The organism is Olleya sp. NP1-10 (assembly GCF_055804415.1).
In genome coordinates this window covers 1,155,416-1,213,086 of sequence record NZ_CM147840.1, presented here as the reverse complement: position 1 = coordinate 1,213,086, position 57,671 = coordinate 1,155,416, and the positions used below count along the sequence as shown (strand labels likewise).

Genomic DNA, 57,671 nt, shown 5'->3' with positions numbered 1-57,671 from the left:
ATTCAAAAAATTTATTGGTGATCGTAAAGTCCAGACTATAGAGCAAGCTCAAGAGCGTATTAAAAATGGACACCTTAAAAATTACGCACAATTAGGTTATGGTTTTTATAAACTGCATTTAAAAGCAGAAAACAATAAGCTTATAGGTACAAATGGACTAACAAAAAGGACAACCTTAGAACTGCCTGATATTGGGTTTGCAATGTTACCAGAATACGAAGGTAAAGGCTACGGATTAGAATCGTCATTAGCAATATTAGATTTAGCAAAAAACACATTCAATCTTAAAAAAATTGGAGCAATTACAAAACCTAACAACAAAGCATCAATAAAATTAATAGAAAAATTAGGTTTTAGCTTCACAAAAAAGGTAAAACCCTTTGAGGACGACTCAGAACTTATGTTATTTGCAAAAAACTTATAGACAATGTACATATATAACGTCACAGTAAACATAGATGATAGTGCTCATGACGAGTGGTTAATTTGGATAAAGCAGCACATACCAACAGTTTTAGCTACTGGTAAGTTTGAAAAAGCAACACTAACAAAAGTGTTAGTAGAAGAAGACATGGGTGGACAAACCTACTCTATACAATACAAATCATATTCAAGAGAAGCCCTAGATGCTTATTACAGAGAAGATGCAGAAAAATTAAGATCAGAAGGATTAAAAAAATTCGCAGACAAAATGTTAGCCTTCAGAACAGAACTTCAAATTGTAGATGAGTATTCTGTAACCTTTAAATAATTTCGGCTTAAGCCGAAAAAACCTCAGTATCATGGCAAAACATAAACAAAATAATGACCATCAAGTCAAAGCAAAAAAGTTTTTAGGACAACATTTTCTTGAAGACGAAAGCATTGCTCAAGATATTGCTGATGCTTTAACTTTAAGCGGTTATAAAAACGTCTTAGAGATTGGACCAGGAATGGGTGTTTTAACAAAATACTTACTAAAAAAACCAATTACGACTTATGTGATTGAGATTGATACAGAAAGTGTAGAATACCTTCAAAACAACTATTTAAATTTAGCACCAAGAATCATAGAAAAAGACTTTTTAAAGTATGATTTAAGTCAAACTTTTAACCAAGAGCCTTTTGCTATAATTGGAAATTTCCCATATAATATTTCGACACAAATAGTATTTAAAACCTTAGAGCTTCGTGACCAAATACCTGAATTTTCAGGGATGTTTCAAAAAGAAGTCGCAAAACGTATTTGCTCCAAAGAAGGTAGTAAAGTGTATGGTATTTTATCGGTTTTAACCCAAGCCTTTTATGATGCCGAATATTTATTTACTGTTCCTCCAACAGTGTTTAATCCACCACCAAAAGTAGACTCTGGTGTGTTACGATTAATACGTAAAGAAAACTACACATTACCTTGTGATGAAAAGTTGTTTTTTAGGGTTGTAAAGCAAGCTTTTCAACAACGTCGCAAAACCATGCGTAACAGTTTAAAAACATTTGATTTGTCAGATAATCTAAAAGCAAATAGTATCTTTGACAAGCGACCAGAACAAATCACAGTTGCACAATTTTTAGAGTTAACTAGTCTAATAGAAAACGACAAATAAAGCATTGGTGGAAGACAATCAAAACATACAGTTTCAGCTTACAGATGCACTTATAGAACAAGTAGAATTACTTATCGAGCAACAAGACGATAAAGCACTACGTAAAGTTTTAGAAGAGTTTCATTACGCAGATATTGCCGAAATCCTAGATGAAGTTAATCTAGATGACGCTATGTATGTTATCAAACTCTTGGATTCTGAAACCACGTCTGATGTCTTAATGGAATTAGACGAGGATAACCGTGAAAAAGTCCTTAAAAATCTATCCGCTAAAGAAATTGCAGAAGAAATTGAAGAGCTAGACACAGATGATGCTGCAGATATTATCGCAGAGCTACCAGAATCACGTCAAGCAGAAGTAATATCTCAAATAGAAGACCAAGAGCATAAAGCCGAAATCCAAGAGCTTTTAGCCTATGATGAAGATACAGCTGGAGGACTTATGGCAAAAGAGCTTGTTAAAGTTTATGAAACTTGGACAGTTGCTGGTTGCTTACGTCGCATACGTGGTCAAGCACAACACGTCAGTCGTGTACATTCCATTTATGTAGTAGACAAGCAAGAAAAACTACTTGGTCGTTTATCTTTAAAAGATTTACTTACTGCAAAAAGCGAACAAAAAATAGCCGAACTCTCTAACTCAAACGTAGACTATGTTTATGTAGACGAAGATGCGGAAGAAGTTGCAAAAGTCATGCAAAAATATGACCTAGAAGCCATACCTGTTGTAGACCAAAACAAAACACTTTTAGGACGTATTACCATTGATGACATTGTAGATGTAATTCGTGAAGAAGCGGACAAAGATTACCAAATGGCTGCAGGTATATCTCAAGATGTAGAGGCAGATGATAGCATTATAAAACTTACAAAAGCCAGATTACCATGGTTATTTATTGGGATGTTTGGTGGTTTAGGTGCTGCAAGTATCATTGAAGGTTTTAATGGCTCAATGGGAGAATTTATAGTGCTACTTAGTTTTGTACCCTTAATACAAGCCACAGCAGGAAATGTAGGTGTACAATCCTCTGCAATAGTCGTTCAAGGTCTAGCCAATAACAGTATAGATGGTAACATCCTAAAACGCTTATTAAAAGAGTCTATTTTAGGTTTAGTCAATGGTCTGGCACTTGCATTAGTAGCAATTGCAGTCACACATTTTGCTTTTAAAACACCATATATAATTTCAATAACCATATCCATTGCATTAGTAGCAGTAATAATTATGGCTGCATTAATTGGTACTTTTATTCCTATTTTTTTAGATAAAAGAGGTATAGATCCAGCAGTAGCTACAGGTCCTTTTATTACCACAAGTAATGACGTATTTGGGATATTACTATACTTTGTAATAGCTAAATCTATTTTAGGATTTTAAATTTGGGCGTTACCCTTATTTACTTTTTTACTAAGTAAATAAGCGTCGTGTCATCCGTTATATCTTTTTTGCTTTAACAACTTACTGGTCTTTTTTAAGTAAGTACATTTATTTTCAGTTTACTTTATGATGTTTAAAAGTGCGCAAAAAAGGATGCCACTACTACCACTAACGCGTAAAATCCGTACATTTAAATCAAAATTAAACAAGCAATTACGACTCTTCATTCATGAAAATACTTCATATAGACTCCAATCATCCATTATTACTTAATCAGTTAAACGATTTAGGCTTTATCAATCATGAAGATTACTCCTCTTCAAAAGCAGACATTCAACTAAAAATTAAAGACTATGATGGATTTATTATCAGAAGTAGGTTTAGTATAGATAAAGATTTTATTGATGCAGCAACAAACCTAAAATTTATTGGTCGTGTTGGTGCTGGATTAGAAAATATTGATTGCGATTATGCACAAAGCAAAAACATCGCATTAATAGCTGCGCCTGAAGGTAATCGTAATGCAGTTGGAGAACATAGCTTAGCTATGCTTTTGTCTTTATTTAATAAACTAAATAAAGCAGATCAAGAAGTAAGAGCTGGTAAATGGTTACGTGAAGCCAATCGTGGTTTAGAATTAGACGGAAAAACAGTAGGTTTAATTGGTTATGGCAATATGGGTAAAGCATTTGCTAAAAAGTTACGTGGTTTTGATGTAAATGTTTTGTGTTACGATTTAAAACCTAACCAAGAAGACCAAAATGCAACTCAAGTTAGCTTAACACAACTTCAAGAACAAGCAGATGTCTTAAGTTTACACACACCAGAAAACCCAACAACGGTTAATATGGTAAATACAAATTTTATTAATGCGTTTAAAAAACCATTTTGGCTAATTAATACTGCACGTGGTAAAAGTGTTGTTACAAAAGACTTAGTATCAGCTTTACAATCTGGACAAATATTAGGTGCAGGTTTGGACGTGTTGGAATATGAAAAATCCTCTTTTGAAAATCTTTTTAGTGATAATAACATGCCTGAAGCGTTTAAATATCTTATACAATCAGATCAAGTTATTTTATCACCACATGTTGCTGGTTGGACTGTAGAAAGTAAAATAAAACTAGCACAAACCATAGTAGACAAAATAAAAGCACAATTTGTTAATTAAACTTCTAATTTAAATGACATCAAAAGCAAAAACAGCAGAAGAATACATTAACCAACTTCCAGAAGATAGAAAAGTACCTATATCAAAATTGCATGACTTAATTATTAAGAATATGCCTGAAGGTCTAGAAGCTGGTATGGGTTATAGTATGTTAGCGTATTATGTGCCAAAATCAATTTATCCTGCAGGATACCACTGTAAACCGTTTCCGCCATTACCATTTATAAATTTAGCCTCTCAAAAAAACTTTATAGCATTGTATCATTCAGGTCTATATGCAAAAAAAGAACTTTACAATTGGTTTGTAGAGCAATACCCTAAACACTGTAAATACAAATTAGATATGGGAAAAAGCTGTATCAGATTTAAAAAAATGGACGATATACCGTATGATTTAATACAAGAGTTATTGGGTAAAATGAGTGTTGAAGAATGGATAACTTTGTATGAAAGTGCCATTAAAAAATAAAATAAACCTAATTAAACTAACCAAAACTAAAACTATCACAAATGAAAAAACGCGTCACAGGAATTGGAGGTCTATTTTTTAAAACTAAAGACCCAAAAGCATCAAAAGATTGGTATAAAAAACATTTAGGTTTTAATACAGATGATTACGGATCAACATTCTGGTGGAAAGATAAAGAAGGAAATGACTGTTCAACCCAATGGAGTCCTTTCCCTGAAGACTCAAAGCACTTTGAGCCTTCTAAAAAAGACTTTATGTTTAATTACAGAGTTGAAAACCTCACTGAACTAATAGCAACACTTAAAGATGAAGGTGTTACGGTTTTAGGTGAAATTGAAGAGTATAGTTATGGCAAATTTGGATGGGTTTTAGACAACGATGGAAATAAAATAGAACTTTGGGAACCTATAGACAAAGCCTTTCTATAACATATATTTATAATTGTAATATATTAGTGCTCAATAACTAACCTAACAATTATGAATGAAGATTTGAAAAACCAGGAAAACCAAGCTGAAAATACTGTAAACAATATAGAAAACTCAGTAAGCAACAAAACTAGTGAAGCTAATCACGCATCAAAAGAAACTTTAGGTGAAGTAAAAGACAAAACTAATGAGGTTTTAGACAAAGCAGAAGCTAAATTTGAAGATATTAAAACTGAAGCTAAAGAAACCTTTGAAAAGGCAAAGACAAAAGCAACTGAATTTATTAATGAAGACGCTAAAGAGTTTGTTGAGGATGCCAAAGAAAAAGCATCTAAAATAGCTAAAGAAGCAGGACAAAAATTAGACGAATTATCTGAGGATGCTAAAGAGACCTTTGATAAGGTTAAAGCAAAAACAACCGAATTTATTAATGAAGATGCTAAAGAATTAATGGATGAAGCTAAAGAGAAAGCATCAAAATTTGCAGATGAAGCTGGAGATAAACTTGAAGATTTAGCAGATGATGCTAAAGAAGTCATTGAAGAAACTACTAAAAAAACTAAGAACTTTTTCCAAAGATTGTTTAGTAAATAAGAGGATAATACAAATAAAAAACTGAAGTCTTTGTTGATTTTAGTTTTTTATTTATATTTATCATTGTGATATTGCAATATCACGTTTTATTATAAATTAATAATATCAAATAATAATGGGATTTTCAAAAAGACAGTTATTTAATAATTCACAAAATCAGGTAGCAAACTACACTAAAGTATTAGGTCATCCAGCTAGAATAGCAATGATACAGCACATTAGCGAAAATAATAATTGTAATTGTAACCAACTAGTTAAAAGTACTGGTCTGTCACAACCTACAATTTCTCAGCATTTAGGAGAGATAAGAAAGATTGGCTTGTTAAAACAAAATGTTAAGGGTAAAAATTTATTCTACTCGATTGATTTAGACCAATTAAATGAATGCAGACGAGTTGTCAATGATTTTTTTGTAAAAACTCAAATCAATTGTAATAAATCTTAACTACTCTAAATTATAATCTGAAGGTAACATATTTACTATACGACTCTGTCCAAAAGTACCTCCAAATAAAATACTTTCAATAGGATAATGTATTCCAAAGCCATCTATATAAAACGTATTATCTGTGATATTTGGCAATAAAAAAGCTTGATCCAAATTATCAAAACTTACAACTATTTTTTTAGGGTCTAAAAATGATACTTGAGTTTTATCTTTATCTATTATTTTAGTGTTGAAAACTTCAGATTGTATGGTTTCAAATAACGGTTCTGATTGCTTTTCATCTTCACATTTAAATAACCTAAATCCATTTTCTTTTAGAGAGTTATCGGCTAAGCTTCTCATAAAATAAAGTAGTGAGGTTTTATAAACAAAGCTTCGGTTTTTAATGTAACGTTTCTTAATGTTCTTCTTATTGAGTTCTGAAAAAACACTTGTACCACTATAAAGTACTTTATTAATGTAGGTAAAACCGGAAGGTGGTGTTTCGAAAATAATTTCGAAATCAATTAAGTTATATTCAACTTTATAACCTAAATATTTATTTATTATAACTATGGGTTGGTCAGCCATAGCATACATTGTTTGATCAACTTTACTATACCTAAATCTGATTTTATCGATGTTAGTTATTTTACAGTCCTTACTATATATAGATCGTCCTAAAAACTCCTGTTTAAAATACCTTAATTTCTTTTCTCTGGACCAATCATCATCAGTGACTATAACCTCATCTAAATTGGTAGTTTGTGGCTGTAGTTTTATTATTGGATTATTTAAAAGACTTTCCTTAGCGACAACTTGTGTATTATAACCTACGTAACTAATCACTAAAGGCACATTTATGGTCTGTTTAGAAGCTATGTTAAACATACCATCAAGATCTGTAATAACACCAATAGTCGTACCATCAAAGTAAACGGTTACACTAGGTAAAGGTTGGTTGGTTTTAGCATCTATAACTGTACCTGAATAGGTTTGGGCAAATCCAATTGAATGAACAAAAAAAGCAATTAAAATTACTAATTTGTTATTCATTCTGCTCAGTAACTTTACGTTCTAATTCGGCTTGAAACTCTTCCATAACAGGTCTAACTGTACTTTCTGGTAAGTCTTCAATTTTAATATACATTAATCCATCAACTGCATTATTAAATAATGGATCTACATTAAAAGCCACTAAACGTGCATTTTGCTTGATATATTTTTTAAGTAAAACAGGTAGTCTTAATGCTCCTGGTTCTATCTCATCAATAATCTTATCAAACTTATTTAAATCGGCTTCAGTAGCATCAAAAACAAAATCTTTATCTGCATCCTTAAGTTTAACTTTAAATTCTTTTTTAGGATGCACATATTGTGCTATGTAAGGATCATAATAATGAGATTTCATAAACTCAATCATTAAAGATTTAGAAAATTCAGAAAACTGATTACTAATACTTACTCCGCCTATTAAATACTTGTGTTCTGGATGACGCAGTGTTGTATGAACAATACCTTTCCATAGTAAAAATAAAGGCATCGGTTTTTGTTGGTACTCTTTAATGATAAAAGCACGACCCATTTCTATGGATTGACTCATCATTTTATATAATTCTGGCTCAAATCCAAATAAGTCTTGTAAATAAAAACCTTTAATACCAAATTTTGAATAAATCTGAGACCCTAATCCCATTCTGTAAGCTCCTGCAAGCACTTGAGCTTCACTGTCCCATAAAAATAAATGGTGATAATAGTTATCAAATTCATCTAAATCAATAGGTTCATTTGTACCTTCTCCAACAGCTCTAAAAGTAATTTCTCTTAAACGTCCAATCTCTCTTAACAAGTTTGGCATGTCTTCGGCTGTAGCCAAAAATACTTCATAATTTTTACTAGTTAAAAGTTTACAGTCTTTGTCTCTTAAAGCATCAACTTCTGCAATCATGGTTTCTTGACTTACAGGAGTTACAATTTGTTTAGGTGCTTTTGAAGATTTAGGCGATTTTAAACTAGACGAAATACTATCTATTATTTTTTCTTTTGGTTGAAAAGTATTGGATAGCATGTATGTTTTTCTACGAATAAATTCAGAAAAATCAGAAAGTGATTTATGGTCTTGTTGGTCTTTAACAGATATAGGTTTACCTATTCTAACTTTAATGACACGTCGTTTTTGTGTCAATAATTCTGATGGTAATTTAGCGGTTCTAAACGTGTCACTTATTTTAGATAGTTTATAAAACAACTTACTATTTTTGGCATGAAAATAAATTGGCACAACAGGTACGTTTGCCTTTTGAATTAATTTCATAGCTGCTTCTTCCCAAGGTTTATCAACAACCAATTTACCGTCTCTGTAAGTAGACACTTCACCTGCTGGAAAAATCCCTAAAGGATGACCATCTCTTATGTGTGAGATTGCACTTTTAAAACCTGCAATACTTGATTTTACATCTTTCCTGTCTTCAAATGGATTAACAGGCATTATGTATGGCTTCATTGGCTCTATACGATGCAATAAAAAATTAGCTATAATTTTAAAATCGTCTCTTTGTTCAAGCATTAATTTTAAAAGTAAGATACCATCAATACCACCTAAAGGATGGTTAGAGACTGTAATATAGGCGCCATCTTTTGGTAAACGTTTTAAATCTTCTTCGGGAATTTCAAATTTAATTTGAAATTCGTCCAAAATACCATTTAAAAACTCCAAGTGCGACAAATGTTTGTTGCGATTATAGATTTTATTTAAAGTAGATATCTTTAAAACCTTCATCAATAACCAACCAACAAAAGTCCCTACAAACCCATATTTACTAAGGTTTATAGCTTTTGAAACTTCTTTTGCTGTGACTAATCCCATTTAATTTTTTCGTATTACAAAGTACAAATGTAATTCATTAGATTTATTTAGTTACTATTTGTAGTGTCTCTTGAAACATTTGTTTTAGCAAAACGGTCTTTCCTTGCTCTAAATTAGCTACTGATTTTGAGTCGTAATGCCTTATGGTATAAAGTGATACACCTTCATGACATATCACTTTAAACTTTGCTTTTAAATGCAATAATAATGGTGCTAAATTATTAAAATTATTGTCAAAACAAACCGAAAAACTGATTGCGGAGTTTTGAATAACATCCACTTTCATTTTATACTGCGACAATAGGTTAAAAATTTCGCTAATATTATCTTCTACAACATATGAGAAATCTAGAGTTGATAACGATAATAACACTTGATTTTGTTTAACAATAAAACAAGGTGTTTTAGGAACAATACCTTCTGTTTTATTAACTACTGTACCTTGAGCTAATGGTTCTAAAAAAGACTTAACATATAAAGGTATTTCTTTACGTTGTAATGGTTGTAATGTTTTTGGGTGTATGACTGATGCGCCATAAAAAGCTAGTTCAATAGCTTCGGTGTAAGAAATAGAATGCAATAATTGTGTATCTTTAAAATATCTTGGGTCTGCATTTAATACACCTGGAACATCTTTCCAAATAGTTACACTATCTGCATTTAAACAATAAGCTAAAATAGCAGCAGTATAATCACTTCCTTCACGACCTAAAGTAGTTGTAAAATTATTTTTATCGCTTGCAATAAAGCCTTGAGTAATATTTAATGTATTGGTATTAACAGATTGACTTACGACTTGTTGAGTATTGTCCCAATTAACTGTTGCGCGTCTATAATAATCGTCTGTTTTTATTAATTGTCTCACATCCAACCATTGGTTGTCTAAACCTTCCTGATTTAAATATTGACTTATAATTGTAGTAGAAATCAACTCGCCATACCCAATCACTTGATCGTAAACAAAGTTATAGTCAGGGGATTTATTACTTTGTAAAAAGTTTTTCAACTCATCAAAAAGTGAAATGATTTGTTTGAAAACGGAATGATTTTTAGACTGAAAAAGTTCTTGAGCAATATTAAAATGAAAATCTTCAATACTTAATAAAGCTTCATTTAACTTAGTTTTGTCTTTAAAATAATGACCAATAACTACCTCAAAAGCGTTAGTCATTTTGCCCATTGCTGAAACAACAATTAATGTATTATCGTAACCTACTTGTTGTAAAACAGAAACTAAATTTTTAACACCATTAGCGTCCTTAACAGAAGCACCTCCAAATTTAAATACTTTCATTTATATGTTTTCGATATAATTATTGATACTTGCTTCGTCCATTTGGACTAAATACCAATCTTTTAATAACGTAGCACCTTTACTTTCGTAAAATTTAATAGCAGGATGGTTCCAATCTAAAACTTCCCAACAAATACGTTTAACACCAAGTTTATGACCATACTTAATGACTTCATTTAATAATAAAGTCCCTAAACCAGATCCTCTGTGCTCTTGATTAACCATAAGATCTTCAAGATGTACTGTTTTACCTTTCCATGTAGAAAAACGAATATAAACCAATGCTATACCTACAACTTTCTCCTCTTTTTCTGCAACAAAACAAGTAAATAATGGCTGCTCTCCAAAACCATGCTGCAACAAATCAGCTTCAGTTACAAGGACTGCATCTGGTTCTTTTTCAAAATCTGCAAGCTCTTGTATTAAGCCTAAAATAGCAGTAACATCTTTTTTTGTGCTAATCTTATCGTGTAATCCATACTAAAATAATTTAATCAAATATAGTTTAAGTATAGGTATTAAACCAAAATAACATATACTACAACGTTATAATTGTTAAAAATTGCGATATTTGTACAAACAACTACAACTTGAAATCATGTCTAAAAAAATCAAACTTTAGGAGAATTTATTATAGAAAACCAAGCGTCTTTTAAATATACCTCTGGAGAGTTATCAAGATTAATAAACTCTATTAGGTTAGCTGCAAAAGTAGTAAACCATGAAGTAAATAAAGCGGGTCTTGTAGACATTATTGGTGCTGCTGGAGATACTAACATCCAAGGAGAAGACCAACAAAAACTAGATGTATATGCTAACGATAAATTTATACAGACACTAACAAACCGTAATATTGTTTGTGGTATCGCTAGTGAAGAAGAAGACGATTTTATAACTATTAATAGTCAAGATGATAACAATCAAAACAAATATGTTGTTTTAATAGATCCACTAGATGGCTCGTCAAATATTGATGTAAACGTATCTGTAGGTACTATATTTTCAATTTATAGACGTATTACGCCTGTTGGGACTCCTGTAACTATTGAGGATTTTTTACAACCAGGTAATCAACAGGTAGCAGCAGGTTATGTCGTTTATGGCACTTCAACTATGTTAGTTTACACAACAGGTCATGGTGTTAATGGGTTTACTTTAAATCCAGCAATTGGTACATTTTATCTATCACATCCAAACATGCAATTTCCTGAAGACGGGAATATCTACTCTGTAAACGAAGGTAATTATACACACTTCCCACAAGGTGTAAAAAATTACATCAAATATTGCCAAATGGAAGAAGGTAACAGACCTTACACTTCTAGATATATTGGATCTTTAGTATCAGATTTTCATAGAAACATGATTAAAGGTGGTATTTATCTATACCCAAAAAGCTCTAAAAACGAAGACGGAAAACTTAGATTATTGTATGAGTGTAATCCGATGGCTTTTCTAGCCGAACAAGCCAACGGAAAAGCAAGTAATGGGTTTGAAAGAATCATGGACATCCAACCTAAAGAGTTACACCAACGTGTACCTTTTTTCTGCGGAAGTAAAAACATGGTACTTAAAGCCGAAGAATTTATGCAAAACACCGATTAAATACTATTGTATCCATTTTTTGGTACTTTTGATAATTAAATTATCCTAATGGCAAATACAGACAAAATCAACGAAAATGCAACTAATGAATCTGCAGAAGCAGCTTCTAAAATTGACGCAATAAAGCAACTTATTTTTGGTGAAAACATGCAAGCTTATGATAGCGAGTTTGAAACACTTAAAAATGATATACTGACAAAGAAAAAAGAATTAGAAGCTTTAATGGATGACGTTAAGTCTGAAATACTTCAAAACATTGATAATCTAAGTACAGATATTAATATTAGAATTACCGAATTGGAGAACAGCTTTGAAGATAAAGCCGAAACTTTAGAAGACAAAAAAATGGATCGCAAATTATTAGGCGAACTATTTACTAAATTAGGCGAAAAAATAAGTCAATAATAACTTGGCTTGCGCATGACTCAAGACGATAAATTAAAAATTTTAAAAGACATCTTGCTAAAAGATGAGCATGAATATGCCTCATCCATAGAGATTAAACTTAAAAAACTTGAAGAGTTAATTACGCAACAAAATAATTTATCAAAACATATAGACCCAATTCTAGAAGACAAACTAGATGAGTTTATAAAAGAAATGCCCGAAACATTAGGACCAACGATTACCAAAACACTTAAAGAAGAAATTAAAAACTCTCAAGATGAAGTTGTTGAAGCATTATATCCAATCATGGGTAAAATGATTAAACGTTACGTTCAAAAAGAAATACAAATACTATCTGAAAATATTAACCGAAGCATGAGTAATGCTTTTTCTTTTAAAAATATCTTCAGGAAATTTAGATCAAAAAAATCAGGAGTATCAGAAGGCGATCTACTTATTCAAGATCAATTTAAGCCAAAAATTGAACAAATAATGGTTATTGAAAGTGGTTCAGGATTGATTGTGTCAGAATATTCCAAAACAGATAACATAGATCAAGATACAGTAGCTGGTATGCTAACAGCTATTAAAAGCTTTGCTGAAGATGCATTTACCAAGGACACACAAAATCTAGAATACATAGAGTATGAAAATTATCACATACATCTTCAAAACTTTTCTAAATATTATATTGCAGTAGCAATTTCAGGTGCATTTACTGCAACTTTTAGAAGTAAGCTAGAAGACAAACTTCTGGATTTTGCACAAAACATAATTAACAAAACAGATTTAAATAATAGTGAGCAATTTAGCACTAAATTAAAAACCTACTTTCAAAATGAAAATTTCTAAAAAAATAGTTTTAATCGGTCACTTTGGCGTAGGTAAATCATCATTGATAAGACGATTTGTAGAAGACACTTTTACGGAAGACTATAAAGTTACCATTGGTGTACATGTATTAAAAAAAGAAGTAAAATTACCCGAAACAGATAAAGACATTACATTAGTTATTTGGGATCTTGAAGGTAATGATGATATTACCAACACAAGACCATCCTACCTCATAGGAACTAACGGATTTTTATATGTTTTTGATTTAACTCGTCCAGCAACATACGAAAAACTATCAAACGACTTAGATTACATCTCAGAACGATTCCCTAAAACACCAATAAAAGTTATCGGAAACAAAAAAGATTTAGTCACCAACGAGTTTATCAAGCAAAACAAGGAAGTTTTTGGACGTTTCGTCGATTTTTATACAAGTGCTAAGTCTGGTAAAAATGTTGAAAATGTATTTACTAACTTAGCTAAAGCTTTAATAAAATAGGCAAAACATTATGTTAGATAATTATAAAAAAGAACATCCTCAATCTGTCAATCAGTATATGATTGTACAATTAGATGGTACTATAACAGAGTCTGATGACGTTATATACAAAAATGTAGTTGGAGAAAACATTTCAGAAATCCACCCTTTTTTTGAAAGTATCCATGAAGCTTTACAAGACAAAAACAAGAGACATGTTTTTTCATGTATTCATTTAACAGATCAAAACAACCAAACTATAATTACAGATATTGTAGTAAAAACTTTTGATAACGATAAGTTACCAATGATTGTTATTTTAGATCTAACACTACATTACGATAATTATCAAACCACAGCACAAGTTAGAAATGAATCTGTAATAACTTCGCAGATTCTAGAACTTAAAAACGATTATCTACAAGAAAAAGAAGCTTTTAAAAACGCGTTTATTGCTAACTTTAGTCATGAATTAAGGGACCCTTTAACAGGTATTTTAACTTTTTCTGATATCCTTAAAAAAACAGGTTTAAATGATGAGCAACTTAATTATCTAAAAGTTATTGATTCTTCATCTAGCTATTTAAAACAGTTAATTGAAGACATTTTAGACATCTCTAAAATAGAAGCTGGAAAACTAGAATTAGTAATCACACCTTTTGACATTAGAGAGCTTTTAGAAGACATTAAAAAAGGTTTTAAAATAAAAGCACAGCAAAAAGGATTAGAATTAATAACTAATTTTAATAACAACCTACCATTAATTGTTGGTGGAGATCCATTAAGACTTAGACAGGTTATTAATAATTTATTAGAAAATGCCATCAAATTTACCGAAGTTGGTTCCATAACATTTAATGTTTCATTAAACCAAATTAGAGCACAAAAAGCAAGTATTCATTTTCAAATAATAGACACAGGAATTGGTATTGCAGAAGATGATGTTGAACAAATTTTCACCAGCTTCACACAATTAAACAAAGCTAACACCTACAAAGGTGCAGGTTTAGGATTAGCCATAGCAAAACACTTAGTAAGTCTTACAAATAGTAAAATAAGTGTAGACTCTACGCCAGGAGAAGGTAGTACGTTTTCAACAAACATAAACTTCAAATTAGACCACAATTATACATTAAAGTCTAAAAAGAAAACTAAAGAAACTAAACCTAAATCAGACAAAAAATACAGTATATTATTAGTTGAAGATTCAGAAATCACACAACTTTCAATATTAAAAATATTAGCGTCAAAAGGCAATTACTTTTTAGACATTGTTACTAAAGGCGAAGACGTTGTACCAAGGATAGAGCAATCAGAATTTGACTTAATCCTTATGGATATAAAATTACCAAACAGTTATGGTGACGAGATCACAAAACTAATTCGTAAAATGCCAGATCGTGATCATAAAAAAACACCAGTAATAGCATTAACTGCACGTGTCTTTAAAGACGATTTAAGACGCTACAAAAAAGCCGGAATCAATGACGTAATAAAAAAGCCATTTGATGAAGACGCATTACTATCTAAAATAGAAGAATATCTAAAATAAAAAAAGCGAACTTTAAAAAGTTCGCTTTTTTTATATCGTGACAACAAATACAACTATCTGTTCATCGTTTTAATTTCTTCAGTAAAAGTATCTAGATCAACACCTTCATGTACTAACTCCAAAGCTTTATGCGTGATGTATTGCGCATTATTAGAGTTAAACCCTAAACCAACACATAAACGCTCTAAAACGACTATTTGTTTAGGACCTTCAATATGATCAGCCCAGACCATTCTAGCCAAATCATATAAACGCTCTAAACGTTTATCGTAAGATGTAGGAGGATTAATTGGATGCTCTTTATAGTCCACTAATATTTGCTTATACTCGTTTTCGCTAATATCTAAATTACGTGCTAAACGATCCAAAAACGACTTTTCTTCCTCACTAATCACACCATCACTCATTGCAACACGTACAATTGCAGCAAAATGATCCTCATTACGCTTTTTAAATCCACTATCGAATAAATCTGAAAATGACATACTTTTTTGTTTAATTTTTAGAGTACAAATATAGTTAAACCCAACACCTTTTAAAATTAAAAGTTTCTTTTTTGGGCGTTTATTTTACACCTTTTTAATAGGTGTAAAAAACCAGGCTCTCACTACTCGCTCTCTGCGAGGAGCTCAAACAGACCATTCCATCCTTAACGCAGTAACGCCAAAGATGTTTCTAAAAAGTTAAATTTTGTAAATCTAAAAGCAAAGTTTTTAGTCAATGCTTATATTTGCATAAACTAAAATTACGTGAGTAAAACTTTAATCTCGCAAACCTATTTACAGTCTTTGCAATTGCAAAAACTGCAAACTGCTATTGCCCAAACCAAAAGTAAAACCCATTTAAAAGGTTTAGTAGGCTCTTCTTTATCCTACAGTATAAGCCAAATGTTTAAAAACGCAGACCTTCCGTTTTTGTTAATATTTAATGACAAAGAAGAAGCCGCATTCCACCTTAACGACCTAGAGCAATTAATAAACAAAACCGATGTTTTGTTTTACCCAGGAAGCTATCGTAGACCATACCAAATAGAAGAGACTGACAATGCAAACGTACTATTACGTGCCGAAGTTTTAAATCGTATCAATTCGCGTAAAAAACCAGCAATAATAGTAACCTATCCAGATGCATTATTTGAAAAAGTAGTCACCAGAAAAGAGTTAGAACGTAATACATTAAAAGTAACCGTAAACGATAGTCTATCCATTGACTTTGTTAACGAAATACTTTTTGAATATAAATTTAAACGCGTAGATTTTGTTACAGAACCTGGTGAATTTTCAGTTCGTGGTGGTATCGTAGACGTGTTCTCTTTTAGTCATGATGAACCTTACCGAATCGAATTTTTTGGTGACGAAGTAGACAGCATCAGGACCTTTGATGTAGAAACACAACTATCGACAGAGCAAATTAAAAAAATTAGCATCATCCCTAATGTTGCTAATAAATTAATAGACGAATCTAGGCAAAGCTTTCTAAAATACATCGCACAAAAAACCGTTGTTTTTGGTAAAAACTTCGATTTAACTTTTGATAGAATTGATGACTTTTTTAATAAAGCAGAAGACGCTTTTGAAAAATTAAACAAAGACATCAAACATGCAAAACCACAAGAATTATTTTGTAATTCAACCGAATTAAAAAAACAATTACTAGATTTTAGTGTGGTCGAGTTTGGCTCTGCTTCCGTATTTAAAGCCACCCAAACTATTGTACACAATACAACACCTCAACCAGCTTTTAATAAACAATTCAATTTATTAATAGATAACCTAAACAGTAATCATAATAACGATTATACTAATTATATCGCTTGTGTAAGCGAGCAACAAGCCAAACGTTTTCATGATATTTTTGATGACGTAGATCAAGAAGTACACTACCAAACCGTAACCTTATCGTTATATCAAGGATTTGTAGATCATGACCTTAAAATTGTAGTGTACACAGATCATCAAATTTTTGAACGCTATCATAAATTTCAACTTAAAAACGGATACGCCAAAAAACAAGCCATAACTTTAAAAGAGTTAACTAACCTTGACATTGGTGACTATGTGACACACATTGACCATGGAATTGGAAGATTTGGTGGACTACAAAAAATTGACGTTGAGGGTAAAAAACAAGAAGCCATAAAATTAGTTTATGGAGAACGTGATGTATTATATCTAAGCATTCACTCTTTACACAAAATAACAAAGTTTAATGGTAAAGACGGTAAAGCACCTAAGGTTTATAAATTAGGTAGTAAGGCTTGGAAAACACTTAAAGAAAAAACTAAATCTAGAGTTAAGCACGTTGCATTTAACTTAATAAAATTATATGCAAAGCGTAAACTAGAAAAAGGGTTTCAGTATAAACCTGACAGCTATTTACAACATGAACTTGAAGCGTCGTTTTTATATGAAGACACTCCAGATCAAAGTACAGCTACTGCAGACATAAAAGTTGACATGGAAAGCGAGCGTCCAATGGACCGTTTAATTTGTGGTGATGTTGGATTTGGTAAAACCGAAGTCGCTATTCGTGCAGCCTTTAAAGCTGTAGATAATGGTAAACAAGTGGCTGTTTTAGTACCAACAACTATTTTAGCATTTCAACACCATAAAACCTTTTCGCAGCGTTTAAAAGATTTTCCGGTTACGGTAGATTATGTTAACCGTTTTAGAACCGCTAAACAAAAACGCGAAACCCTAGAAAAACTTGAAAAAGGTCATGTAGATATTATTATTGGTACACACCAATTGGCTAATAAAAATGTAAAATTTAAAGATTTAGGCTTACTAATCGTAGATGAAGAGCAAAAATTTGGAGTTGCTGTAAAAGAAAAGCTTAAAACCATAAAAGACAATGTTGACGTATTAACTCTTACTGCAACACCAATACCAAGAACCTTGCAGTTTAGTTTAATGGCTGCAAGAGATTTATCAGTAATCACAACACCTCCTCCAAACCGTTACCCAATAGAAAGTAACGTCATACGTTTTAATGAAGAAGCCATTAGAGATGCTGTTAGTTATGAAATTGAACGTGGTGGACAAGTCTTTTTTATTCATAACAGAATTGAAAATATTAAAGAAGTAGCAGGTATGATCCAACGTTTAGTACCAGATGCCAAAATTGGTATTGGACACGGACAAATGGATGGTAAAAAACTAGAAACCCTAATGTTAGGATTTATGGATGGTGCTTTTGATGTTTTAGTAAGTACCACTATTATAGAAAGTGGTTTGGACGTACCAAATGCAAACACAATTTTTATCAATAACGCTAATAATTTTGGATTAAGTGACTTGCACCAAATGCGTGGTCGTGTTGGACGTAGCAACAAAAAAGCCTTTTGCTATTTTATAACACCAGAATACTCTGCAATGACAGATGATGCTAGAAAACGTATCCAAGCATTATCACAGTTTACTGAGCTTGGTAGCGGATTTAATATTGCAATGAAAGATTTAGAAATCCGAGGCGCTGGTGATTTATTAGGAGGTGAACAAAGTGGTTTTATAAACGAAATTGGTTTTGATACCTATCAAAAAATATTAAATGAAGCAATTGAAGAACTTAAAGAAAACGAATTTAAGGACCTTTATGACGAACCTTCAGAAAATAAAATTTACGTTAAAGATGTTACCATAGATACAGATTTCTCGTTATTATTTCCTGATGACTACGTCAATAATATAGCCGAAAGATTAACCCTTTACACCAAATTAAACGACTTTAAAACGGAAGACGAATTAATTGTTTTTGAAACACAGTTAATAGATCGTTTTGGCGAATTACCAACACAGGTTGTAGACCTAATTAACAGTGTACGCATCAAATGGATAGCTACAACTTTAGGTATGGAAAAAGTAATCATGAAAAAAGGTAAACTAATTAGTTACTTTATCAACGATCAGCAAAGCGGATTTTATCAAAGTCCAAACTTTACTAAAATTTTAAAATACGTTCAAACACATCCACAATCTTGTAAAATGAAAGAAAAGCAAACCAGAAATGGTCTGCGTTTATTACTTACCTTTGATAACATTAAATCGGTTAAAAATGCGCTACAAGCATTACAGCCAATTTTGGAATAGTTTTTGAAATTACCATAGAAAATCACACATAATGTATAAGAAATTATTTTTTTTACTAGCCTTATTACCAAGTGTTATAATGGCTCAAAACACCATAAAAGGAACCTTCACTCCTGCTGAGCAATTTAAATTTGCTTTTTTATATCAAGTTACTGCTGACACTTCAATATTTGTTGATAATGCAGACGTAGCAGCAGATGGAACCTTTACTTTTAACCTTAAAAAAGGGCAAACTCCAGGAACATATCGTATTGTTTATGCACAACCACAGGAAGAATACAATTTTGATTTTTTATATAATAACGAAGATATCGAGTTAACTTTTGACCTTGATAAAGGTTTAGATTTTACCACATCTGATGAAAATAAACTGTGGATTTCATATAACAAAAGTATGTCTAGAATTGGACAAAGCTTAAATGCGTTTTATACAGCTGGTGGTAAAAGTGAAAGAGATTTCAAAAAAATAATCAAAATACTAAATACAACACAATCAGAGTTTGAAAAAGCAGCTGAAGGCAAATTAGTACTTAATTTTATTACTGCTAGTCAGCCTTACACGCCTGAGCGTTTAATTGATGCTAAGACATTTACTAAAAATGCTAAAAACGCTTATTTTAATCACATCAATTTTGGAAACCCAATCCTTCAAAATTCAAACTTTTTAATTGAAGCTACTTTAAATTACGTGTTTAATTTTATTGATAACCAAGATCAAAACACGTCGTACATTAATAATATAAACACAATTGAAAAAGCAATTGGAAACAATCCAAAAGTTAAAAAGATTTTATTAGAAATTTTATGGAATCAGTTTGCTGTTGAAGAAATCGAACCTGTTGCAAACCACATTGCAAGTACTTACTTATTAGATATTGCAAAAGAAACAAATGACAAAACGTTAGAAAATGACTTAATTTACTTTAAAAACGCGTCCATAGGTAATATTGGACAAGATTTTGAAATAATTGTATATGATGAAGAAGGTCATGCCGAAGTAAAAAAAATGCATGGTTTAGATGAAGCTAACCACTATTTAGTGGTTTTTTGGAGTACAACTTGCTCTCATTGTTTAGAAGAAATACCTGAGTTACATAAACTAGTTGAAACCTTAGATGAAGGCGAATTAAAAGTCATTGCAATTGCATTAGATGAAGACCGTTACAGATGGAAAGACATGACTTATAAATTTCCAGAATTTTATCATGTATTTGGCGAGGGAAAATGGGACAATCCAATTGGTGACAATTATAATGTCAAAGCAACACCTAGTTATTTTGTTTTAGATAAAGACAAAAAAATTATCAAAAAACCTTATGATGTCAAGGCTTTTGAAACGTATTTTAAAACATTACCTAAACCAGAAGCTAAATCAAAAGACACTAAAAAAGAATTAGAAAAGGAATAATTATTCCTTTTCTAACAACTCTTCATAACTCAAAAAGTAAGCCTCTTCACAAGGCGTCATTGCATGAGGGTAACTAGGTGTTAATTCTACACCTTTAGGTGTTAAATTCCATTGCTTATAATTCCAATTTGCTTCATAAGTAAAGACTTCACATTCTTGTTTAAACTCGTCTTCAGGATCATAATATTTTTCTTTTAGTAATTTAAAGAAATTAATATTTGGATACAACATTTCTATATCATCAAGATTAGTCAAAGTGCTTAAATCAAAATTATAACTCACTGTACCATGAGATGGATGTGCACCTCCACAATACACGCTATAGTGTTGTGTAAAACTCACGTATTTTGCACTAACTAGGTTAACAGTATGATCAATTTCAAACCAAGAATTACAATCTAAACCAGTAATAGCGTTCTCTAAATGTAAATCGTCTAAAATAGGGTTAAAAACAGCTCTTTGTTCTGCTGTAAACCCATTACCAAGTCTAAATAATTTTTGATTGCTATATTTTTCATGAAACCATACCAATTGCTTGTCATTATAAACCGAAATACTATCTCTAACAAAAGCTAATTTAGGGTTTCTAAAATCATCAATTGGATCCTCAGCTATTTCAGTTAATGTAACTGTGTAGCGCTTCTTTTTTATGGTAACAGATCCTACTAATTGGTTTTCTACTTTATTTAATCTAAAGACCTCATCAGATTCCTCAAAAGTATCTTCAAAATAATGATACCCATTAACAATTGTAAATTGATCTTTATCATAAACACCTCGTAGCGGAATGTTAATTAGTTTAGAATCGTAAAAATAATAACCATCTACTCTTCCTTTAGACGCTTGATCCTCGTCTTGATCTGTATAAATATCAAAATGAATAGGAATTGTACCAACATGACCAACATAGGACTGTGACCAAGTTAATACCGGAAATAATAATAGTACAAAGAGGTTTTTCATAATAAATAATTAAAACTAATAATATAAGCTTACAAAGACATAATTACATTAATGGCTTTTATGTAATTGCTTCGTTCCTCGCAATGACGTGTCCTATTTACAACAATACACACAACGTCACATCTAGTGATTTGTGAGGTACGAGCAAATTGTTACGAGATGCCTTTAAATGGTTCTCGATACTAAATGCTGAAAAAGCATTTCACTCAAACTGACATGGAATGAGTACTCATAATTGTTTACTCAATAACACACCTAATTTAGTAAAATTGCTTCGTTCCTCGCAATAACGTGTCCTATTTACAATAATACACGTCACGTCACATCGAGTGATTTGTGAGGTACGAGCAAATTGTATCGAGATGCCTTTAAATGGTTCTCGATACTAATTGCTGAAAAAGCATTTCACTCGAACTGACATGGAGTGAGTACTCATAATTGTTTACTCAATAACACACTTAATTTAGTGAGATTGCTTCGTGCCTCGCAATGACGTTGGCATTATAATTATCCAACAATATTTACAATTTTACCAGGTACAACAATTACTTTTTTAGGTGTACGACCATCTAATTGAGCGATAGTTTTTTCGTGAGCCATAACCGTTTTTTCGATGTCGTCTTTAGACATATCCATTGGTAACTCTAGAGTAAAACGCATTTTTCCGTTAAACGAAATTGGGTAATTTTTACTACTCTCTACCAAATGGCTAGCTTCAAACTTAGGAAAAGCTGCAGTACTGATAGACTCTGTATTTCCTAATTGGCTGTAAAGCTCTTCAGTAATATGTGGTGCATAAGGTGATAATAGTACCAATAATGGTTCTAAAATAGCTTTACTAGTACATTTTTGTTGTGTTAACTCGTTAACAGCAATCATAAACGTTGAAACCGAAGTATTAAAAGAGAAATTCTCGATATCTTCTTCTACCTTTTTAATGGTTTTATGTAACGTTTTTAAGTTGTCTTTTGTTGGCTCAGCATTGTTTACATTAACTCCGTTTTCGCCAACATATAATTTCCATAGTTTTTTTAAGAAACCATGCACACCTGTAATACCAGCAGTATTCCAAGGTTTAGCTTGCTCTAAAGGTCCTAAAAACATTTCGTATAAACGTAAACTATCTGCTCCATATTGTTCGCAAATATTATCTGGGTTTACAACGTTGTATTTAGATTTAGACATTTTTTCGACTTCGCGTTTAACTTTGAACGTTCCATCTTTTTCATTTAAAAAAACAGCTTCTTTATATTCTTTTCTCCAGTTTCGAAAAGCTTCAACATCTAATTCATCTGATGCGTTTACAAAAGATACATCACAGTGAATTAATCTGATTTTAACCTTTGAAAAATCATCTTCTGATAAACCTCTACTTTTATACATTTCTACTAACTCATCCCATTTAGGACTTTCCGATGTAATATAATCAGAACCATCTATTAAGTTAGAAGATTGATAGATATTTAAACTTTTCCCTTCAAATAAAGTTTCAAAAACAAAAGCACTAGTCCCAAGAATCATTCCTTGGTTAATTAGCTTTTTAAAAGGCTCTTCTACTCCAACAAATTCTCTATCTTTTAAAAATTTCACCCAAAAACGTGAGTATAATAAATGTCCTGTAGCATGCTCGCTTCCTCCAATATAAAGGTCTACATTTTCCCAGTAGTTAAGGGCATCTTTACTTGCAAAGTCTTCTCCTCTTTTGGCTTTTTCTTCCATATAACGAAAAAAATACCAAGAGCTTCCTGCCCAACCTGGCATTGTGTTTAACTCTAATGGGTAGATTCCGTTATCTTCAGACGTCTCGACTGCGCTCGACGAGACAAGCGTGTTAGAAACCACTGTATTAGTATTAGTGTCCCAAGCCCAAACGTCTGCACGACCTAAAGGTGGCTCTCCAGTTTCGGTTGGTAAATATTTTTCTACTTCTGGTAATGTGATTGGCAAATGCGCTTTATCAATCATTTGTGGTAGTCCATTAACGTAATACACAGGAAACGGTTCTCCCCAATAACGTTGACGCGAAAATACTGCATCACGTAACCTGTAGTTAGTTTTTCCTTCACCTTGACCCATTTGCTCCAACTCGTAAATAGCACGTTTGGTTGCTTTTTTATAGTTCATTCCGTTAAGGAAATCGCTATTTGCAATTTTTACGTTGTCTTTAGATGTAAAAGCTGCTTCACTTATATCTGCTCCTTCAAAAATATTAGGAATTGCAATATTAAAATGTTTAGCAAAGTCGTAATCACGTTGGTCACCACAAGGTACAGACATTACTGCTCCTGTCCCATAACCAGCTAATACGTAATCTCCAATCCAAATTGGAATAGGTTCTTTACTAAAAGGATGCTCTGCGTATGCACCTGTAAAAGCACCAGAAATAGTTTTAACATCTGCCATACGATCTCGCTCGCTACGTTTTGAGGTTGCTAAAATGTATGCTTCAACTTCTGCTTTTTGTTCTGGTGTTGTTATTTGAGAGACTAACTCATGTTCTGGAGCTAAGGTCATAAAGCTAACACCAAAAATAGTATCTGGTCTTGTTGTGAAGACTTCTATTTGATGAGATGTCTCGACTGCGCTCGACGAGACAGAAGGAATAACATTAAAAGTTACACTTGCTCCAACAGATTTACCAATCCAGTTACGTTGACTTTCTTTAAGAGAGTCTGTCCAATCTATAGTATCTAAACCTTGTAGTAAACGTTCTGCGTAAGCAGAAATTCGCATACTCCATTGCGTCATTTTTTTGCGCATAACAGGATGTCCACCACGTTCTGACACTCCGTTTACAATCTCGTCGTTAGCCAAAACGGTTCCTAAAGCAGGACACCAGTTGACTTCGGTTTCAGCTAAATATGTCAGTCTGTATTGTAATAATATTTCTTGTTGTTTTTCTGTTGAAAAACCATTCCAATCGTCAGCCGAAAACGTTTCGATATTATCATCACAAGCGACGTTTAATCCAGATTCTTTTGGACAATTCCCGTTTAATTTAAAAACGTAAATTAACTCCTTTATATGTTTTGCTTTATTATCATTAAAACAATAATAAGACTCAAACAATTGAATAAAAATCCATTGGGTCCATTTGTAATATTCTGGACTTGATGTACGGACTTCGCGACTCCAGTCAAAACTAAATCCTATTTGATCTAATTGACGTCTGTAGGTTTTGATATTAGTCTCTGTAGTAATTGCTGGATGTTGTCCAGTTTGAATAGCATACTGCTCTGCTGGCAAACCAAAACTATCATATCCTTGAGGATGCAATACATTAAACCCTTTATGACGTTTATAACGTGCATAAATATCTGAAGCAATATAACCTAGTGGATGACCAACGTGTAATCCTGCACCAGATGGATAAGGAAACATGTCCAAAACATAATATTTTGGTTTATCACTAGTGTTTGAGGCTTTAAAAGTCTGGTTTTCGGCCCAATATTTTTGCCATTTGGCTTCGATGTCGTTAAAATGGTATTGCATTTTTGTGTTTTTCGGCTTAATTAAGCAACAAATTTAAACTTATTATAAGACTATTAAAAGTTTGACGTTGTAATTATAGAATATATGAATAGGTTTCATTTTTCTTTTATATTTTTACAGTGTAAACTAACATCAATTTATGAGTTCATCTTTTGAAAGATATCAAAAACGCAGATTAATATCGTCTTACTTTTCAGTGGTACTTAGTATTGCTTTAGTCCTTTTTTTATTAGGAATTTTAGGGCTTCTAGTCTTAAACGCTAAAAAGGTAGCAGACCTATTTAAAGAACAAGTTACTGTTACCATTTACCTTAAAGACAATGCTAAAGATGTAGAGGTTAAACAACTTGAAAAAAGTTTAGCTTTAGCAGAGTATGTAAAATCTACAGTTTATGTTTCTAAAGAACAAGCTGCAGAATCTATGAAAGAAGAAAATGGTGAAGATTTTATGGCGTTTTTAGGTTTTAACCCTTTACAAAATAATATTGATGTTAATTTAAAAGCCGATTTTGTTACCAATGAAAAACTTGAAGAATTAGCAGCAACTGCATCCGAAAAAAGCTTTGTTGATGAAGTTAGATACGACAAAGACTTGGTAACCTTAATGAATAGTCGCGTTAAAAAAATTAGCTTCTGGGTACTGTTACTTAGTGCTATATTTACTTTAATTGCTGTTTTACTAATTAATAGCAGTATTAGATTATCTGTTTATGCTAAACGATTTACTATAAAAACCATGCAAATGGTTGGAGCTACAAAACGTTTTATAAGACGTCCCTTTGTATGGAAAAGTATACGTTTAGGCATCCTTGGAGCATTGATTGCATTAATAGGCTTAGGATTTATAGTATACTACGTAGATAAGACCTTTCCTGAATTAAGCTTACGCCAAAGCCCATTACTAATTGGTGGCTTGTTTGGTATCGTATTTCTTTTAGGTATTATTATTACTTGGTTTAGTACTTTCTTTGCGACACAGCGTTTTTTAAACCTAAAAACAGACCAACTTTATTAATTTAATAAGTTTTTAACTAATTTTCTGATAATAGTCAGTATATTAGTCAACTATATTTACTTAACCAATAAATTTAAAATTCGCTATTGACCAAATAATACTTAAAATGATTAATTAATCTTAAAAACTAATGATTATGAAACGAATCACATTTGTATTACTAGGTATGATTGCTATTGTTGCTTATTTATTAACAACAACGCAAAAAATTGAAACAAAAATTGTACACTCTGAAAAAGTATCTGCAAACAAACAACATGCTAATTACTATTTAAAATAAGCATACATTAAACTTTTTAATTTTAGATTAAGATTAAAAAGTTTAAATTTGTTTAAAAAAATCTTTTATTTTGGGAGAAAGCACTAAAAACAATAAACTAAGTTTAAAATCCGAACCGATTTTTGGCAAGCATAACTATAAATTTATGTTTATTGGATTAGCATGTATTGCCCTAGGGTTTATCTTAATGTCTGGAGGAGGTAGTGATGATCCAAATGTATTTAGCGACGCTATTTTTAGCTGGAGACGTATACGTTTAGCTCCTGCTTTAGTAATTATTGGTTTTGGCATACAGGTTTACGCCATTTTATCTAAACCTAAAAAGGACTAACTTTTATCCTACTCAGTGCTATTGTAGTTTTGAGCATTAAATTATAACTTCAAATTATCAATTGGTCATAGTATTTTAATACTTTTGCCAAATGGATATTATAGATTCAATTATATTAGGTATAGTACAAGGATTAACCGAGTTTCTTCCTGTGTCTTCAAGTGGTCATTTAGAACTTGGAAAAGCTATTTTAGGTGATAATAGCATACCTGAAGAAAGCTTATTATTTACTGTCGTTTTACACTTTGCAACTGCTTTAAGTACTATTGTTATTTTTAGAAAAGACATTTTGGATATCCTTAGAGGACTATTGTCTTTTAAATGGAATGAGGATACAAAGTTTACAACTAAAATTATAATATCGATGTTACCTGCTGTTATTGTAGGTCTATTTTTTGAAGAACAATTAGAACAGTTATTTGGCGGAAGCATACTACTTGTAGGATGCATGTTATTAGTAACTGCAGTCTTATTATATTTTGCAGATAAAGCTAAAAACACAAACAAAAATGTATCGTTTAAAAATGCATTTATAATTGGTATTTCACAAGCCATAGCTATGCTGCCTGGTATCTCGAGAAGTGGAGCAACCATATCAACCTCTGTATTATTAGGTAATGATAAAACAAAAGCAGCTAGATTTTCTTTTTTAATGGTTGTGCCCTTAATTTTTGGTAAAATAGCTAAAGACGTTTTAGGAGGAGACTTAAGTTTTGAAAGCCAAAACATAACAGCTTTATCTGCAGGATTTATTGCAGCTTTTGTTGCTGGTCTTTTTGCTTGTACATGGATGATTAGTTTAGTTAAAAAAAGTAAATTAAGTTACTTTTCTATTTACTGTGCAATTGTTGGTATGATAGCCATTATATATTCTTTTTCAAACTAATTTTATGACAGGAGACGACTACCAAGCAGGACAAGTATTATTAATAGACAAGCCTTTACATTGGACTTCTTTTCAAGCTGTAAATAAATTACGTTGGGAAATCCGTCAGGCCTTCAATATTAAAAAAATAAAAGTTGGTCATGCTGGTACATTAGATCCATTAGCTACAGGATTACTTGTAATATGTACAGGTAAAATGACTAAGCAAATCAATACTTTTCAAGGACAAATTAAAGAATATACAGGAACCATTGTTTTAGGTAGCACAACACCTTCTTACGATCTTGAAACAGAAATAGACCAAACCTTTGAAACTTCTCATATAACCGAAGCATTAATTAATGAAACTACACAGCAATTCATTGGTGAAATCGACCAGTATCCACCTGTTTTTTCTGCTCTTAAAAAAGAAGGTAAACGATTATATGAATATGCAAGAGCTGGAGAAGCAGTTGAGATTAAGTCTAGGAAAATAACCATACAAGATTTTAAAATCACTAAAATTGATGGTTTAAATGTAGACTTTAAAGTGGTTTGTAGTAAAGGTACTTATATACGATCTTTAGCTCATGATTTTGGAAAAGCGTTACAATCAGGAGGGCATTTGTCTGCATTACGACGTACAAAAATTGGCGATTTTGATGTCAATGAAGGACTGACAATAGAAGACTTTATTAAAAACCTACAAAAAAAGAGTAAATCACGTCTTTTTAAACCTAAAACACGTATATTAAATAGAAAGGCAATAGATATTGACTCCCAAAAGATGACATTAAACAATTCTCATAAAGCGTTAGCTATCACATTTTTAATCATAGGCACATTAGTATTGTCTCTGTTAAACTTGACTGTATTTAAAACTAATCCAGCTTTAGCTGAAACCATTTATGACATTGAACAAGTTGAAATTGAAACTCCTGAAGACATTGAAGAGCTAATACAAGATTCAGACTCAAAATCCACAAATAAAGCCTTTAACACCAGTGAAAAGCACAAACATTTTGCTGAAGCTTATAAACCCATTGCTCCTCCAGAGGATTATGACAATCCAATGTTGCAGACTTATAAAAATAGTTTAAAGAGTGATGTATCCACTGAAAAAAGCGAAGTAAAATCTGCTATATCTGAAAAAACTTTAACTAGCTTTAAGGGTGTTAATGACGTTTTAAATAAACGATCTCAAAACAAAAACACTAAGCAAGGTAGCACAGCTAACACCAATAGTAGTGTTTATTACTCGTTAAAAGGAAGGACAGATAAGTCACTTCCTATCCCTATTTACTTGTGTAATGCTCAAGGTAAAGTAATAATTAATATAACTGTAGATAATCAAGGATATGTTATTGATGCTTATGTAAATAATGCGTCAACATCTAACAACGTTTGCTTACAAGAACATGCTTTAGAGTATGCAAAAAAAGCCACTTTTGATAACTCTGATAAGTCTAAACAATTAGGCTCAATAACCTTTGAGTTTAAAGGTAAATAATTTTTAATTATCTAATAAAGGTACTAAGTCTGCGATTACTGTTTGTCCTTTATCTTTATTATACCATTTTTGTAAATCCTCTTTAAACTCTGGTGTTAAACCTCCATGTTTTGCTTTATAATCATTAACTAAAGCTGTTGCTGTGCTTGGTCTTGGACCATAAGTAGCAACCACATTTTCAGTATCATTATCCACTATAATTAACTTAGCAATAGACCTTGATCCATTGGTTAAGAAATTATCCATTAAAGCTTCGTTTTGGTCTCTAAGTACGACTTTAAAATTAATGCCTTGATTTAACTCAGCTATTTTATTAATTACTGGCATTACATGTGCTGCATCACCACACCAACTTTCAGTAATAATTATCCAAGTTTGGTCAATTGTTTTATTAGCAATGGAAGCCGATAACCCTTCATCTATTTTAACAGTTTTATCCCAACGTTTCATACGCCTATCATTCAACATTGTATAATTAGCTAAAGCTTCAGTAACTTGGTTACCTGTGTTAGAATTGGTTTCGACTAAAGTCGAAACTAAAGCTCTGTATTCAGCATAACTCATACTTCTAGTTAAACTGTCCTTTATAATTTGTTTGATATTGTTATGTGTTGTTGTTTCCATATTACAAAAATACTGTAACTATTATTTTTTTTAAGTTACTGTTGTTACATTAGTAGAAAATATTGAAAATTCCTTACAATGCTTTCTATTCGAAAAATTAAGACTATTTTACTAATTATATTTTTAGCTTTATTACTTTGTAAGTATTTTAACTTAATTCCTAATTACCATATTTTCAAAAACTTATTCTTATTTGATTTAAGACATCTAATAGTACTTATCTATATATTAATTAATATTAACCAATATCGTAAAATGAAGAACAATGAAAAAGCATAAATGTGGATGGTGTGTTGGTGATGCACTTTATGAAGCTTATCATGATCAAGAATGGGGAACACCTGTTTATGATGATAATACCCTTTTTGAATTTTTAATATTAGAAACCTTTCAAGCAGGACTTAGTTGGATTACTATTCTAAGAAAACGCAATAATTTTTTTGATGCATTAGATCAGTTTGACTATAAAAAAATTGCGAACTACAATGAAGATAAAAAAGCTGAGTTATTACAAAATGCTGGTATTATAAGAAATAAGCTTAAAATAAACGCAACAATTACTAACGCAAAATTATTTATAGACATACAAAATGAATTTGGAAGTTTTAGTGATTACATATGGGCTTTTGTAGACAACAAACCTATAAAAAACAAAGTACAGCATTATAAAGACGCTCCTGCCAACACGCAGTTAAGTGACACTATTAGTAAAGCCTTAAAAAAACGAGGTTTTAAATTTGTTGGATCAACAGTTATTTACGCTTTTATGCAAGCTATTGGTATGGTAAACGATCATGAAGTTGACTGTTTCAGGTACAATGAAGTTTAAATTAAATACTTTAAAAATTGATCACGAGGTATATCTATAGCTCCTAAACTTTCAAGGTGGTTAGTATAAACTTGACAATCTATTAGCTTATAGTTAGTGTTTTGAATAAAACTTATAAAACCTACTTTGCTAGCATTACTAACTTTAGTAAACATACTCTCACCACAAAATACGCCATTATTTAAATCTATACCATACAATCCGCCAACCAGTTCTTTATCTAACCAAACCTCTATTGATTTTGCATAACCCAATTGGTTTAATTTTGTGTAAGCTTCTATCATACCCTTTGTAATCCAAGTATCATCCTGACCTGGTCTATTAGCTACTGCACAAGCATTAATTACAGCTTCAAAATTTGTATTGACTGTAACTTCAAAATCTGTATTACGTAAAACTTGTTTCATACTTTTAGAGACTTTTAAATCTTCTGGAAACAAAACAAATCTAGGATCTGGTGACCACCATAAAATTGTATTATCATCTTCAAACCAAGGAAAAATTCCTTTTTGATAAGCATCAAGCAAACGCTCTGGACTTAAGTCTCCACCAACAGCTAATAAACCATCATCGGTAGCTTGAGATACATCAGGGAAATTATTGCTAGTGTTTAAAAAATCCATACTTTATTATATTGATTGAAAAATAAGTAAAAGTGTTATAATAAAAAAACCTCAACACGTAAGTATTGAGGTTTTATTTGTTAATACTGTTATTACAGTACTATATTTACTAAAATGGTAAGTCGTCGTGATCTTCTGACTTTACATCTTTAGCTGGCTCAAAAGCTTGTGCTGGTGGCACTTCTGGCATACCTTGAGGCGCTCCTGCTTGTACACCTTCAATTCTCCATCCTTGAATAGAGTTAAAGTACTTAGTTTCACCTTGAGGATTTACCCATTCTCTACCACGTAAATTAATATTTACTTTAACATCTTGTCCAACTTGATAGTTGTTTAATAAGTCACATTTATCTTGAACAAACTCTACTAAAATATGCTGAGGATATTGCTCTTCTGTAGTTACAACTAACTCTCTTTTTCTAAATCCATTACTACCAAAAGTTTGTGTTTCTCCTACTAGTTTTACTTTCCCTTGTACTTCCATTTTCTATATAATTATTAAATATTCGTCTAAATTAAAATCGCAAATTTACGATAATAACACTTTCCAAGCTCCTTCAACATCATTAAAACTTAAAAGGTCTTTTGCTTTTTGGTGTTTTTGTTCAGTGGACAAAGAACTTAAATTATGTTGGTTTTTAAAAGCCAGAATGCTTTTTTCCTCAGGGAAGTTTTCAACATTTCCTAAAAGACCTAAATCATTACCTGTTAAAACCACACTTTCTCTAACAGATTTAGGTAACGCATCGACACCTATACCTAAGGTTGATAATGGTTTAGGGATTTCAAAAAAACCTGATTTTGCTCGACTGTAAAAACTACCTCCTGCTCTAGACACTAAGTCTAATTTATTTTGGTCGATTGCTTTATTTTCGTCTAAAACAGATTCTGAAATATGCATTTTTACAACCTCGCAGATTATTAAATTACCTGCTCCACCTTCTGTACCAAGTTTTACAATATCGTTGATTTTACATTCCATTTGCACAGGACTTTCTGCTACTCTAAAAGGTTTTACAATATCAGACTTAAGCATAGTTAAACCAGCTTTATCAAATTCGTTTACACCCTCTGCATACTCTGTGCTACTTAGCGACATTTGTTGTACGATGTCATAATTAACAACATTAATTACAACTTCTTTAGTTAGTTCTGCATTGTGTAAAGTATGCTTTGTAGTATTATCTCTAACGCGTCTTGCTGGCGAAAAAATTAAAATAGGAGGATTAGCGCTAAACACGTTAAAAAAACTAAAAGGTGATAAATTAGGTTTACCATTTGCATCAATAGTACTTGCAAACGCTATTGGCCTAGGTGCCACAGCACTAAGCAAATAGCCATGTAATTTTGCGGTCGGAAATTCTTGAGGAGTAAAAGATAGCATAGTTGTCTGTTTGTTTTACACAAAAATACGGATTCTGTAAACCAACCAAAACTAATAACTACACATCCATCACAATATTATTAACAGAATTACATTATATTAACAACAAAAAATTATATCATGTTTTTTACAAAACATCGTCAGCTGGTTCGCTGGATTATTATTATTGCTTCGTTTGTTATTATCTCTTTAATTTTGTGGAATACCTATGTGTTTTTTCAAAAATTTAAAGCTGAAGAACGTAGAAAAATGGAAACTTGGTCTTATGCTCAAAGTGATTTTTTAAATAGTTTTAGAAATGGTTTGGATGGCGAAGTCAACAATGTAACCACTTTTATAATCACAGATTCTACCTCAACAACACCAATGATTTTAGTTTCGCCTACAGGCGAAATAAGTAGCTTTAATAATTTAGATACTTTAAGAATCAGACACGTCGAAAAATTTTTAATAAAGAAAAAAGAGCAGTTTAAGCAAGAAAACAGTCCAATACCCTTATCGTATTTTAATAATACCACTAATAAAGATGAAGCTATAGGAACTTTATACTACGGAAACTCGCCATTATTAAACAAATTAAAATACTATCCATTAGCCCTTTTACTAATTATAGTATTGTTTGCTGCAGTGGTTTACTTTTTTACAGAAGCAGCAAAATTGCGACCCAAAATAAATTATGGTCAGGAATGGCTAAAGAAACTGCACACCAAATAGGCACACCTTTATCTTCTTTAATTGGTTGGACAGAAATATTAAAAATTGAAGATACCAATCCTGAATATATCAAAGAAATTGAAAAAGACATCCATAGATTACAAACTATTACAGAGCGTTTTAGTAAAATTGGGTCTATACCTACACTTGAAAAAGCTGATATAATATCAGAAACTCAAGACGCCTTTGACTATTTAAAATCTAGATCCTCTAAGCTTGTAAACTTTGACATAAACTTACCCAAACACCCTATTTATGTTAATTTAAACAAACAACTTTATGGTTGGACTATTGAAAATTTAGTTAAAAATGCAATAGATGCCATGAAAGGAAAAGGTGATTTACAGCTTAGTATATCTCAATTAGAACAACAAGTAAAAATTACAGTAACAGATACTGGAAAAGGAATAAGTAAAAACGAATTTAATACTATCTTTGAGCCTGGTTATACCACAAAAAAAGAGGTTGGGGACTTGGTTTGTCTTTAGCAAAACGGATTGTAGAAGACTTTCATAATGGTAAAATTAAAGTATTAACCTCAGAAAAAGGAGTTGGTACAACCATGCAAATTAGTTTAAAAACGATATTATAAATGTCAGAGAAATTAATAACAATAAATACTGTAAATTTAATTAACAATTGCCCTGAGTGTTTTAGCACTAAAGGCTTACAATTAACTTTTAAACAGCGCTTTATTGAAACTGCTTTTTATAAAAGCGTTACACAAGAGGTTAGTACAGAAATGAATTGTGTGGTCTGTAATACAGAAATATATCCTGCACGATGGACTGATGACATAGAGCGTATTTACGATTACCAAATGAAGGCTTTTCAGCCTAAAAAGTCATCAAAAAAATATAAACCCCTATTTTGGGTATTATTTACAGTACTTGTATTAAGTTTAGCTGCCGTAATTGCTTTTTTAGTTTATAATTACCTATAAATTTACATTAATAGCTTTAGCTAAAGCTTCAAATTGGTCTTTTTGCAAGGCTACTTTGTTTATAAACCTTGCATCTTCCATAGTGTTTAACGGAATTAAATGCACGTGTACATGTGGTACTTCTAACCCAATAACACTTACTCCTACACGCTTACATGGTACAGTTTTTTCTAAAGCTATAGCTACTTCTCTAGAAAATTGCATTAATCTAATGTAGGTCGCTTCATCTAAATCAAATAGTTTATCTACTTCTTTTTTAGGGATACAAAGTGTATGACCTTCAGCATTAGGATTTACATCCAAAAAAGCTAAAAAATCTTCAGTTTCTGCTACTTTGTAGCAAGGGATTTCACCATTAACAATCTTTGTAAAAATAGAAGCCATATATTTTAATTTAAAAAATAAAGATAAAAAAAGATTCCTGCTAATCTGATTTTTGCTTCAGAATAAACAGGAATTTTAAAAGTTTTATAGTTTTCATAATTTCCGCGAAAGCGAAAACAGATTGTTTAATGTTTATCTTGATATTTCAACAATATCAAATTTAATGATACCACTTGGCACACTAATTTCTGCAACATCTCCAACAGATTTACCTAATAAACCTTTTCCTATTGGACTGTTTACAGATATTTTTCCTGAAGCTAAGTCCGCTTCTCCATCTGCTACTAAAGTGTAATTCATTTCCATACCATTGGTTTGGTTTTTGATTTTTACTTTAGATAATACTAGTATTTTTGAAGTGTCCATTTGAGACTCGTCTATAACACGTGCTCCTGCCATTTGGTCTTCAAGTTTAGCTATACGCATTTCTAACATACCTTGTGCTTCTTTGGCTGCATCGTACTCGGCATTTTCACTTAAATCACCTTTATCTCTTGCTTCTGCAATAGCTTTTGATGCTTTTACACGCTCTACATCTTTAAGTTGCTTAAGCTCGTCACGCAATTTTTTTAACCCTTCTGCTGTATAATAAGATACTTTACTCATAACTTCATCGTTAATTAAATAAAAAGATGCCGAATTAAATTCAGCATAAAAAAATCTCGTCGCTACGAGATTGTATTACAAATATACAAAATATTTAATTCAACGTCGTATTTGTTGTAAATTGCGATGCTAAAAAACTATTAAAATTTATATGTTAAGATCTTTATATACACTTATTTTATGTTCTGTCATCTTGTTTTCTTGCCAGAATAACAATGATGATGATAACGGTAGTAATTTTATACCTGATATTACTTTTGATACTACAAATACTATAAATACGACGTTGCCACAATATAATGATTTAGAATTTCCTGGTGGTACTGTTGTATTAAATGGCTATGGTTATAATGGTATTGTAGTTTATTATACCGGAAATCAATATTATGCTTTTGAGATTACAGACCCTAACCATGCTCCTTCCAACTGTTCTGTATTAACTATTGAAGGTGGTATAGCGACTTGTGGTTGTGATGATGCTAACAGCTATAGTATTGCTGGTGGTGGAGTCCCTTTTGATGGAACTAGTGTACAATATAGCTTAAAACCTTATTTTGTTGAAGCTAACGGAAACGTTATTAGAGTTTACAATAACTAAAAAAGCACCTCTAAATTAGAGATGCTTTTAAAGGGTTGTTAAAAATTATTGATTAAAATTTTAATGTTGCACCTACTAAAAAGTTTGTAGTTGCTTGTGGGTAGTAAAAGTTTTCTGTTATTGGTGCGTCATTTGAGTTCTCAGGTCTATAATAATAGCTATAGGTATAACCATTTGAAACATATTTATCATTGAAAACATTATTTACTAAAACATTAAATGCAATTTCTTTAATCCATTTTGGCTGTAGTTTGTAAGATATATTAATGTTATTTACAAAATAAGCGTCCATACTCTTGCTATCACTAGAAGTATTATCTAAAAACTGTTTACCAACATATTTTGAAATTAAAGCAATGTTGGCGTTTTTTATTGGTGAATATGTTAAAGTATTACCAATGATAACATTTGGTGAAAATGAAATATCTGTGTCTTCAAATTTAGTCACAACTGGCTCATACGAAACTACTGAATAAGTGTTTGGGTCATATTGGGTATCATATACTACATAGTCAAATTCTTTTATTTTGTTTTGACTAAAGGTAGCATTAGCATCAATCCTAAATTGTTTAGAAAATGCATATCCAGCCTGTAACTCAATACCTGCCCTGTAACTGTCTTCTACATTTTCTCTTATAGCATCACCTACATCATCTAAATCTCCAGTTAAGACTAACTGATCTGTGTAATTCATGTAGTACAAATTAGCATTAACATAAAAATCTTTATTTCTTAATTTATAACCAAATTCAAAATCGTGTAATTGTTCTGCTTTTGGCAATATTGGATTTTTGGTTAAGTCATCACGATTTGGTTCTCTATTTCCAACTGCATAAGATCCATAAAGGCTGCTATTATTATCAATTCTATAAGTTAATCCCAACTTTGGATTAAAGAAATTATATTTTTGATTGACATTAATATCTAACAAATCAGAACTTGTTCCAACAGACTCATAAGTAACAGTTCTGTATTGTAAATCCAATAAAGCAAAGAGATTAGAATTAATATTATATTCTGCTTTTACATAGGTATTAAAGTCATCTTTATCTCCATAACTAAAATAATAATTACTCCTAATAGGTATTAAGGTCTCAAAAGAATCCCAAATAACTTCACCAAAATGATCCCCTTTATAAGAGTTGTATCCACCACCTAAATACAAATTTAACTTGTCCTTTTTGTAATTAAGCGAATAGACTATAGCTGTAAAATTATTATCTAACCAACGTCTTCTAATAACATCGCCTTCTTCTGAAGCATTTGTATTATTTGGAAAATAATCACCTAATTCTTCTCCATCTTTATACTGCTCAAAATACCCTTTTCCTCTAGTAAAATTACCAGAAATGTTTGCGGAAAAATTAGAATTAAATTGATGAGAAGCATGCAATTGGTAATGCGTTTGTTGATAATTATCAACCTCGTTGTCATAAGTATAAAAATTATACGTTCTACCAGCATTTAAAAGATTTTCTGCTTCTGCATCGCTTGAATAATTTCTATCTATAAATGCTTGTATTCCTTCTAAATCATTGTTAACAACTGCTTCTGGTGTTCCATACCACGATTGGTAAGTTTCTTCTTTACCTCCAAAGACGATAGCTTTAATTGATGTTTTATTATTTATAAAACCAGCTTCTGCATAATAACTATTCAAGTCTGCACGAGCACGATCAATATATCCATCACTTTGTATGTTAGACACTCTTGCTTCTGCATAAAAATTATTTTTTATACCTGAACCAATACTCACGTTATGTTTTCTAGTTCCAAAACTACCAACTACATTAGTCGTAGATGCATAACCCTCTGTAGAAGGGTTAAGCGTTTTTAGGTTTAAGCTTGCTCCAAAGGCACCAGAACCATTAGTAGATGTTCCGACACCACGTTGTAATTGGATATCTTCTACAGAACTCACAAAGTCTGGCATATTTACCCAAAATGTTCCTTGACTTTCTTGATCGTTATAAGGAATTCCGTTTATGGTAACATTAACACGTGTTGCGTCACTACCTCTAACCCTAATACCTGTGTAACCAACACCAGCACCAGCATCACTTGTTGTTACTACTGATGGCAACTGATCTAATAAAACTGGTAAATCTTGACCTAGATTAATAGATTCTAAATCATCTTTAGCTATGTTAGTAAATGCGTAAGGTGATTTGTCCTTGGCTCTAGTTGCTGACAATAACACCTCATCAAGCTTAGTCACTTTAGTCGTATCCAATTGGGTTGACTGTTGTTGTGCATTAGCATAAATTGATAACATTAAAAATGTTAAAAAAAGAAATAAATTTTTCATTACGATTACATCGTTAACCGAATAAAAAGAGGTAATTATTCTTTAATAATTATTAAAATAGTGTGTATTCTTTTTTGAAAAGACATTACACGTTAACACAATAAATGTGCTTAAAATTCCTAAACAGCATTACCTGTTCTAGGTTCAATGGGTATGATCTCAGCCGATATAGGCACCCCTTTTTTGAGAACAATGCAAAGGTAGATTAGAATTTTGATTTATGAAATATGAAATTGATTTATTTTTTACTCTAAAAACAAATCTACAATCAAAGCAAACTACATTGCATGAAATATCAATCAAGCTCAGGCTTTCTCCTATATACTTTACGCTGAGCATTGGTTTTCTTACTTTTCAAGCGTTTTTTAATAACAGCTTTAGGTACTTTAGTCCGTTTACGGATTTTTTTAGGCTTTAAAGCTTCCTTAAGCATTAAGATTAAACGCTTAAAAACAATCTCTTTATTTTTAAGCTGACTTCTAGTTTCACCACATTGCAATAGTAAAACTTGATCTTTAGTTAATCTATTTGATAGTTTATCTAAAATTAAACTTTTCTGATTTTCTGTTAATACCAAAGAATTGTTAATAGAAAAACTTAATTCAATTTTAGTAGCAACCTTGTTAACATGTTGCCCACCACTCCCTGAGCTTCTAATAGCTTTTAAATTACATTCGCTTTTTATAGCTTTAACATCAAACATTTATAAAACCTGATGTGTTGGTTTTAATAAATCATTGACTGTTTTTACAGGATTAAAAGTAACTAAAGGGACTTCAACAAAAATAGTATTCCAATTAGCCATACTACCATTCCACAAACCTGGTAACTCAAGTGCTTTAATCTCTTGCCCAGATTTATTTTTAGAGGTTATAAAAGCTGTTTTATGGTCTACGTATTTTTGTAAATCATAAGATTCTCCTTTATAATTTTTTGTACTACACACTAAATCCACAGGATTAAAATGTGTTGCTTTTTTAACAATGTTTTTTTGTGACTTTACTTTTTTATCAATCTGTGCAGACTCTACAATTTGTAGTGAGATATTTGCACCTTGATCCTTCACCCAAAAAGGACCTCCTCCAGGTTCACCTTCATTTTTTACCATACCACAAATACGTATTGGTCTATCTATTTTACTTTTTAAGTATTCTATTTGATATTGTGTAGAATATTTTTCAAATTCAGGTGATATAACCACATTCAATTTGGACATCAAAAACTCAGCTATATCAATAATATCTTTACTAGTTAATTCTTTTTCATCTAAATCTTTGGCGTATTTAAATGCTTGATCTTTAACTTCAATTAACAAACCAGCTAGCATTTTTTTGTATTTAGCAACTTCAGTTTCAAACTTATTAACCACGACATTATCGATGTTTTTAATAAAGATAATATCTGCATCTAAATCGTTTAAGTTTTCAATTAAAGCACCATGACCAGAAGGTCTAAAATATAACGCGCCGTTTTCTTCTCTGATAACTTCATTTGAAGTAGACACAGCTATTGTATCGGTAGCACCTTTTTGGTAAGAAAATGAAATTTCAAATTTAGTGTTTGTCTTTTGTTCTACTATATTCTGAATACGAGTAAATTCGTTAGTAAATTTATCTTTATGCTTTTCTGAGATAGTGAAATGTAATTTAGCTTTACCGTTAGTTGAAGCATATAATGCAGCTTCAAACAAATGCTCTTCAAAAGCGCTGGCTAAATGATTTTTATATTTATGAAAAGGCAGTAATCCTTTAGGATATTGACTAAAAGACAATTTATCTTCATCTAAAATAGCCGCAATAAAAGCTTCTAACTTTTGATCGTTATTAAGATTTTTATAATTTTTATTGTGATTCTCTAAGTAGTTAATAACTGTATCATAAAAGGGAAACTTTTCTAAAGCTATAAAAAATAACGATAAATTAGATGCTTTATTTTTGTTTATATAAGCATTAAGCGTTTGTTTTTTAGGTTTAAACTTCTTAGAAAACCCAAATAAAAACTTAAACATTCTTGTTGCTGCTCCGGAAGCTGGAACAAACTTAACAACCTCTAATTTTTCTTTTTCAGCGTCATATTTTTTAATTAATTGTAAAGTCGTTTCTTCTGAAAATTGTAAAATACCATCATCTGCTGTTGCAGCTCTTTCTAAATTAATAAAAGGCAATCCTGTTTTAAACAACGCTAATTGTTGTTCGATTTTTTTTAAAGACAGTCCTTTTTGTTCTAATAATGCTTTATCTTCTTTACTAAAATTCATTATTGGTTTTTGGTTTGTAATAATTGATCTATATAATTTGTAGCAATTTTTAATCTTGTTTTTTTATCTCCTTTTAATAAAACATAAGGTCGTTTATGTTTTATCAATTCTGCTTCAAATGCTTTAAACATAGCCTCACGCTCTTCAGGTTTATCGCGTAAATCATCTGCTTCCCAAGGTGTATCAATATACGTTAAAAAGTACAGATCGTAGATGTTTTTTAAAGCATATTTTTCTAAAGTTGGATCACAAATACCAGAATAATAAGCTTCAGAATATACTTTTGTTTCTAACAAATCTGTATCGCAAATTAAAACAGAACCTGTTTTTTTGGCTAACTCGTTTTCTAATTTCATTTGCCCAACTGCTATTGGAAGTAAATCTTGAGTTTCACAAGTTTTACGCTCGTTATTCCATTTGTTTTGCAAATATTCGCGAGCATATTCTGGTACCCAAACCGAGTGGTAATATCGTGCTAATTGTTGTGATAACGTAGTTTTACCAGTAGATTCTGGTCCAAACAAAACTATTTTTATACAGTTTGAAGGTTGTTGTTCAAGTGCTTTTTCCATGCTAAATAGCCAAATATGGCAATAATTGTAAATCCTAAATACTGAAAGGAGGTAAATGTAAATCCTTTGTGAAAATATAACGGAACTGAGATGACGTCACCTATTATCCATAAAATCCAATTTTCAATTTTACGTCTAGCCATTAACCACATCCCAACAAAAAAGATGGCAGTGGTAACGGTATCAATATAGGCAATCCAACTGGTCCATTTATCAAATGTTTGATAAACAAAAAACACAAAAAATAGTGTTGCTATAAATATTATAAAACTTATTTTTTCTCTTTTTTTGTTGTTTTAGATATTGGTGTAGCTTGACTATTATCACCTTTTCTTGTCCAAATATACCAGCCATAAACACTCATTATAAAATAATAAGCATTTATCATCATATCGCCTAACAACTCCCATTTAAGTAATAAATATACAAAAATGACAGTACTTATCATACCTGTTGGAAATACCCAAATTTTATTTTGTTTGGAAAACCACACAGATAGAAACCCAAAAAAACTGCTGTAATTTCTAAGATTACATCTGTAGTTTCATAATCAAAATATTGTCCAAAAAGGAAATCAAAAATGTGGTTCATAATCGCTTCTGTCTGTTTTAACAACTTTCATAGTTAATACACAAATGTCTTGATTTTCAAACGAAGCTTTAATTTTTTCATTTAAAAAAGGCATTAATTGATCAAATTCTCCAAAAATCTGAGTACTCAAAGGATTTTCTAGAACCGTGAATTTAGAATCTCTCAACATCTTAATGAAGTCAATAACATGTTGCTCGTAATCATTACTTAAAGGTGACAAAGTTAAGTCTACCGAAATTTTCATATTTATAATTTTAGTTCATTAAAAAAATTGATATCATTTTCAAACGCAGTGCCTATAACGACTAAATTTGCTCCTGAATGATAAGCTGCATCCAATTGCGCTTTACTTCTTATTCCACCTCCAACAATTAAAGGTATATCTAAATCTTTTTTAACTGCTTCTATAATTTTTAAAGGTACTGGATGTAAAGCACCACTTCCTGCTTCTAAATAAATTAGTTTTTTACCCAATAACTCTCCAGCTTTTGCTGTATCAGCTACTAATTGATGCTTTTTAATTGGTATAGGCTGTGTTTTAGTTACTTTTTGAACCGTTGTTTCCTTACCGTTTTCAATTAAAATATAACCTGTTGGGATGACTTCTAAATTGGTGTTTTTTAATATAGAAACTGCTTCAATTTGTTTCTCTATTAAATATTTGGGATTTCTACCAGATATTAAAGATAAAAACAAAATAGCATCTGCATTTTTAGCTATTTGCGTAACATCACCAGGAAATAATACAATTGGTAAATTTACTATTGGCTTTATGGCTTTTACTAGTTGTTCTGTCACCTCATCTTCAACTGTGCTTCCACCTACAAAAACATGAGTAATAATCGATTTATTTATTTTATCGGCAAATTGCGATATTAATTTTATATCAAAATTATCTGGATCAATTAATATGGCTAATAATTTCTTGTTTTTCGCTTTCGCGGAAAGTATGTCGTTATAAACACTCATTATTCTATAACATAAGCACAAGTAAAGCCTTCAAATTCTAAATAATTGGCAGTATAACGTTTTTTTAAACCTTTATAATCTATCCAACAAATGGTTTGATCGTCATGCATTGTAAACGGAATGACTAAAAAGTGCTCTCTAAACAACATTCCAGGTGTTGCAAACAATTTATAAAGAGATTCTTTAATTCCCCAAATCACTGTTAATTTGTTAATGTAATCAGACGCTTGCTTGTCCAAATATTCAAATTCATACTCTACAAACTTTTTTGCTATTACAGCTATTTTATCTCGTTGCTGTTCTATATCAATACCAACTTCAGTATCACTAACAATTACTCCAGAAAACGTAAAGCTATGCGTTATAGATATGTGTTTTCCATCTTTTAAATGTGGTTTTCCATTGGTGTCATAATACAAATCTTGATCAGTATAACCAAAAGCTTTAAGCAAGTGTCTAACACTTAAAAATCCACGTTGGTGCAGTTCACTTTTCATACCTAAAACACGAGTTAAGCTTTCAGGTTTTAAATCTAACGGATTGATTAATTGGTCATAAGACTCTTCAATCTTCCAGATTTTAACAGTAGTTTGTGAATTAGGAGTAATGGTTTTATATAGAGGCATTTAATATTCTAAATTCTATTAGTTATCTTTGCAAAGCCTAAGGCTCATTATGCATTTTAGTTAAGCGAATTTAACCATTTTAAGTGCTAATTCCCAAAGGTGTTTCATTTATAAAATAAAGAGATAAATAATATGAGTACAAAAAACGTTGCTTACGTACCTAATAAGGTAAAAGACATGTCGCTTGCGGCTTGGGGAAGAAAAGAAATTAATTTAGCCGAAGCAGAAATGCCAGGACTAATGAGTTTACGTGAGGAGTATAAAGACGAGCAGCCATTAAAAGGTGCACGTATTGCAGGATGTTTACACATGACTATCCAAACTGCTGTCTTAATTGAAACTTTACAAGCTTTAGGTGCTGAGGTTACTTGGAGTTCTTGTAACATTTTCTCTACACAAGATCAAGCTGCTGCTGCTATTGCAGAAGCAGGAACTGCTGTTTACGCTTGGAAAGACATGACAGAAGAAGAATTTGACTGGTGTATAGAACAAACCTTATTTTTTGGTGAAGATCGTAAACCATTAAACATGATTTTAGATGATGGTGGAGATTTAACAAACATGGTATTAGATAAATATCCAGAATTATCTGATGGTATTAAAGGATTATCTGAAGAAACTACAACAGGAGTACACAGATTATACGAGCGTGTTAAAAATGGTACTTTAACAATGCCAGCAATTAACGTAAACGACTCTGTAACTAAATCTAAATTTGATAACAAATACGGTTGTAAAGAATCTGCTGTAGATGCTATACGTCGTGCAACAGATATTATGTTAGCTGGTAAACGTGTAACCGTTTGTGGTTATGGTGACGTTGGTAAAGGTACTGCTGCATCATTTAAAGGAGCTGGATCTATAGTAACAGTTACAGAAATTGACCCAATTTGTGCTTTACAAGCAGCAATGGACGGTTTTGAAGTTAAAAAACTTGAAACAGTAGTTGGAAACAGTGATATCATAATTACAACAACAGGAAACAAAGACATTGTACGTGGTGAGCACTTTGAAGCAATGAAAGACAAAACTATTGTTTGTAACATAGGACACTTTGATAACGAAATACAAATGGCTTGGTTAAACGAAAACTTTGGTGATACTAAAGACACAATCAAACCACAAGTAGACAAATACAATGTTAATGGTAAAGATATTATTATCCTAGCCGAAGGACGTTTAGTAAACCTTGGATGCGCAACAGGACACCCTAGTTTTGTTATGTCTAACTCGTTTACAAACCAAACATTAGCACAAATCGAACTTTGGAAAAACAGTGACAAGTACGAAAACGACGTATACATGTTACCAAAGCATTTAGACGAAAAAGTAGCAAAATTACACTTAGCTAAAATTGGTGTCGAGCTTACTGAACTTGCTGAATATCAAGCAGAATATATAGGTGTTACTGTTGATGGTCCATACAAGCCAGAACATTACAGGTACTAATTAAAGCGTCATTGCAAGTCACTTTTTAGAGATGTAGCAATCACATACTTTATAATTACATATCAAATCCCAAGCAGCAATGTTTGGGATTTTTTTGTTTTATGGCAATTTGTTTCTGGCAAAAAAGCCACAAACAACCACACTTTCCGTTATATCTTTTTCTCGTGCCTCAAAAAAGGATGCCACTACAATCCTTATTGCGAGTTAATCCGCAAAAGCACTGTAATATTTAGTAAAATAGTTTAACTTTTGTTAAGTCAAGTTCATTTTAAGTATCTTCACAAGGCAAAAACAAGACTATGTCCTTACAAAAACTAACTGCAGCCATAAATAATTTAGAAAACAACATAGCAAATCACAACCTATCAAACCCTAAAGTATCTAAAAGCAATATAGCTTGGCATATAGATCACAGCCTTAAAGTTATAAACAACGTCTGCACTGCTTTAAAAAATTCAGACCCAAAAACTTATTCCAACAATTTTAGTGTTTTAGGAAAGGTGTTTTTTATGTTAGGTTTTTTTCCGAGAGGAAAAGCAAAAGCACCTAAACATGTAAAACCTCCAGAAGTCATCTTAAAAGAAGATCTTATAGCTCAAGTTAAAGAAGCTAAAAGCAATATTAATCAAATTGCTGACCTAGACAAAAATGCCTATTTTAAACATCCTCTATTTGGACATGTCAATACAAAAAGAGTACATCGTTTTTTAATTCTTCACACCACACATCATTTAAAGATTATAAAAGATATACTTAAATAGTAAATTATAAAAAAAGCCCTTTCCAAATCAAGAAAGGGCTTTTTAATTTCCAGGAAATAAAATTTCTAAGCTTGGAAAGGCTCAATAGAAACGTAAGACTTATTGTCTCTTTTCTTTGTAAATTTTACTAAACCATCAACTTTAGCATGTAAAGTGTGATCTTTTCCTTGGTATACATTTTCACCTGGATGGTGTGTATTACCTCTTTGTCTTATGATAATGTTTCCAGCAATAGCAGCTTGTCCACCAAATATCTTAACGCCTAAACGTTTCGATTCTGATTCTCTACCATTCTTCGAACTACCAACCCCTTTTTTGTGAGCCATGATCTTAAGTTTTTAAATTGTTATACTTAAAGTGATTTAGCAATTATGCTTTACCACCATCTAATTCGTCTTGCCATTTCTTTAACTCATCCCACTTACCATCAGCAGCCATTTGAGCTTGTGCTGGCCAAGTATCAGTCACGTGATTACCACGTACACCTGCAATGATTTCAGAAATCTTAGCTGCATCAGTTTTAGCTAACTCAGCAAAAGTACTAATCCCAGCTTCTACTAAAGTAGATGCAATTTTAGGTCCAATACCTTCAATTTTCTTTAAATCGTCAGCTTTTCCTGTAGCTTTAGCAGCTTTTTTAGGTTCAGCTTTCTTAGTTTCTTTTTTCGGAGCTGCTTTTTCAGCTTTAGCTGCTGGCTTTGCTCCTGAAGCTACTATATTTTCAATTACGATTTCAGTTAAGGCTTGTCTGTGTCCATTTTTAACACGGTAACCTTTTCTTCTTTTCTTTTTGAAAACAATAACTTTATCACCTTGAAGGTGCTTTAAGACTTTTGCACTTACTTGTGCTCCGCCTATAGCTGGGGCGCCTACAGTAATGTTAGAACCATCTGCTACTAAAAGAACGTTATCAAATGATACGTTTTGTCCTTCTTCTGTTGCTAAACGGTTAACAAAAACTTTTTGGTCTTTTTCAACTTTAAATTGATGCCCTGCTATCTCTACAATTGCGTACATAGCGTAACGTTTTTATTAATTAATTTGTATAAAATAATCTCATTTTCCTTAGAAAACGGATGCAAATATACTGCTAATTAATTAATCCACAAACGTTTTATGCATTTTGAGGTATATTTCTACTCTTTTTAAATAACTGCATGCAAGTTAGCGTCATTACAACCGTAGTTGCAAAACCCATAATTGCAACAACAAAAGCGACTAAGCCTATGTGCACGTTGTAATCGCTTTTAAAAACGGTTAATAATTGATTTAAAAAATCAGGGTTAATTTCGGTAGCATAAAAAGTAAAAAAAATGGTAAATAGTACTGAAGCAATAAAACCTGCAACAATACCAACTGTAAAACCTCCTGTGTAACTAAAATAGTCTGCTTGCTGTAATTTATAATATTTTATGGTTTCATAAATCCCATATCCCGTTATAAAACCATTAAATAAACTAAAATATGGATTAGTATGTAAGTTAAATAATGCTAAAATTAAAAAGAAGGCTATTAAGCAAGCACTAATGACTAAGCCAAAACGAATTGGCAGCGATATATTTTTCATAACAATTTGATTTATTGGTTAATACTTCCTTTAAATTTCGTAAAAACAAAACAATTATTTTACAAAATGATGTTAATTTTTAATACATTAAGCAGTAAATACGTACATCTATTGTTATTTTTGTTAAAATCATTGTAACAAAATCTTGCAATGGTATACTAATACTTAAACTGATAAATTAAATAATCAAAACATGAAAAAAAGTTTATTCTCATTAGCTGCTTTGCTTTTAGCTGGTTTTACCGCTTCTGCACAAGAAGTTAAGTATGAAGAGTTAGATTTAGATAACGGTTTACACGTTATCTTACATCAAGACAATTCCGCTCCAGTAGTAACAGTTGGCGTTATGTATGACGTTGGTGGTAAAGACTTAGGAGGAACTCCTGAAACAGGATTAAGAACTGGTTTCGCTCACTTTTTTGAGCACCTTTTATTTGAAGGAACAAAAAATATTGATCGTGGTGAATGGTTTAAAATCGTATCATCTAATGGTGGAAGCAACAATGCAAACACATCTTTAGACAGAACATATTACTATGAAGTATTTCCTTCAAACAATTTAGAATTAGGATTATGGATGGAATCAGAACGTATGCTTCACCCTGTAATTGACCAAGTAGGTGTTGATACACAAAATGAAGTTGTTAAAGAAGAAAAAAGATTACGTTATGACAATTCTCCTTACGGACAATTTTTATTTGCTGTAAGCGAAAACTTATTTCAACAACACCCTTACAAACACAAAAACATTGGAGAAATGTCTGATTTAGACGATTCTACTTTAGAAGAATTTCAAGCTTACTTTAAAAAGTGGTATACACCAAACAATGCTGCTTTAGTTATTGCTGGTGACATTGATGTTGCTGAAGCTAAGCGTTTAGCTAAACTTTACTTTGAAGAAATCCCAAGTGGTGAAGTACCAGTTAGAAATTTCCCTAAAGAAGCACCAATTACAGAAGCTATTGAAGCTAAATTTTACGATGCAAACATCCAGATACCTGCAATTATTACAGGATACAGAACACCTGGATTTGCTGAGCGTGACTCGTATATTTTAAACATGATTTCTACTTACTTAAGTGATGGTAAATCTTCTAAATTATATAAAAAATTAGTAGACGACCAAAAAATGGCTTTACAAGCAGGAGCTTTTAACCTAGCACAACAGGATTATAGTGTGTATGCAATTTACGGTTTACCTTTAGGCGAAACATCTTTAGAGACATTACTTGCTGAAATGGATGAAGAAGTTGTTAAACTTCAAACAGAATTAATTTCTGAAAAAGATTTCCAAAAGCTTCAAAATAAATTTGAAAACCAATTTGTAAATTCAAATTCAAGTGTTCAAGGTATTGCAGCTTCATTAGCAACAAACTACATGTTATATAAAGATGTAGATTTAATTAATACCGAAATTGATATTTACAGATCAGCTACTAGAGAAGATATTCAAGCTGTAGCTAAAAAATATTTAAACCCTAATCAACGTGTTGTTTTAGAGTATTTACCTAAAAAAGAAGACAACTAATAAAGAAATTTTAATAGATATGAAAACAAAAATAACAGCCTTATTAGCGGTATTATTTATATCCATTTCGGCTTCAGCCCAAATAGATAGATCTAAACAACCTAAACCAGGTCCTGCTCCAGCAATTACATTAGAAGTCCCTGGAGAATTTGAATTAAAAAATGGACTTAAAGTCTTAATTGTAGAAAATCATAAATTACCAAGAGTATCTTACTCATTAACAATAGACAACCAACCAATTACTGAAGGTGACAAAGCTGGTGTTGCATCAATACTAGGTACAATGTTAGGTAATGGTACAACAAGCATTTCTAAAGATGTTTTTAATGAAGAAATTGACTTTTTAGGTGCTAGGTTAAGTTTTAGCTCTGATGGTGCTTATGCAAGTGGTTTATCAAAATACTCTGATCGTATTTTAGAATTAATGGCAGATGCAGCAATGAATCCTTTATTTTCTCAAGAAGAATTTGAAAAAGAAAAAGAGCGTATTCTTGAAGGTTTAAAAAGCAATGCTAAAAGTGTTGACGCTGTAGCTAGTCGTGTTGGTGGAGCTTTATCTTATGGTAAAAAACACCCTTACGGAGAATTTGTTACAGAAGAAACAATTAATAACATCAACCTTGATAATGTTAGAGCGTTTTACCAAAAATACTTTAACCCAAACAATGCTTACTTAGTAATTGTTGGTGATGTAGATTTTAAAACGGTTGAAAAACAAGTTAAAAAGTATTTCAAAAAATGGGATAAAGGAATCGATTTTTCAACAAATTTAATCGAGCCTAATCCAAACGTTGCAAGCACACAAATCAACTTTGTGGATATGCCAAATGCTGTACAATCAAACATTTCATTAACAAACAATGTTAAGCTTAAAATGAATGATCCTGATTACCATGCAGTTTTAATTGCAAACAAAATTTTAGGTGGTGGATTTAGCAGTTACCTAAACATGAATTTACGTGAGGCAAACGGTTGGACTTATGGTGCACGTTCTGGTATTGGAACTTCTCGTTATGGAGCGTCAAGATTTACAGCTGGAGCTGAAGTACGTAACATGGTTACAGATAGTGCTGTTGTAGAGACATTAAAAGAAATTAAAAAAATTAAAACAGAACCTGTTACTGCAGAAGCTTTAGCTAACGCAAAAGCTAAGTATGTTGGTGATTTTGTTTTAGCTTTAGAAAGCCCGCAAACCATTGCTAGATATGCATTAAGAATTAAATTAAACAACTTACCAAGTGACTTTTACAAAACATATTTATCAAAAATAAATGCTGTTACTGTAGAGGATGTACAACGTGTCGCTAACAAATATTTTAAGCCAGAAAATGCTAGAATTATTATTGTTGGAAAAGGTAGCGAAGTTATTTCTGGACTAGAAGCAACAGGAATCCCTATTAAGTATTTTGACAAATTTGCTAATCCTGTAGACAAACCAGTATTCTCAAAACCAATTCCTGAAGGTGTTACAGCAAAATCAGTAGTTGATAATTATATTAACACTATTGGTGGTACAGAGAAAATCAATGCTGTTAATACAGTAAAAATGAATGGCGATTTTGTTGTTCAAGGTGCTCCACCATTGACCGTTGAGATTAAGCAAACTAAAAACAATAAAGAGTCTATGGAAGTTGCTATGCAAGGTATGGTAATGATGAAGGCTAAATGGAACGGAACAACTGGATACAGAGAACAACAAGGTCAGAAAATGCCTTATTCTGAAGCTGAAGTAACTGCTAAATTAGCAGATTCTGATTTATTTCCAGAAACTGGTCTTGACATGGCTAATGTAACTTTAGAAAGCATTGTATCTATTGATGGTGCAGATAACTACAAACTAAAAGTTATGAAAGGTGAAGATGCTTCTTACCGTTATTATAATGTTGAAACAAACTTATTAACTCAAGAAGAAAGCACAACTGAAGCGCAAGGTAAAGAGATTAAAACAACAGTAAAATATGACAATTACTCTGAAGTAAACGGAGTTAAGTTTCCATATGCACAAACTATCATGACTGGTCCACAAACCATGTCAATGAATATTAAAAATGTAGTTGTAAACGAAGGTGTTACAGATGCAGATTTTGAATAATTAAAATCTATATAATTTTTAAAAGTCCGAAGCCTAAACGCTTCGGATTTTTTTACTTTTCTATTAGCTAAATACACACCAAAAAGTATAACCAATGTTCCTAAACCTTGAGTCCAACTAAAAGACTCACCATCTAGCAAACCCCAAATTAAAGCCACAATAGGCATAATATAAGTAACAGAAGATGCAAAAACTGGAGTAGATATTTGGACCAGAGTATTAAATAAAACTTTAGCCAAAGCCGTACCAAAAAAGGCCAATATGGTGACGTAACCAATAGATTTGGCAACATCAGGATTATTAAAATTTTCAGCAGTAAAAAATTCAGTAAAAAACAAAACAATTAAAGCCGGAATAAATATCACAACATAATTACCAACAGCAATAGCTAAAGGCTTTACATCTTGCAAATAACGTTTTATAACATTAACACTAATAGCATACATGACTGTTGAAGCAATAACAAAACCTGCATACCAATAATTTTGATTTGGATTAAGATCTGCACCTTCTAAAATCAATATAGAAGTCCCGATAAAACCAATAACAACTCCTATGACTTGTCTTGTGGTACTAGCAATTTTAAAAACAGCAGCTCCAAGTAAAACAGTATTTAATGGCACCAAGCTGTTTAATACAGAAACTACAGCACTATCAATTTCGGTTTCAGCAATAGCAAAGAAAAAAGCAGGAATAAAAGACCCAACAAAACCTGATAATGCAATCCATTTCCATTGTTCTTTTTTAATAAATCGTATATTTTTATAACCAGCTGCAAACAAAAACAAACCCGTAATTAAAGTCCTTAAAGCACCTAATTGGTAGGGATTTAAACCTACTAAAGCTTTTTTAATTAATATAAAAGAAGTACCCCAAATAAGAGATAAAACAAGTAAGTACACCCATTTTGATGTCGCTTTATTTTGCATAACTAAGTTTTAACACTACAAAAATCTAATTTTAAAACTTAAAAAGTATAATATTTAGTAATTTTGTATTAATACTTACATCAATTAATTTTATACAAGATGAAATCATTTAAACACATATTAGTAGTAGCTATAGTTTCTGTATTTGCATTTAGTTGTAAAAACGCAGCACAGCCAGAAGTTAAAACAGCTCCAGCATCAACAAGTACTAAAGTTGAAACAAAAAAAGCAATTAACCCAAATGCAAAATTAGCTAAAGCTGAATTTAAAATTGAAGGTATGACTTGTGCTATGGGTTGCGCTAAAACTATCGAGAAAAAAATGGCTAAAATGGAAGGAGTAAAATCTGCAGTTGTAGATTTTGATCGCGAATTAGCTATGGTTGAATATGATGAAGCTATTGTAACTCCTGCTTCGTTAGAAACGACTGTAACTAGTGTTGCTGACACATACAAAGTAAAAGGCATGCAAACAGTAGATCATTTTTCTTCAGTAGAAAAATAACACTTAAAAAACCTTAATCAATTAAAGCCTAGATAACTATAGGCTTTTTTTTGTTTTAATTTTACTATTTTAGAACAAGCAAAACAGTGTTCTATGCAACAACTTCCAACAGTTACTTTAAGTAAAATTTATTACAAACAAGCACATCAAATCAAAATTAGTTTTAAGTATAACACTACTCTAATAAAAATATTAAATAAAATTCCAAATGCTACTTGGAGTAGAACTTTAAAAAGTTGGTATATAAAAAACACCTCTCAAAATTTACACCTTCTCCATAAAGTATTAGAAAATAAAGCAAATATTGACGACAAAAATATATCAGTCCAAAAACAGCCTGAAAAAAGAATAAGAAATCTATCGGATTTCAATAAAAACTTGCTAAATAATTTCTATAAATATTTAAAAGGCAAACGTTACAGCCAAAGCACTATAGACACTTATGTACTACAAATAGCAGATTTTGTAGAATATTACAACACGAGATTAAATTTAGTTACAAACAAAGATGTAGAATTATTTATAGAAGGTATTTATATTAAAAGAAATTACAGCATCAGCACACAACGCCAATTTATAAGTGCATTAAAATTATTTGTCCTATATTACCCAAAGCTTGATATAAATAATTTAGAACTAGCTAGACCTAAACAATCAAAAAAGCTACCAATTGTATTATCACAAGCAGACATTTTAAATTTAATTTCAAATACTAATAACTTAAAACACAAAACAATAATAACACTACTATATTCAAGTGGATTAAGGATAAGCGAATTAATTAATTTACAATTAAAAGACATCAGTCTAGACAGAAAACAAATACATGTACAAAACGGAAAACGCAGAAAAGACAGAATTGTAAGTATAGCAGATCACTTTATTGCAATGGTTGTAGAATATTACCGTAGCTACAAACCTAAAATTTATCTTTTTGAAGGCATGAATAAAGGTAAATATAGTGCACAAAGTGTAAGGCAATTTATTACAAAAAGCTGTAAGAAAGCAAAATTAAACAAGCCTGTAACACCACACACATTAAGACATAGCTACGCGACACATTTATTAGAAAACGGTGTAGATATCAGATATATCCAATCACTATTAGGTCATGCTAAGCCAGAAACAACCATGATATACACTCATGTACAACGAAAAGATCTTATGTCAATTTCAAACCCTTTAGATATAGCAATACAAAAATTTAACAACCCTAATAAAACAACAAAAAAGTTGTTATATAACCAGTTGGCAAACATTACACAAAACAATGCGGAAATACGAAAATGTTGAATATACAAACCAATTTGAATTACTATACTTACTTGGTTCAACAGTTGCTGTCTTTTCTGGAATAATATTCGTGTTGAATAGAATTATGAGTTTTGGGCTATTAAAAGGAATTTTAGCTCTTGTTCTCGCTGGAATTTATTTCTATTTATTAAAAAGGAAGTTTATAGTAAAAGTTTCAGATTTTGAATTAACATCAAATCAGTTGGTATGGAATAATAAAAGTGTTGATTTTAAAAATTTAGAATATTATAAAATTCATTGGATGAAAGGAGCTGGAATAAAATTTAAGCTCAAAAACGGAAAAACAGTCCGATTAAGCTCAAATGATAATTTCTGTAATTCCGAAAAATTTGTGAATTTATGCCATAATATTGACTCAAAACTCTTGAAATATAATAACGGACAAATAGAAAGAAAAAAGTCGTTTTTCGAATCTAAACAGGGTTATTACTTTGCTGTAATTATGTCGATTTTATTTGTGATTGGAACAATTTACAAATCGTTTACGGATGAGAAATTTAATTTTATGAGTTTTGCTTTAATTTTAGTTTCATTAGGAATTATTTGGAGTGGAGTTAAATGGAAAAGAAAATAACGATTTGCCAACAAAGTATTGTGGTAAAAAACAAGTAAAAACTCATTAATTTTTTAATAAAGTATTTCTGTAATTATTATCATAACTTAGTCCTGATTTTGCTATTGCAAAAGCCTGTTTTAATAGTTTGTTACAAACGGCTATTAATGCTAATTTTTTGCTCTTCCCTTTGGCTACTAATCGATCGTATATTGCTTTGCAAGCATGGTTATATTTACAGGCATTAAAACTGCACATAAATAATAAATTTCGGAGCTTTTGATTCCCTATTTTACTAATTCGCGGACGTCCTTTTACACTACTTCCACTTTGACGGATCACTGGTGTTAAACCTGCGTAACTACACAATTCACTTCCGCTTGTAAAGCGATCAAATCCATCGGTTAAAACCACTAGCATTAATGATGTTTTGGGACCAATTCCTGGAATACTTTTTAAGCGTGTTAAAACATCTTGATGCACTTCTTTTACTAAAACTAACAATTTATCTTCTATCATTTTTAGCTCTTTCTCAACCTGTTTTAAACTGCGTTTTAAAGAGCTAACTACTACTTTACTTGGGTTACCTAAAACAGCTTCGCCATGTAGTTTATTTTTTAACATTGTGCTTTGTTTTGTATACACACCAAGGAGTCTGGTCATTTGAAGACATTCTAATTGATGTTTTGAGTTGCCTTTCCAAAGCTTTAATTTTACATCTTTGGCATATTCACAAATCAACTTAGAGTCACTTTTGTCTGTCTTTATTTTAGACAACTTCATTTGTATAAATCGTTTTACGGATAAGGGATTTTCTACCGAAACTTTAATACCTTCTTCTTGTAAATAATAAGCTAATTGGTAATGATAATAACCCGTAGCTTCCATTACACAATGACTATTAAAATCTAACAGTTTTGTGAATTTTTTAAAGCCAGAAATACTGTTTTTAAATTGGTAATAATTACCATCTGAGTCTGTAACATCAAAAACTAAATGACTGATGTCAAGTCCAAAATATTTTATATCTTTATTCATAAGAAAATGTTTTTTGAAAGGACAAGCTACGCGAGTTTCAACGACTTAAAATCGAGGTCTAAAAGCCTCATAGAACTGTACGAAATCTGTGTAGAAAAAGAGAGGGGATTTTCAATGTTGACGAGATCATAGTCTCTGCGTATATATTAACCTTATTCCTCTCTTTTGTACTTTCTGTTTATGTTTCTAATTTAATGAATTACAAACTTAAGCCGTATAAAAACAATTGCGGTTTAGTGCTTAATCAAAGGTCGTTGCGTGTTTGTAACGTCTGATTTTCCTGCGGAAAATCCTCGCATACAAACCCGCAACTATTCTTATACATAAACGTTGTAACACATTTAACCTAACCATCAAAATTGAGTGAATTAAGAAAATTAATAGACCAAATCACCGAATTCGGAATCAATCCAAAAGTGGAACTGACCGACAAAACTGATGTCTTAAAAAAACTATTAGTTGGAATTTACTCTGAATATCTAAATACGGAATTTGAATTTGATGAAACCGACTATGATGAAGAACCTGAATTTGATTACAAGACAATAAGAGAGAATGTGAAATCAAATTTCCCTGATTTCGATTGGTACAGTATTGTCCTTGACTCTAATAAAATGGAACCGAACATTGAGACTGGATGTGGAGATGAATTAGACGACTTAACGGACATTATTAAAGATTTACTTGCTGTAAAATGGAGAATGGAAAACACCAGTGAAATCGATGCACTATGGCATTTTGATTTTTCAATGAGAACTCATTCTGAACAGCATTTAGTTGACTTATTAAAAGACTTAAAGAAAGAAATGGCTAACGAATTACCAACATTAAAAAGTACTGATAAAGAGCTCGAAGCTATTTATGATGTTCATAGCAAAAGATTTTTTCATTGGCTTGAGACAAATAGTATTTCAGCAAATAGTAGCAGAGATATTGCCTCATTAGCCCATAATGAATTAGTTAAAAGGTCTAATAACCGATTTTCAAGAAAGTCAACGATTTTGACTTATTCTGTTATTGCACTATCAATCGTAACTTTAAGTTTTGCTGTGTTGGACTTTATCGGAGACAAAGAATGGCAAAAAGAACAGATATCAGTATTGGAATTGATAAACAAAAATTTGACTAAAAAGAACGCTGAAATAGAATCTTTGAAATTGGAACTTGAGAAAGCAAATAAAAAGATACTATCATTGGAGCAGATTAATAAAAGTAAAAATAAATAAAAACGTGTTACAACAATGGCTATAAATAATTGCTTGTTCTCGCTTACTTATTAAAATCCTCACGGATTTTCAAGTTGGTTTGTACTTGCGAAGTTTAGTGCTAAACCACGCAACTACTCATAGCCGAGACCGTTGGCAAACATTAACCAAATGTACTTTCCTGAAATAGGTTGACTAAAAATTAAGCAATTAATTACAGTCACTTATGAAAACACAAAATGAACACTGGCGAAAAAAAGCTACCAAAAAGCAACTTTAGAGACTAAATTTTTAGTCGTTGACCAAATACTTAGCATTCAGATATCCAATAACCAAGCTTCAAAAAAATATGACATTGCCAAAACTACTTTGGGTTAGCGATATCACATACATTAAAACCGAAAAAGGACACAACTACCTAGCATTAGTCACAGACGCCTATTCTAAGTAAATTATGGGCTACAAACTAGATAACCATATGAGAACATCACTTTGCTCAGATGCGCTAGCTATGGCAATCAAAAACAGAAAATATCCTAATCAAAAACTTATTCACCATTCAGACAGAGGTTTCCAATACTGCAACCCCAAATATACGAAGTTTGCTGAAGATAATGGAATGACAATGAGTATGACTGAACAATACGATCCTTACGAAAATGCAGTAGCTGAACGTATTAACAGAACTCTTAAATACGAATACGGACTAAAACAAAACATTAAAAACACTGTATTAGCACAAAAAATGACACAACAAGCGGTCTATATTTATAACAATTTGAGAACCCATTTTAGCCTGAATCTAAGAAAACCTGCTGAAGTACATCTAAATCCTAATATCAAATACAAGTCCTATCGAAAAAATAAAGTAAATTTACATGAACTAACGATTTAAGAACCGAGAATTTTAACTAAAAAAGAGTCAACCTATTTCAGTATAATACATGAACGATAAAATAAAGGAATATATCTTAAATGCTAATCCAATTCAATGGGTGGAATATTCTGAGGAACTTCGAGATTCTTCCGAACTCATATGGAAAGAATCAAAAAGAACAAAAGTCGTTTTGAGCTTTCCAAAAAGGTTAGATAAACCAGGACTTTCAAGACCATATTTCTTGAACATCGGTTTTTCATTAGAAAATCTTATAAAAGGACTTTTAGTTTCCGAAAATCCAGAATACTTAAAAGATGGAAAAATTAGTTCTGAAATTTCGTCAGGTCATAACTTACATAATTTAGCAAAAAAAATTAGTTCATTGACTTTCAAAAAAGCTGAATTTGATTTCTTAAAAATCTTAAATAAAGCGATACCTAATTGGAGTAGATATCCAATTCCCAAAAGATGGGAAATAGAAAACACTGAAGAAATAATAAGTGAAGACATTCGCCAACAATTTTTGAGCTTATGGGATAAAATAGGTTTTAAGATTTACGAAATGACTAAAGACAGTTGGAATGGTCCAAATGGAGTTGAATTAGGAGGTTGGAGGAGTTCGTATTTTGAAGGAACATTAAATTTTGAATTACCTGAATTAAAAAAAGAATAACTGCTTACAACAAAGTACTGTGGTAAAAAACAAGTAAAAACTAATGGTTGAATTTTTAATTAAAAATAGAGTATTAGCAATTGCTTCATGTAGAAAAATTTGAATAAACTGAAGCACAAATAGCTATCCTAAAAC

At 31.4% G+C, this 57,671-nt stretch carries 58 protein-coding genes and 3 pseudogenes (1 of these 61 cut by a window edge); 35 read left to right on the top strand and 26 right to left on the bottom strand.

Features of this window, described 5'->3' with window-relative positions:
* The 9 genes from AC0L4B_RS05575 to AC0L4B_RS05535 form a co-directional block, all read left to right on the top strand.
* Positions 1-424, top strand: partial view of a GNAT family N-acetyltransferase gene (locus AC0L4B_RS05575; RefSeq protein ID WP_473438908.1) — the 3' portion only. It extends 89 nt beyond the left edge of the window; the window shows 424 of its 513 coding nt (coding positions 90-513); its start codon lies beyond the left edge, outside the window; the stop codon is at positions 422-424.
* 3 nt (positions 425-427) lie between these two features.
* Positions 428-751 carry a DUF4286 family protein gene (locus tag AC0L4B_RS05570; protein WP_473438907.1) on the top strand — a complete coding sequence of 108 codons (324 nt, stop codon included), beginning with the start codon at positions 428-430 and terminating at the stop codon, positions 749-751.
* 31 nt (positions 752-782) lie between these two features.
* Positions 783-1,583 (top strand): 16S rRNA (adenine(1518)-N(6)/adenine(1519)-N(6))-dimethyltransferase RsmA, encoded by an 801-nt coding sequence (gene rsmA, locus AC0L4B_RS05565; RefSeq protein ID WP_473438906.1) that lies wholly within the window; start codon positions 783-785, stop codon positions 1,581-1,583.
* A 4-nt stretch (positions 1,584-1,587) separates the two neighbouring features.
* On the top strand, positions 1,588-2,961 hold the full coding sequence (gene mgtE, locus AC0L4B_RS05560) for a magnesium transporter (protein ID WP_473438905.1): 1,374 nt from the start codon (positions 1,588-1,590) through the stop codon (positions 2,959-2,961).
* 229 nt (positions 2,962-3,190) lie between these two features.
* Positions 3,191-4,132: a 2-hydroxyacid dehydrogenase gene (locus AC0L4B_RS05555; RefSeq protein ID WP_473438904.1), complete on the top strand. Its 942-nt coding sequence runs from the start codon at positions 3,191-3,193 to the stop codon at positions 4,130-4,132.
* 13 nt (positions 4,133-4,145) lie between these two features.
* Positions 4,146-4,601 (top strand): DUF1801 domain-containing protein, encoded by a 456-nt coding sequence (locus AC0L4B_RS05550; protein WP_473438903.1) that lies wholly within the window; start codon positions 4,146-4,148, stop codon positions 4,599-4,601.
* A gap of 41 nt (positions 4,602-4,642) precedes the next feature.
* Positions 4,643-5,029 carry a VOC family protein gene (locus tag AC0L4B_RS05545; RefSeq protein ID WP_473438902.1) on the top strand — a complete coding sequence of 129 codons (387 nt, stop codon included), beginning with the start codon at positions 4,643-4,645 and terminating at the stop codon, positions 5,027-5,029.
* 51 nt (positions 5,030-5,080) lie between these two features.
* The gene (locus AC0L4B_RS05540) at positions 5,081-5,623 is read left to right on the top strand and encodes a hypothetical protein (protein WP_473438901.1); all 543 of its coding nucleotides are present in this window, start codon (positions 5,081-5,083) and stop codon (positions 5,621-5,623) included.
* Between the two features lie 115 nt (positions 5,624-5,738).
* Positions 5,739-6,068: an ArsR/SmtB family transcription factor gene (locus AC0L4B_RS05535; protein ID WP_473438900.1), complete on the top strand. Its 330-nt coding sequence runs from the start codon at positions 5,739-5,741 to the stop codon at positions 6,066-6,068.
* Here AC0L4B_RS05535 and AC0L4B_RS05530 read toward each other — a convergent pair whose 3' ends face one another.
* Genes AC0L4B_RS05530 through AC0L4B_RS05515 form a run of 4 tightly spaced genes read right to left on the bottom strand, consistent with a single transcriptional unit; the run spans position 6,069 to position 10,570 of the window.
* Positions 6,069-7,106, bottom strand: coding sequence for a carboxypeptidase-like regulatory domain-containing protein (locus tag AC0L4B_RS05530; protein ID WP_473438899.1), 1,038 nt, complete (start codon positions 7,104-7,106; stop codon positions 6,069-6,071). It abuts the gene before it with no gap.
* A complete protein-coding gene (locus AC0L4B_RS05525) occupies positions 7,099-8,916 on the bottom strand; it encodes a GNAT family N-acyltransferase (RefSeq protein ID WP_473438898.1) in 1,818 nt (605 codons plus the stop codon). Before AC0L4B_RS05525 ends, AC0L4B_RS05530 begins: the two co-directional genes overlap by 8 nt.
* A gap of 43 nt (positions 8,917-8,959) precedes the next feature.
* Positions 8,960-10,210 carry an aspartate kinase gene (locus AC0L4B_RS05520; protein WP_473438897.1) on the bottom strand — a complete coding sequence of 417 codons (1,251 nt, stop codon included), beginning with the start codon at positions 10,208-10,210 and terminating at the stop codon, positions 8,960-8,962.
* On the bottom strand, positions 10,211-10,570 hold the full coding sequence (locus AC0L4B_RS05515) for a GNAT family N-acetyltransferase (protein ID WP_473438896.1): 360 nt from the start codon (positions 10,568-10,570) through the stop codon (positions 10,211-10,213).
* A gap of 270 nt (positions 10,571-10,840) precedes the next feature.
* Here AC0L4B_RS05515 and fbp point away from each other — a divergent pair, with 270 nt between their 5' ends.
* Genes fbp through AC0L4B_RS05490 form a run of 5 tightly spaced genes read left to right on the top strand, consistent with a single transcriptional unit; the run spans position 10,841 to position 15,066 of the window.
* On the top strand, positions 10,841-11,815 hold the full coding sequence (gene fbp / locus AC0L4B_RS05510) for a class 1 fructose-bisphosphatase (RefSeq protein ID WP_473439402.1): 975 nt from the start codon (positions 10,841-10,843) through the stop codon (positions 11,813-11,815).
* A gap of 48 nt (positions 11,816-11,863) precedes the next feature.
* A complete protein-coding gene (locus AC0L4B_RS05505) occupies positions 11,864-12,220 on the top strand; it encodes a fructose 1,6-bisphosphatase (protein ID WP_473438895.1) in 357 nt (118 codons plus the stop codon).
* A gap of 15 nt (positions 12,221-12,235) precedes the next feature.
* Positions 12,236-13,054 carry a cell envelope biogenesis protein OmpA gene (locus tag AC0L4B_RS05500; protein ID WP_473438894.1) on the top strand — a complete coding sequence of 273 codons (819 nt, stop codon included), beginning with the start codon at positions 12,236-12,238 and terminating at the stop codon, positions 13,052-13,054.
* Positions 13,041-13,535 (top strand): Rab family GTPase, encoded by a 495-nt coding sequence (locus tag AC0L4B_RS05495; protein WP_473438893.1) that lies wholly within the window; start codon positions 13,041-13,043, stop codon positions 13,533-13,535. Before AC0L4B_RS05500 ends, AC0L4B_RS05495 begins: the two co-directional genes overlap by 14 nt.
* A gap of 10 nt (positions 13,536-13,545) precedes the next feature.
* Positions 13,546-15,066, top strand: coding sequence for an ATP-binding protein (locus AC0L4B_RS05490; protein ID WP_473438892.1), 1,521 nt, complete (start codon positions 13,546-13,548; stop codon positions 15,064-15,066).
* 53 nt (positions 15,067-15,119) lie between these two features.
* Here AC0L4B_RS05490 and AC0L4B_RS05485 read toward each other — a convergent pair whose 3' ends face one another.
* Positions 15,120-15,551: a tellurite resistance TerB family protein gene (locus tag AC0L4B_RS05485; RefSeq protein WP_473438891.1), complete on the bottom strand. Its 432-nt coding sequence runs from the start codon at positions 15,549-15,551 to the stop codon at positions 15,120-15,122.
* 264 nt (positions 15,552-15,815) lie between these two features.
* Between AC0L4B_RS05485 and mfd the strand changes: the two genes are divergently transcribed.
* Both mfd and AC0L4B_RS05475 read left to right on the top strand, forming a co-directional pair.
* Positions 15,816-19,154, top strand: a complete 3,339-nt coding sequence (mfd, locus tag AC0L4B_RS05480) for a transcription-repair coupling factor (RefSeq protein WP_473438890.1) — start codon at positions 15,816-15,818, stop codon at positions 19,152-19,154.
* 31 nt (positions 19,155-19,185) lie between these two features.
* The gene (locus AC0L4B_RS05475) at positions 19,186-20,562 is read left to right on the top strand and encodes a TlpA family protein disulfide reductase (protein ID WP_473438889.1); all 1,377 of its coding nucleotides are present in this window, start codon (positions 19,186-19,188) and stop codon (positions 20,560-20,562) included.
* Here the strand turns inward: AC0L4B_RS05475 and AC0L4B_RS05470 are convergent, their stop codons facing one another.
* Both AC0L4B_RS05470 and AC0L4B_RS05465 read right to left on the bottom strand, forming a co-directional pair.
* A complete protein-coding gene (locus AC0L4B_RS05470) occupies positions 20,563-21,525 on the bottom strand; it encodes a hypothetical protein (RefSeq protein WP_473438888.1) in 963 nt (320 codons plus the stop codon).
* 507 nt (positions 21,526-22,032) lie between these two features.
* Positions 22,033-25,017: a leucine--tRNA ligase gene (locus AC0L4B_RS05465; RefSeq protein ID WP_473438887.1), complete on the bottom strand. Its 2,985-nt coding sequence runs from the start codon at positions 25,015-25,017 to the stop codon at positions 22,033-22,035.
* A 139-nt stretch (positions 25,018-25,156) separates the two neighbouring features.
* Here AC0L4B_RS05465 and AC0L4B_RS05460 point away from each other — a divergent pair, with 139 nt between their 5' ends.
* From AC0L4B_RS05460 to truB, 5 genes are all read left to right on the top strand, one after another.
* Positions 25,157-26,032 carry a cell division protein FtsX gene (locus AC0L4B_RS05460; RefSeq protein ID WP_473438886.1) on the top strand — a complete coding sequence of 292 codons (876 nt, stop codon included), beginning with the start codon at positions 25,157-25,159 and terminating at the stop codon, positions 26,030-26,032.
* 136 nt (positions 26,033-26,168) lie between these two features.
* The gene (locus AC0L4B_RS05455; protein WP_157243630.1) at positions 26,169-26,312 is read left to right on the top strand and encodes a hypothetical protein; all 144 of its coding nucleotides are present in this window, start codon (positions 26,169-26,171) and stop codon (positions 26,310-26,312) included.
* 70 nt (positions 26,313-26,382) lie between these two features.
* On the top strand, positions 26,383-26,643 hold the full coding sequence (locus tag AC0L4B_RS05450; RefSeq protein WP_028289684.1) for a DUF3098 domain-containing protein: 261 nt from the start codon (positions 26,383-26,385) through the stop codon (positions 26,641-26,643).
* A gap of 91 nt (positions 26,644-26,734) precedes the next feature.
* Positions 26,735-27,529 (top strand): undecaprenyl-diphosphate phosphatase, encoded by a 795-nt coding sequence (locus tag AC0L4B_RS05445; RefSeq protein WP_473438885.1) that lies wholly within the window; start codon positions 26,735-26,737, stop codon positions 27,527-27,529.
* 4 nt (positions 27,530-27,533) lie between these two features.
* Positions 27,534-29,018 (top strand): tRNA pseudouridine(55) synthase TruB, encoded by a 1,485-nt coding sequence (gene truB, locus AC0L4B_RS05440; RefSeq protein WP_473438884.1) that lies wholly within the window; start codon positions 27,534-27,536, stop codon positions 29,016-29,018.
* A 3-nt stretch (positions 29,019-29,021) separates the two neighbouring features.
* On the opposite strand, the gene AC0L4B_RS05435 is transcribed toward truB, so the two are convergent.
* On the bottom strand, positions 29,022-29,642 hold the full coding sequence (locus tag AC0L4B_RS05435) for a thioredoxin family protein (RefSeq protein ID WP_473438883.1): 621 nt from the start codon (positions 29,640-29,642) through the stop codon (positions 29,022-29,024).
* Positions 29,643-29,907: 265 nt separating this feature from the next.
* Here AC0L4B_RS05435 and AC0L4B_RS05430 point away from each other — a divergent pair, with 265 nt between their 5' ends.
* Entirely contained in the window at positions 29,908-30,471 is a 564-nt protein-coding gene (locus tag AC0L4B_RS05430; RefSeq protein ID WP_473438882.1) for a DNA-3-methyladenine glycosylase I, read from the top strand.
* Here AC0L4B_RS05430 and aat read toward each other — a convergent pair.
* The 3 genes from aat to AC0L4B_RS05415 form a co-directional block, all read right to left on the bottom strand.
* Positions 30,468-31,094, bottom strand: coding sequence for a leucyl/phenylalanyl-tRNA--protein transferase (aat, locus tag AC0L4B_RS05425; protein ID WP_473438881.1), 627 nt, complete (start codon positions 31,092-31,094; stop codon positions 30,468-30,470). The genes AC0L4B_RS05430 and aat overlap by 4 nt on opposite strands.
* A 109-nt stretch (positions 31,095-31,203) precedes the next feature.
* Positions 31,204-31,578 carry a DUF3127 domain-containing protein gene (locus AC0L4B_RS05420; RefSeq protein ID WP_028289677.1) on the bottom strand — a complete coding sequence of 125 codons (375 nt, stop codon included), beginning with the start codon at positions 31,576-31,578 and terminating at the stop codon, positions 31,204-31,206.
* A 45-nt stretch (positions 31,579-31,623) separates the two neighbouring features.
* On the bottom strand, positions 31,624-32,478 hold the full coding sequence (locus AC0L4B_RS05415; protein ID WP_473438880.1) for a flavin reductase family protein: 855 nt from the start codon (positions 32,476-32,478) through the stop codon (positions 31,624-31,626).
* 120 nt (positions 32,479-32,598) lie between these two features.
* On the opposite strand from AC0L4B_RS05415, the pseudogene AC0L4B_RS05410 reads away from it, so the two are divergent.
* Together AC0L4B_RS05410 and AC0L4B_RS05405 are read left to right on the top strand one after the other, a co-directional pair.
* Positions 32,599-33,784: pseudogene (locus AC0L4B_RS05410) on the top strand (sensor histidine kinase).
* Positions 33,785-34,135, top strand: a complete 351-nt coding sequence (locus AC0L4B_RS05405) for a hypothetical protein (protein WP_473438879.1) — start codon at positions 33,785-33,787, stop codon at positions 34,133-34,135.
* On the opposite strand, the gene AC0L4B_RS05400 is transcribed toward AC0L4B_RS05405, so the two are convergent.
* Positions 34,130-34,519, bottom strand: coding sequence for an HIT family protein (locus AC0L4B_RS05400; protein ID WP_473438878.1), 390 nt, complete (start codon positions 34,517-34,519; stop codon positions 34,130-34,132). The two genes, AC0L4B_RS05405 and AC0L4B_RS05400, sit on opposite strands and share 6 nt — an antisense overlap.
* Before the next feature lie 132 nt (positions 34,520-34,651).
* Positions 34,652-35,125: a transcription elongation factor GreA gene (gene greA / locus AC0L4B_RS05395; protein WP_473438877.1), complete on the bottom strand. Its 474-nt coding sequence runs from the start codon at positions 35,123-35,125 to the stop codon at positions 34,652-34,654.
* A gap of 151 nt (positions 35,126-35,276) precedes the next feature.
* On the opposite strand from greA, the gene AC0L4B_RS05390 reads away from it, so the two are divergent.
* Positions 35,277-35,723, top strand: a complete 447-nt coding sequence (locus AC0L4B_RS05390) for a Rieske (2Fe-2S) protein (protein ID WP_473438876.1) — start codon at positions 35,277-35,279, stop codon at positions 35,721-35,723.
* A 52-nt stretch (positions 35,724-35,775) separates the two neighbouring features.
* Here AC0L4B_RS05390 and AC0L4B_RS05385 read toward each other — a convergent pair whose 3' ends face one another.
* From AC0L4B_RS05385 to AC0L4B_RS05350, 8 genes and pseudogenes are all read right to left on the bottom strand, one after another.
* Positions 35,776-38,031 (bottom strand): TonB-dependent receptor, encoded by a 2,256-nt coding sequence (locus tag AC0L4B_RS05385; RefSeq protein WP_473438875.1) that lies wholly within the window; start codon positions 38,029-38,031, stop codon positions 35,776-35,778.
* Between the two features lie 295 nt (positions 38,032-38,326).
* Positions 38,327-38,734, bottom strand: coding sequence for an alternative ribosome rescue aminoacyl-tRNA hydrolase ArfB (gene arfB / locus AC0L4B_RS05380; RefSeq protein WP_473438874.1), 408 nt, complete (start codon positions 38,732-38,734; stop codon positions 38,327-38,329).
* The gene (locus AC0L4B_RS05375; RefSeq protein WP_473438873.1) at positions 38,735-40,288 is read right to left on the bottom strand and encodes a DUF4301 family protein; all 1,554 of its coding nucleotides are present in this window, start codon (positions 40,286-40,288) and stop codon (positions 38,735-38,737) included. It lies immediately after the preceding gene.
* A complete protein-coding gene (locus tag AC0L4B_RS05370; protein WP_473438872.1) occupies positions 40,288-40,860 on the bottom strand; it encodes an AAA family ATPase in 573 nt (190 codons plus the stop codon). Before AC0L4B_RS05370 ends, AC0L4B_RS05375 begins: the two co-directional genes overlap by 1 nt.
* Positions 40,821-41,451 (bottom strand): annotated as a pseudogene (gene pnuC, locus AC0L4B_RS05365) (nicotinamide riboside transporter PnuC). The gene AC0L4B_RS05370 and the pseudogene pnuC overlap by 40 nt, the downstream one beginning before the upstream one ends.
* Complete coding sequence (locus tag AC0L4B_RS05360) at positions 41,435-41,695, bottom strand: thiamine-binding protein (RefSeq protein WP_473438871.1); 261 nt, start codon at positions 41,693-41,695, stop codon at positions 41,435-41,437. Before AC0L4B_RS05360 ends, pnuC begins: the two are co-directional and overlap by 17 nt.
* A 2-nt stretch (positions 41,696-41,697) precedes the next feature.
* On the bottom strand, positions 41,698-42,420 hold the full coding sequence (locus AC0L4B_RS05355) for a phosphoglycerol geranylgeranyltransferase (RefSeq protein ID WP_473438870.1): 723 nt from the start codon (positions 42,418-42,420) through the stop codon (positions 41,698-41,700).
* A complete protein-coding gene (locus AC0L4B_RS05350) occupies positions 42,420-43,046 on the bottom strand; it encodes a 4'-phosphopantetheinyl transferase family protein (protein WP_473438869.1) in 627 nt (208 codons plus the stop codon). Before AC0L4B_RS05350 ends, AC0L4B_RS05355 begins: the two co-directional genes overlap by 1 nt.
* Positions 43,047-43,178: 132 nt before the next feature.
* Here AC0L4B_RS05350 and ahcY point away from each other — a divergent pair, with 132 nt between their 5' ends.
* Both ahcY and AC0L4B_RS05340 read left to right on the top strand, forming a co-directional pair.
* A complete protein-coding gene (gene ahcY, locus AC0L4B_RS05345; protein ID WP_473438868.1) occupies positions 43,179-44,495 on the top strand; it encodes an adenosylhomocysteinase in 1,317 nt (438 codons plus the stop codon).
* A gap of 299 nt (positions 44,496-44,794) precedes the next feature.
* On the top strand, positions 44,795-45,256 hold the full coding sequence (locus tag AC0L4B_RS05340) for a DinB family protein (RefSeq protein ID WP_473438867.1): 462 nt from the start codon (positions 44,795-44,797) through the stop codon (positions 45,254-45,256).
* A 65-nt stretch (positions 45,257-45,321) separates the two neighbouring features.
* Here AC0L4B_RS05340 and rpmA read toward each other — a convergent pair whose 3' ends face one another.
* The 3 genes from rpmA to AC0L4B_RS05325 form a co-directional block, all read right to left on the bottom strand.
* The gene (gene rpmA, locus AC0L4B_RS05335; protein WP_028283192.1) at positions 45,322-45,582 is read right to left on the bottom strand and encodes a 50S ribosomal protein L27; all 261 of its coding nucleotides are present in this window, start codon (positions 45,580-45,582) and stop codon (positions 45,322-45,324) included.
* Positions 45,583-45,625: 43 nt separating this feature from the next.
* Positions 45,626-46,273: a 50S ribosomal protein L21 gene (gene rplU / locus AC0L4B_RS05330; protein WP_473438866.1), complete on the bottom strand. Its 648-nt coding sequence runs from the start codon at positions 46,271-46,273 to the stop codon at positions 45,626-45,628.
* Positions 46,274-46,370: 97 nt separating this feature from the next.
* Positions 46,371-46,823 (bottom strand): DUF4199 domain-containing protein, encoded by a 453-nt coding sequence (locus tag AC0L4B_RS05325; protein WP_473438865.1) that lies wholly within the window; start codon positions 46,821-46,823, stop codon positions 46,371-46,373.
* 193 nt (positions 46,824-47,016) lie between these two features.
* On the opposite strand from AC0L4B_RS05325, the gene AC0L4B_RS05320 reads away from it, so the two are divergent.
* Entirely contained in the window at positions 47,017-48,351 is a 1,335-nt protein-coding gene (locus tag AC0L4B_RS05320) for a M16 family metallopeptidase (protein ID WP_473438864.1), read from the top strand.
* A 19-nt stretch (positions 48,352-48,370) separates the two neighbouring features.
* Positions 48,371-50,443 (top strand): M16 family metallopeptidase, encoded by a 2,073-nt coding sequence (locus tag AC0L4B_RS05315; protein ID WP_473438863.1) that lies wholly within the window; start codon positions 48,371-48,373, stop codon positions 50,441-50,443.
* A gap of 74 nt (positions 50,444-50,517) precedes the next feature.
* Here the strand turns inward: AC0L4B_RS05315 and AC0L4B_RS05310 are convergent.
* Positions 50,518-51,372 (bottom strand): annotated as a pseudogene (locus AC0L4B_RS05310) (DMT family transporter); the annotation flags it as partial.
* Between the two features lie 99 nt (positions 51,373-51,471).
* On the opposite strand from AC0L4B_RS05310, the gene AC0L4B_RS05305 reads away from it, so the two are divergent.
* The 3 genes from AC0L4B_RS05305 to AC0L4B_RS05295 all read left to right on the top strand — a co-directional run bounded on the left by AC0L4B_RS05305 (position 51,472) and on the right by AC0L4B_RS05295 (position 53,764).
* Positions 51,472-51,876, top strand: coding sequence for a heavy-metal-associated domain-containing protein (locus tag AC0L4B_RS05305; RefSeq protein WP_473438862.1), 405 nt, complete (start codon positions 51,472-51,474; stop codon positions 51,874-51,876).
* 93 nt (positions 51,877-51,969) lie between these two features.
* Positions 51,970-53,169, top strand: a complete 1,200-nt coding sequence (gene xerA, locus AC0L4B_RS05300) for a site-specific tyrosine recombinase/integron integrase (RefSeq protein ID WP_473438861.1) — start codon at positions 51,970-51,972, stop codon at positions 53,167-53,169.
* A complete protein-coding gene (locus AC0L4B_RS05295) occupies positions 53,147-53,764 on the top strand; it encodes a hypothetical protein (protein WP_473438860.1) in 618 nt (205 codons plus the stop codon). Before xerA ends, AC0L4B_RS05295 begins: the two co-directional genes overlap by 23 nt.
* 45 nt (positions 53,765-53,809) lie before the next feature.
* On the opposite strand, the gene AC0L4B_RS05290 is transcribed toward AC0L4B_RS05295, so the two are convergent.
* Entirely contained in the window at positions 53,810-54,781 is a 972-nt protein-coding gene (locus tag AC0L4B_RS05290) for an IS110 family RNA-guided transposase (RefSeq protein ID WP_473438859.1), read from the bottom strand.
* Positions 54,782-55,140: 359 nt separating this feature from the next.
* Here AC0L4B_RS05290 and AC0L4B_RS05285 point away from each other — a divergent pair, with 359 nt between their 5' ends.
* The 3 genes from AC0L4B_RS05285 to AC0L4B_RS05275 all read left to right on the top strand — a co-directional run bounded on the left by AC0L4B_RS05285 (position 55,141) and on the right by AC0L4B_RS05275 (position 57,536).
* Complete coding sequence (locus tag AC0L4B_RS05285) at positions 55,141-56,007, top strand: DUF5063 domain-containing protein (protein ID WP_473438858.1); 867 nt, start codon at positions 55,141-55,143, stop codon at positions 56,005-56,007.
* A gap of 433 nt (positions 56,008-56,440) precedes the next feature.
* Positions 56,441-56,881, top strand: a complete 441-nt coding sequence (locus tag AC0L4B_RS05280; protein WP_473438857.1) for a transposase — start codon at positions 56,441-56,443, stop codon at positions 56,879-56,881.
* A 49-nt stretch (positions 56,882-56,930) separates the two neighbouring features.
* Entirely contained in the window at positions 56,931-57,536 is a 606-nt protein-coding gene (locus tag AC0L4B_RS05275) for a hypothetical protein (protein WP_473438856.1), read from the top strand.
* Positions 57,537-57,671 lie beyond the last annotated feature (135 nt).

Bases quoted from the DNA above. Each gene is read 5' to 3' on its own strand.
- AC0L4B_RS05570 (WP_473438907.1), top strand. From the start codon at position 428: ATGTACATATATAACGTCACAGTAAACATAGATGATAGTGCTCATGAC.
- rsmA (WP_473438906.1), top strand. From the start codon at position 783: ATGGCAAAACATAAACAAAATAATGACCATCAAGTCAAAGCAAAAAAG.
- AC0L4B_RS05555 (WP_473438904.1), top strand. From the start codon at position 3,191: ATGAAAATACTTCATATAGACTCCAATCATCCATTATTACTTAATCAG.
- AC0L4B_RS05550 (WP_473438903.1), top strand. From the start codon at position 4,146: ATGACATCAAAAGCAAAAACAGCAGAAGAATACATTAACCAACTTCCA.
- AC0L4B_RS05545 (WP_473438902.1), top strand. From the start codon at position 4,643: ATGAAAAAACGCGTCACAGGAATTGGAGGTCTATTTTTTAAAACTAAA.
- AC0L4B_RS05540 (WP_473438901.1), top strand. From the start codon at position 5,081: ATGAATGAAGATTTGAAAAACCAGGAAAACCAAGCTGAAAATACTGTA.
- AC0L4B_RS05535 (WP_473438900.1), top strand. From the start codon at position 5,739: ATGGGATTTTCAAAAAGACAGTTATTTAATAATTCACAAAATCAGGTA.
- AC0L4B_RS05530 (WP_473438899.1), bottom strand. From the start codon at position 7,106: ATGAATAACAAATTAGTAATTTTAATTGCTTTTTTTGTTCATTCAATT.
- AC0L4B_RS05525 (WP_473438898.1), bottom strand. From the start codon at position 8,916: ATGGGATTAGTCACAGCAAAAGAAGTTTCAAAAGCTATAAACCTTAGT.
- AC0L4B_RS05520 (WP_473438897.1), bottom strand. From the start codon at position 10,210: ATGAAAGTATTTAAATTTGGAGGTGCTTCTGTTAAGGACGCTAATGGT.
- AC0L4B_RS05505 (WP_473438895.1), top strand. From the start codon at position 11,864: ATGGCAAATACAGACAAAATCAACGAAAATGCAACTAATGAATCTGCA.
- AC0L4B_RS05500 (WP_473438894.1), top strand. From the start codon at position 12,236: ATGACTCAAGACGATAAATTAAAAATTTTAAAAGACATCTTGCTAAAA.
- AC0L4B_RS05495 (WP_473438893.1), top strand. From the start codon at position 13,041: ATGAAAATTTCTAAAAAAATAGTTTTAATCGGTCACTTTGGCGTAGGT.
- AC0L4B_RS05490 (WP_473438892.1), top strand. From the start codon at position 13,546: ATGTTAGATAATTATAAAAAAGAACATCCTCAATCTGTCAATCAGTAT.
- AC0L4B_RS05485 (WP_473438891.1), bottom strand. From the start codon at position 15,551: ATGTCATTTTCAGATTTATTCGATAGTGGATTTAAAAAGCGTAATGAG.
- AC0L4B_RS05475 (WP_473438889.1), top strand. From the start codon at position 19,186: ATGTATAAGAAATTATTTTTTTTACTAGCCTTATTACCAAGTGTTATA.
- AC0L4B_RS05470 (WP_473438888.1), bottom strand. From the start codon at position 21,525: ATGAAAAACCTCTTTGTACTATTATTATTTCCGGTATTAACTTGGTCA.
- AC0L4B_RS05465 (WP_473438887.1), bottom strand. From the start codon at position 25,017: ATGCAATACCATTTTAACGACATCGAAGCCAAATGGCAAAAATATTGG.
- AC0L4B_RS05460 (WP_473438886.1), top strand. From the start codon at position 25,157: ATGAGTTCATCTTTTGAAAGATATCAAAAACGCAGATTAATATCGTCT.
- AC0L4B_RS05455 (WP_157243630.1), top strand. From the start codon at position 26,169: ATGAAACGAATCACATTTGTATTACTAGGTATGATTGCTATTGTTGCT.
- AC0L4B_RS05445 (WP_473438885.1), top strand. From the start codon at position 26,735: ATGGATATTATAGATTCAATTATATTAGGTATAGTACAAGGATTAACC.
- truB (WP_473438884.1), top strand. From the start codon at position 27,534: ATGACAGGAGACGACTACCAAGCAGGACAAGTATTATTAATAGACAAG.
- AC0L4B_RS05435 (WP_473438883.1), bottom strand. From the start codon at position 29,642: ATGGAAACAACAACACATAACAATATCAAACAAATTATAAAGGACAGT.
- AC0L4B_RS05430 (WP_473438882.1), top strand. From the start codon at position 29,908: ATGAAAAAGCATAAATGTGGATGGTGTGTTGGTGATGCACTTTATGAA.
- aat (WP_473438881.1), bottom strand. From the start codon at position 31,094: ATGGATTTTTTAAACACTAGCAATAATTTCCCTGATGTATCTCAAGCT.
- AC0L4B_RS05420 (WP_028289677.1), bottom strand. From the start codon at position 31,578: ATGGAAGTACAAGGGAAAGTAAAACTAGTAGGAGAAACACAAACTTTT.
- AC0L4B_RS05415 (WP_473438880.1), bottom strand. From the start codon at position 32,478: ATGCTATCTTTTACTCCTCAAGAATTTCCGACCGCAAAATTACATGGC.
- AC0L4B_RS05405 (WP_473438879.1), top strand. From the start codon at position 33,785: ATGTCAGAGAAATTAATAACAATAAATACTGTAAATTTAATTAACAAT.
- AC0L4B_RS05400 (WP_473438878.1), bottom strand. From the start codon at position 34,519: ATGGCTTCTATTTTTACAAAGATTGTTAATGGTGAAATCCCTTGCTAC.
- greA (WP_473438877.1), bottom strand. From the start codon at position 35,125: ATGAGTAAAGTATCTTATTATACAGCAGAAGGGTTAAAAAAATTGCGT.
- AC0L4B_RS05390 (WP_473438876.1), top strand. From the start codon at position 35,277: ATGTTAAGATCTTTATATACACTTATTTTATGTTCTGTCATCTTGTTT.
- AC0L4B_RS05385 (WP_473438875.1), bottom strand. From the start codon at position 38,031: ATGAAAAATTTATTTCTTTTTTTAACATTTTTAATGTTATCAATTTAT.
- arfB (WP_473438874.1), bottom strand. From the start codon at position 38,734: ATGTTTGATGTTAAAGCTATAAAAAGCGAATGTAATTTAAAAGCTATT.
- AC0L4B_RS05375 (WP_473438873.1), bottom strand. From the start codon at position 40,288: ATGAATTTTAGTAAAGAAGATAAAGCATTATTAGAACAAAAAGGACTG.
- AC0L4B_RS05370 (WP_473438872.1), bottom strand. From the start codon at position 40,860: ATGGAAAAAGCACTTGAACAACAACCTTCAAACTGTATAAAAATAGTT.
- AC0L4B_RS05360 (WP_473438871.1), bottom strand. From the start codon at position 41,695: ATGAAAATTTCGGTAGACTTAACTTTGTCACCTTTAAGTAATGATTAC.
- AC0L4B_RS05355 (WP_473438870.1), bottom strand. From the start codon at position 42,420: ATGAGTGTTTATAACGACATACTTTCCGCGAAAGCGAAAAACAAGAAA.
- AC0L4B_RS05350 (WP_473438869.1), bottom strand. From the start codon at position 43,046: ATGCCTCTATATAAAACCATTACTCCTAATTCACAAACTACTGTTAAA.
- ahcY (WP_473438868.1), top strand. From the start codon at position 43,179: ATGAGTACAAAAAACGTTGCTTACGTACCTAATAAGGTAAAAGACATG.
- AC0L4B_RS05340 (WP_473438867.1), top strand. From the start codon at position 44,795: ATGTCCTTACAAAAACTAACTGCAGCCATAAATAATTTAGAAAACAAC.
- rpmA (WP_028283192.1), bottom strand. From the start codon at position 45,582: ATGGCTCACAAAAAAGGGGTTGGTAGTTCGAAGAATGGTAGAGAATCA.
- rplU (WP_473438866.1), bottom strand. From the start codon at position 46,273: ATGTACGCAATTGTAGAGATAGCAGGGCATCAATTTAAAGTTGAAAAA.
- AC0L4B_RS05325 (WP_473438865.1), bottom strand. From the start codon at position 46,823: ATGAAAAATATATCGCTGCCAATTCGTTTTGGCTTAGTCATTAGTGCT.
- AC0L4B_RS05320 (WP_473438864.1), top strand. From the start codon at position 47,017: ATGAAAAAAAGTTTATTCTCATTAGCTGCTTTGCTTTTAGCTGGTTTT.
- AC0L4B_RS05315 (WP_473438863.1), top strand. From the start codon at position 48,371: ATGAAAACAAAAATAACAGCCTTATTAGCGGTATTATTTATATCCATT.
- AC0L4B_RS05305 (WP_473438862.1), top strand. From the start codon at position 51,472: ATGAAATCATTTAAACACATATTAGTAGTAGCTATAGTTTCTGTATTT.
- xerA (WP_473438861.1), top strand. From the start codon at position 51,970: ATGCAACAACTTCCAACAGTTACTTTAAGTAAAATTTATTACAAACAA.
- AC0L4B_RS05295 (WP_473438860.1), top strand. From the start codon at position 53,147: ATGCGGAAATACGAAAATGTTGAATATACAAACCAATTTGAATTACTA.
- AC0L4B_RS05290 (WP_473438859.1), bottom strand. From the start codon at position 54,781: ATGAATAAAGATATAAAATATTTTGGACTTGACATCAGTCATTTAGTT.
- AC0L4B_RS05280 (WP_473438857.1), top strand. From the start codon at position 56,441: ATGGGCTACAAACTAGATAACCATATGAGAACATCACTTTGCTCAGAT.
- AC0L4B_RS05275 (WP_473438856.1), top strand. From the start codon at position 56,931: ATGAACGATAAAATAAAGGAATATATCTTAAATGCTAATCCAATTCAA.